Annotated in this window: 35 protein-coding genes (2 of these 35 only partly in view); 20 read left to right on the forward strand and 15 right to left on the reverse strand. The window is 35.8% G+C overall.

The window, feature by feature from the left end; translation table 11 throughout:
* The 4 genes from HQN62_RS06635 to HQN62_RS06650 all read left to right on the forward strand — a co-directional run.
* A protein-coding gene (locus HQN62_RS06635; RefSeq protein ID WP_173503768.1) for an ORF6N domain-containing protein crosses the window boundary here: on the forward strand, positions 1–63 show its end. It extends 462 nt beyond the left edge of the window; only the last 63 of its 525 coding nucleotides appear in the window; its start codon lies beyond the left edge, outside the window; its stop codon occupies positions 61–63.
* A 6-nt stretch (positions 64–69) separates the two neighbouring features.
* The gene (locus HQN62_RS06640) at positions 70–624 is read left to right on the forward strand and encodes a GNAT family N-acetyltransferase (RefSeq protein ID WP_173503769.1); all 555 of its coding nucleotides are present in this window, start codon (positions 70–72) and stop codon (positions 622–624) included.
* A 16-nt stretch (positions 625–640) separates the two neighbouring features.
* Positions 641–1681: an endolytic transglycosylase MltG gene (gene mltG / locus HQN62_RS06645; protein ID WP_173503770.1), complete on the forward strand. Its 1041-nt coding sequence runs from the start codon at positions 641–643 to the stop codon at positions 1679–1681.
* 416 nt (positions 1682–2097) lie between these two features.
* Positions 2098–2733 (forward strand): peptidoglycan-binding protein LysM, encoded by a 636-nt coding sequence (locus HQN62_RS06650; RefSeq protein WP_116795899.1) that lies wholly within the window; start codon positions 2098–2100, stop codon positions 2731–2733.
* A gap of 77 nt (positions 2734–2810) precedes the next feature.
* Here HQN62_RS06650 and HQN62_RS06655 read toward each other — a convergent pair whose 3' ends face one another.
* The 5 genes from HQN62_RS06655 to udk all read right to left on the reverse strand — a co-directional run bounded on the left by HQN62_RS06655 (position 2811) and on the right by udk (position 8560).
* Complete coding sequence (locus tag HQN62_RS06655; RefSeq protein ID WP_116795898.1) at positions 2811–3347, reverse strand: hypothetical protein; 537 nt, start codon at positions 3345–3347, stop codon at positions 2811–2813.
* Between the two features lie 551 nt (positions 3348–3898).
* The gene (gene scpA, locus HQN62_RS06660; protein ID WP_173503771.1) at positions 3899–6025 is read right to left on the reverse strand and encodes a methylmalonyl-CoA mutase; all 2127 of its coding nucleotides are present in this window, start codon (positions 6023–6025) and stop codon (positions 3899–3901) included.
* A gap of 79 nt (positions 6026–6104) precedes the next feature.
* Complete coding sequence (locus HQN62_RS06665; protein ID WP_173503772.1) at positions 6105–7469, reverse strand: methylmalonyl-CoA mutase subunit beta; 1365 nt, start codon at positions 7467–7469, stop codon at positions 6105–6107.
* 34 nt (positions 7470–7503) lie between these two features.
* Positions 7504–7827 carry an FtsB family cell division protein gene (locus tag HQN62_RS06670; RefSeq protein ID WP_116795895.1) on the reverse strand — a complete coding sequence of 108 codons (324 nt, stop codon included), beginning with the start codon at positions 7825–7827 and terminating at the stop codon, positions 7504–7506.
* A gap of 124 nt (positions 7828–7951) precedes the next feature.
* Positions 7952–8560 (reverse strand): uridine kinase, encoded by a 609-nt coding sequence (gene udk, locus HQN62_RS06675; RefSeq protein ID WP_116795894.1) that lies wholly within the window; start codon positions 8558–8560, stop codon positions 7952–7954.
* A 344-nt stretch (positions 8561–8904) separates the two neighbouring features.
* On the opposite strand from udk, the gene HQN62_RS06680 reads away from it, so the two are divergent.
* Together HQN62_RS06680 and HQN62_RS06685 are read left to right on the forward strand one after the other, a co-directional pair.
* A complete protein-coding gene (locus tag HQN62_RS06680; RefSeq protein WP_116795893.1) occupies positions 8905–9267 on the forward strand; it encodes a BlaI/MecI/CopY family transcriptional regulator in 363 nt (120 codons plus the stop codon).
* Complete coding sequence (locus HQN62_RS06685; RefSeq protein ID WP_173503773.1) at positions 9264–11357, forward strand: M56 family metallopeptidase; 2094 nt, start codon at positions 9264–9266, stop codon at positions 11355–11357. The genes HQN62_RS06680 and HQN62_RS06685 overlap by 4 nt, the downstream gene beginning before the upstream one ends.
* A 157-nt stretch (positions 11358–11514) precedes the next feature.
* On the opposite strand, the gene HQN62_RS06690 is transcribed toward HQN62_RS06685, so the two are convergent.
* A complete protein-coding gene (locus tag HQN62_RS06690) occupies positions 11515–20112 on the reverse strand; it encodes an Ig-like domain-containing protein (RefSeq protein ID WP_173503774.1) in 8598 nt (2865 codons plus the stop codon).
* A 1162-nt stretch (positions 20113–21274) separates the two neighbouring features.
* Here HQN62_RS06690 and HQN62_RS06695 point away from each other — a divergent pair.
* From HQN62_RS06695 to HQN62_RS06710, 4 genes are all read left to right on the forward strand, one after another.
* The gene (locus HQN62_RS06695; protein WP_173503775.1) at positions 21275–31969 is read left to right on the forward strand and encodes an HYR domain-containing protein; all 10695 of its coding nucleotides are present in this window, start codon (positions 21275–21277) and stop codon (positions 31967–31969) included.
* Positions 31970–32517: 548 nt separating this feature from the next.
* Positions 32518–33090 carry a hypothetical protein gene (locus tag HQN62_RS06700; RefSeq protein WP_173503776.1) on the forward strand — a complete coding sequence of 191 codons (573 nt, stop codon included), beginning with the start codon at positions 32518–32520 and terminating at the stop codon, positions 33088–33090.
* Positions 33091–33239: 149 nt separating this feature from the next.
* On the forward strand, positions 33240–34154 hold the full coding sequence (locus HQN62_RS06705) for a hypothetical protein (protein ID WP_173503777.1): 915 nt from the start codon (positions 33240–33242) through the stop codon (positions 34152–34154).
* A 172-nt stretch (positions 34155–34326) separates the two neighbouring features.
* Positions 34327–35292: a hypothetical protein gene (locus tag HQN62_RS06710; RefSeq protein WP_173503778.1), complete on the forward strand. Its 966-nt coding sequence runs from the start codon at positions 34327–34329 to the stop codon at positions 35290–35292.
* 146 nt (positions 35293–35438) lie between these two features.
* Here the strand turns inward: HQN62_RS06710 and HQN62_RS06715 are convergent, their stop codons facing one another.
* Complete coding sequence (locus HQN62_RS06715; RefSeq protein WP_173503779.1) at positions 35439–35903, reverse strand: JAB domain-containing protein; 465 nt, start codon at positions 35901–35903, stop codon at positions 35439–35441.
* Between the two features lie 611 nt (positions 35904–36514).
* Between HQN62_RS06715 and HQN62_RS06720 the strand changes: the two genes are divergently transcribed.
* The 4 genes from HQN62_RS06720 to HQN62_RS06735 all read left to right on the forward strand — a co-directional run bounded on the left by HQN62_RS06720 (position 36515) and on the right by HQN62_RS06735 (position 40229).
* Positions 36515–37849, forward strand: coding sequence for a Shedu immune nuclease family protein (locus tag HQN62_RS06720; RefSeq protein WP_173503780.1), 1335 nt, complete (start codon positions 36515–36517; stop codon positions 37847–37849).
* Positions 37850–38009: 160 nt separating this feature from the next.
* Positions 38010–38813: an HNH endonuclease gene (locus HQN62_RS06725; RefSeq protein WP_173503781.1), complete on the forward strand. Its 804-nt coding sequence runs from the start codon at positions 38010–38012 to the stop codon at positions 38811–38813.
* Between the two features lie 165 nt (positions 38814–38978).
* On the forward strand, positions 38979–39536 hold the full coding sequence (locus HQN62_RS06730) for a hypothetical protein (RefSeq protein ID WP_173503782.1): 558 nt from the start codon (positions 38979–38981) through the stop codon (positions 39534–39536).
* 6 nt (positions 39537–39542) lie between these two features.
* Entirely contained in the window at positions 39543–40229 is a 687-nt protein-coding gene (locus tag HQN62_RS06735; protein WP_173503783.1) for a nuclease-related domain-containing protein, read from the forward strand.
* Between the two features lie 184 nt (positions 40230–40413).
* On the opposite strand, the gene HQN62_RS06740 is transcribed toward HQN62_RS06735, so the two are convergent.
* The 5 genes from HQN62_RS06740 to HQN62_RS06765 form a co-directional block, all read right to left on the reverse strand.
* On the reverse strand, positions 40414–41298 hold the full coding sequence (locus tag HQN62_RS06740; RefSeq protein ID WP_173503784.1) for a hypothetical protein: 885 nt from the start codon (positions 41296–41298) through the stop codon (positions 40414–40416).
* The gene (locus tag HQN62_RS06745; RefSeq protein WP_173503785.1) at positions 41291–44089 is read right to left on the reverse strand and encodes an N-6 DNA methylase; all 2799 of its coding nucleotides are present in this window, start codon (positions 44087–44089) and stop codon (positions 41291–41293) included. Before HQN62_RS06745 ends, HQN62_RS06740 begins: the two co-directional genes overlap by 8 nt.
* A 12-nt stretch (positions 44090–44101) precedes the next feature.
* The gene (locus HQN62_RS06755) at positions 44102–47203 is read right to left on the reverse strand and encodes an N-6 DNA methylase (RefSeq protein ID WP_217362507.1); all 3102 of its coding nucleotides are present in this window, start codon (positions 47201–47203) and stop codon (positions 44102–44104) included.
* Between the two features lie 32 nt (positions 47204–47235).
* Positions 47236–49758 carry a DEAD/DEAH box helicase family protein gene (locus HQN62_RS06760; protein ID WP_173503786.1) on the reverse strand — a complete coding sequence of 841 codons (2523 nt, stop codon included), beginning with the start codon at positions 49756–49758 and terminating at the stop codon, positions 47236–47238.
* A 639-nt stretch (positions 49759–50397) separates the two neighbouring features.
* Complete coding sequence (locus HQN62_RS06765; protein WP_173503787.1) at positions 50398–50805, reverse strand: helix-turn-helix transcriptional regulator; 408 nt, start codon at positions 50803–50805, stop codon at positions 50398–50400.
* Between the two features lie 173 nt (positions 50806–50978).
* On the opposite strand from HQN62_RS06765, the gene HQN62_RS06770 reads away from it, so the two are divergent.
* The 4 genes from HQN62_RS06770 to HQN62_RS06785 all read left to right on the forward strand — a co-directional run bounded on the left by HQN62_RS06770 (position 50979) and on the right by HQN62_RS06785 (position 54092).
* Positions 50979–52613 (forward strand): hypothetical protein, encoded by a 1635-nt coding sequence (locus HQN62_RS06770; protein WP_173503788.1) that lies wholly within the window; start codon positions 50979–50981, stop codon positions 52611–52613.
* A 144-nt stretch (positions 52614–52757) separates the two neighbouring features.
* Positions 52758–53120, forward strand: a complete 363-nt coding sequence (locus tag HQN62_RS06775) for a hypothetical protein (protein ID WP_173503789.1) — start codon at positions 52758–52760, stop codon at positions 53118–53120.
* Positions 53121–53131: 11 nt separating this feature from the next.
* Positions 53132–53695, forward strand: coding sequence for a hypothetical protein (locus HQN62_RS06780; protein ID WP_173503790.1), 564 nt, complete (start codon positions 53132–53134; stop codon positions 53693–53695).
* A 52-nt stretch (positions 53696–53747) separates the two neighbouring features.
* Positions 53748–54092 (forward strand): hypothetical protein, encoded by a 345-nt coding sequence (locus HQN62_RS06785; RefSeq protein WP_089481706.1) that lies wholly within the window; start codon positions 53748–53750, stop codon positions 54090–54092.
* A 989-nt stretch (positions 54093–55081) separates the two neighbouring features.
* Here the strand turns inward: HQN62_RS06785 and HQN62_RS06790 are convergent.
* A complete protein-coding gene (locus HQN62_RS06790) occupies positions 55082–55420 on the reverse strand; it encodes a DUF6922 domain-containing protein (protein WP_254454491.1) in 339 nt (112 codons plus the stop codon).
* Positions 55421–55441: 21 nt separating this feature from the next.
* On the reverse strand, positions 55442–56131 hold the full coding sequence (locus HQN62_RS06795; protein ID WP_173503791.1) for a nucleotidyl transferase AbiEii/AbiGii toxin family protein: 690 nt from the start codon (positions 56129–56131) through the stop codon (positions 55442–55444).
* Positions 56132–56351: 220 nt separating this feature from the next.
* Between HQN62_RS06795 and mobA the strand changes: the two genes are divergently transcribed.
* Positions 56352–56789, forward strand: coding sequence for a conjugal transfer protein MobA (gene mobA / locus HQN62_RS06800; protein ID WP_173503792.1), 438 nt, complete (start codon positions 56352–56354; stop codon positions 56787–56789).
* Between the two features lie 397 nt (positions 56790–57186).
* Complete coding sequence (locus HQN62_RS06805) at positions 57187–57414, forward strand: hypothetical protein (protein WP_173503793.1); 228 nt, start codon at positions 57187–57189, stop codon at positions 57412–57414.
* 86 nt (positions 57415–57500) lie between these two features.
* Here the strand turns inward: HQN62_RS06805 and HQN62_RS06810 are convergent, their stop codons facing one another.
* Positions 57501–57671 carry the 3' portion of a helix-turn-helix domain-containing protein gene (locus HQN62_RS06810; protein ID WP_173503794.1) on the reverse strand. The gene runs 108 nt beyond the window's last position, so the window shows 171 of its 279 coding nt (coding positions 109–279); its start codon lies off the right edge, out of view; the stop codon is at positions 57501–57503.

The following is a 57671-nucleotide window of genomic DNA, read 5'->3' on the forward strand; positions in this document are numbered from 1 at the left end:
GAGCTTATTGATAAAAAGGAAAATAATGAGCCAAGAAAAAAAATTGGATATAAAAACGATTAATTCTAAATGAAAACATTAAAAGGAGATAATATTTATATCCGAGCACTTGAACCCAATGATTTGGAGTTTATTTATTGTATAGAAAATGATCAAAGCATTTGGGAAGTGAGCAACACGCATACGCCTTACAGTCGGTTTTTGGTGAAGCAGTATTTGGAAAATGCGCATCAGGATATTTATGAAGCGAAGCAATTGCGATTGGCAATTTGTCAAGATGAAGATTTTCCGGCTTTGGGACTGATTGATTTGTTTGATTTTGATCCTAAGAACAATAGGGCAGGTGTTGGGATTGTGATTCAGGAATCAGCCAATAGGAATAAGAATATTGGCTCGGAAGCATTGGACTTATTGATTCAGTATGCTTTTTATAATCTTAACTTACATCAATTATATGCAAATATTGGATGTGAAAATAAAGCTAGTATTGCTCTTTTTACTAAATTTGGTTTCCAAAAAATAGGCGTAAAGAAAGATTGGACTTTGGTAAATGGAGTTTACAAAGACGAAGCAATTTTTCAGTTAATTAATAATCACACGAGCGACAGCGAACTGGCGCAGTAATTTAAATTTTTTTATTTTGAATCTAAAAAAAATAGTATCATTAGTATCTGTTGCATTAATATCAATATTAATCGTTTATGGTTTTGTTTTAATGTATCAAATTTTTAGTGGTAACACAAAATTTGCAGATAAAGAGTTGTATGTATACGTACCAACAGGATCCGATTATGAGCATGTAAAACATATTTTGGAGCCTTATGTCAAAGATATAAGCCGTTTTGAAATGGTAGCTGGAAAAACGAGCTATCCAGAAAATGTAAAGGCAGGTCGTTTTTTGCTAAAGAATGGTATGAATAGCTACGAGTTGGTCAAAGCGATGAAATTTAATGATCCCGTAAGTTTGGCTTTTAATAATCAAGAGCGTCTTGAAAATTTTGCGGGTAGAGTTGGTTCCCAAATCGAGCCGGATAGTCTTGAGTTATTGAATACGTTTAGAGATTCAATTTTTTTGAAAGAAAACGGATTTACGGAAGAGAATGTTCTAGTAATGTTTATTCCAAATACCTATGATATTTACTGGAATACTTCGGCAGAGAAGTTTCGTGACAAAATGATTAAGGAATACAATAAATTTTGGAACAAAGAACGTACTGCAAAAGCTGCTGCACAAGGTTTGACTCCAATTCAAGCAACTATCCTAGCTTCGATAGTACATAAAGAATCAGTTAAGAAAGATGAAAGACCAAGAATTGCGGGTGTTTATTTGAATAGATTAAGGCTAGAAATGCCATTGCAGGCCGATCCGACTGTAATTTTTGCAATGAAAAAGAAATCAAACGATTTTAATCAAGTAATCAAAAGAGTGTTCTACAATGATTTGATTATGAAATCACCTTATAATACATACGTGAATATCGGACTTCCTCCTGGACCAATCGCAATGCCCGACATTACGGCTCTTGAAGCGGTTTTAAACCCTGAAAAGAATAATTATATCTATTTCTGTGCGAGTGTAGATCGTTTTGGATACCATGAATTTGCAGCTACTTTGGCTGAACATAATGTTAATGCCAAAAAATATTCAGATTGGATTAATAGCCAAGGAGTGCAGCGTTAGATAGATATTCGTATTATAAAAAAAGCTTCAAAATTGTTAGAACAGTTTTGAAGCTTTTTTTATCTATTGAATTTGCTCAGAACTGAATTTATTAATTAACAATTCTTATATTTTTATTTCAAACGTTATCGTAAAATAAAGATTTTGTAATCATTTCAGTGTTATTTTGCTTTTCCTAGACGTTTTTTCTTTTTTTAAACAAGAATAAGCTTATGTTTTAATACTGAATAAGTTATGTTTTTTCAATTATTTCAATTTATTTTCAAAACTCGAACGCCCGCACAATTAGTAACTTAAGGAGTGAAAAATTAAAAAGTTGATAAGTTTAAAGCCTTGATTTTCAGCTTTATTTTTAAAGTCGTATCTTTGAGCATAGAAATTTCATAACGGGACAGCGTTTTGAAGAAAACCCAAATATGATAAAAAAATGGTATTTTTACACAAGTTTGATTGTTGTAGTAGCTTTTTTAAGCTTAGGTTTTAAACCCTCCAAATTAGAATCTACCCCATGGTTTCTAATTAACGAAACAGATGATACATCCTACTTACTACCATCATTAAATGTGAGCGATTATACCAATTCTGAGATTCCCTATACTGGAACCTTTTTTATTGGATATAAAGAAGCAATCGGCTTCAAAGAATCACAAGGAAAATACAGAAAAATTAATTCTCTCGGCTATTTAGGAAAATACCAATTTGGTATTGAAACTTTAAAAACTATTGGGGTTCACAATTGCGACGCATTCTTGAACAGCCCCAGAATGCAAGAAAAAGCTTTTATTGCCCTTTTGTCAAAAAACAAATGGGAACTAAGAAGAGTCATTGAAAGGTATGATGGAACTGTTTTGAATGGAATCCGAATTACTGAATCAGGAATTTTGGCAGCGGCACATCTTGCTGGTGTGGGATCTGTTAAAAAATATTTCAGATATAAAGGGAAGCGTTTTATTAAAGACGTTTATGGAACTTCATTAAGAAGCTATCTGAGAAAATTTGGAGGTTACGATACTTCCTTTATTGTTGCTGACAGTACTGCAAGAGTGATTTAAATTGTATTGAACCTTGAATTTTATTTATTAAGAGGCGGTTTGGAAATGATTTTCCAAACCGCCTCTTAATTTTTTTGTTAGCTTTTATCGATAATTTCACCTTTCGGATTTACTTTTAATTTAATTACTTCGTTGTCTTTTTTGAGTTTTAAATTATATTCTTTTTTTGTAACATCTCCATTTTCTTGTGTATAGAGATATTTGTCATTTACAATTTGCCAACCCGGATATGCTTTGTAAATTGAATAAATGACAGGGGTAGGTAGTTGTGTATCGGTGTATTTTTCGACAACACTGGTAAGTTTTCCGTTGGAATCATAAGTGGCGGTCAAGATTCCATTTTGTCCTTCAAGAATAACAAGAAAATTATCAAAGCCTTCGTAGTCTTTTCCTAAATTATAGGCAATGAACTCTTTTTGAAGTTGTTTGACACCTGGATCTGGATTTTTGTCTGGTAAATAATAGGAGAAATCTTTACCAGCATTTTTAATAACAATCTCTGGTAGATCTACTGTGCTCATATTTCCTTCGTCATTACCTTCTCCTATCTTATTTTGAGAGTATGAGGTAATATGCATTCCTAAAACTAATGCAATAATTAAAACTGCTTTCATAATATTCTATTTTAAATTAATATTATATTTTGAAATTTTATTTTTAAAATAAATGGTAAGGCTTATTCATTTTCTTCCCCTTTTTGTTATATTATTTATTCTAAAAACTATTATAAAATTAGGTTAATTTTAATGCACGTATTGTTAACGCCTTGCTTAAAGGATGTTAATTTAAAAAGCCTTTTTTATTAAGATTGAGAGTCCTAAAATTTTAATTATTAAGCAAGTACCTCCCAATTTTAAATTTTAAGATGAATTAAGGTATTATAAATTAAAAAATAAATAATTCTTTGGTGAATAATCTATTTCTGGAGATTGGATTTTTGCTTGTAAAAAAGAAAAATATCTAACGAAAAAAGAAGAAGACAACTTTTTTGGGTAAAACTAAAGAGGCTGAATGCATGTGCCTATTTTGCTTTGCAAAGAATAAACAGAGGTTTTTAAATGTAGTTATTCAGCACTTTAACTATTGGTTAAAGTACTGAATAACTATAAAAGAAAAGAAGTATAAATTTAATGATGACAATAAATTCTTTAAACGAAAGTATTTATTAATCAATTAAAATTTCTAAAATTTGGATGGCTGCATCGCTTATTTTTGTTCCAGGTCCAAAAACGGCCACAGCTCCGGCATCAAATAAAAATTGGTAATCCTGTGTTGGGATAACACCTCCTACAACCACCATAATGTCTTCTCTACCGTATTTTTTAAGTTCTTCAATTACTTGGGGAACCAATGTTTTATGACCAGCCGCGAGTGAGGACACACCTAGGATATGCACATCGTTTTCTACAGCTTGTTTGGCTGCTTCGGCTGGGGTTTGAAATAGTGGGCCTATATCCACGTCAAAACCCACATCAGCATAACCAGTGGCAACTACTTTAGCACCACGGTCGTGACCATCCTGTCCCATTTTGGCAATCATAATTCTTGGTCGACGTCCTTCCTGTTTGGCAAAAAGATCTGCCAGTTGTTTTGCTTTTTCAAAGCTTTTGTCGTCTTTCATTTCTTTGCTATACACTCCGCTAAAAGATTTAATTTGTGCTTTATATCTTCCGAAAACAGTTTCCAATGCATCGCTAATTTCGCCCAATGTACAACGATTTCTTGCTGCTTCAACTGCAAATTCAAGTAAGTTTCCTTCTCCAGTTTCGGCACAAAGCTTCAATTTTTGAAGAGATGCCTGTACTTTATCAGCATCTCTGGTTGCTTTAATTCTGTCTAATTGTTCGAGTTGTTGTTGTCTAACCATTTGATTGTCGACATCCAAAATCTGTAATGGATCTTCTTTTTCCAAACGGTATTTGTTGACCCCAACAATGATGTCTTGACTACTGTCGATACGGGCTTGCTTACGGGCAGCGGCTTCCTCAATTCGAATCTTAGGGATTCCGGTTTCAATAGCTTTGGTCATTCCTCCCAATTCTTCCACTTCTTCGATGAGTTTCCAAGCTTTCTCTGCAATTTCTTTGGTCAGGCTTTCTACATAATAGCTACCAGCCCATGGATCTACAGTTTTGGTTATTTTGGTTTCTTCCTGTAAATAGATTTGGGTATTCCGTGCAATTCGAGCTGAAAAATCAGTTGGCAAAGCAATCGCTTCGTCCAGTGCATTAGTGTGTAAAGACTGTGTTCCTCCAAAAGCTGCCGCGGTTGCTTCGATACAAGTGCGCGCCACATTATTAAAAGGATCTTGTTCCGTTAAACTCCAACCTGATGTTTGGCAGTGAGTTCTCAGTGCCAATGATTTATCGTCAGTTGGGTTGAATTGTTTAATCAATTTGGCCCAAATCATTCTTCCTGCTCTCATTTTGGCAATTTCCATAAAATGGTTCATCCCGATTGCCCAGAAAAAAGAGAGGCGAGGAGCAAAATCATCAATTTTCATTCCCGTAGCCAATCCTGTTCTGATATATTCCAATCCATCGGCCAATGTGTAAGCTAATTCGATATCAGCCGTTGCTCCAGCTTCTTGCATATGGTATCCCGAGATGGAAATAGAATTGAATTTTGGCATTTTGTTGCTGGTGAATTCAAATATGTCGGCTATGATTTTCATTGATGGAGTAGGCGGGTAGATATAGGTATTACGCACCATAAATTCTTTCAGGATGTCATTTTGAATAGTTCCCGAAAGTTGTTCCGGTTTTACACCTTGTTCTTCGGCCGCAACAATATAAAAAGCCATAATTGGTAAAACGGCACCGTTCATGGTCATTGAAACTGACATTTCGTCAAGAGGAATTTGATCGAATAATACTTTCATATCTTCAACAGAATCTATAGCAACTCCCGCTTTTCCGACATCGCCTACAACTCGTTCGTGATCCGAATCGTAGCCTCTGTGAGTGGGTAAATCAAAAGCGATTGAAAGTCCTTTTTGACCTGCAGCCAGATTTCGTCTGTAAAAAGCATTACTTTCTTCAGCTGTTGAAAATCCAGCATATTGACGTATCGTCCAAGGCCTGCGTACGTACATGGTGGCATAAGGACCACGCAAGTTGGGTGCAAAGCCTGCTCCAAAATCAAGATGCTCAATAGATTCTATATCTTTTTCAGCATACGTTTTGTGAAGTTCAATTCCTTCTGCAGTTAGGAAGTTCTCAGACTGTGGACTGCGGTCTGCAGACTGGAAATCTTCTTTAAGCTTTATATGTTGTAAATCTTTTCTTTTCATTTTTTTAGCCTTTAATCACTTTAGTTACTTGACCAAATTGATTTTTAGTTTCTATTGAAGACTGAATATTGTAACTTGATTACTCTTCTAAAAGTCGTTCCTGCTCTAATTTTTCCGCCAATCTTTTTTCTATTATTGGAGTAATCAAAGTTTTTCTGGGTTTGATTTTTACAAAAGGAAACAATTCTAAATCATGTTTCATTTTGTCATTCTTGTTGGGATATTTATTGGTTCCCAAAAGTGTTTCTTTTCCGGAATCAAACAAGCTTTGTTCGGCATCTGCACTTTCCTGTATTTTTCTTTTGATAACACCTTCATTCAGTTGTTTTAGAAAACCTCCATTGGCTTCAATATCTTTGAATAATGCTAATGCTTTTTCTGCCAATTGATTGGTTAGGCTTTCAATATAATAACTTCCATCTGCAGGATTGTCCACTTTGTCAAAATAACTTTCCTCTTTTAGAATCAATAATTGGTTTCTGGCAATTCTATCTCCAAATTCATTGTCTTTATGATATAAAGCATCATACGGCAAATTAGCGATTGCATTTGCTCCACCAAGAATAGCACTCATACATTCAGTTGTGGTACGAAGCATATTTACATTGTAATCGTAGATAGTTTTGTTGCGCTTTGTTGGGGTAACCAGTACATGACAATCCAGGTTGTGATTGTATTCTTTGGCTATGGTTTTGAAAAGGATTCTAAAAGCACGAAGTTTTGCGATTTCGAAAAAATAATTAGATCCAACTGAAATCTGAAAAACAATAGGTTGATTTATGTCTTGAATTCGGTTAAAATACTCATTGGCTTGAGCCAAGCTGTAAGCGATTTGCTGTACCATAGTGGCGCCAGCATTTTGATATAATCCTCCGTTGATACTTATGATCGAAAGCGATGCCGTTTCATTGGCAAGTATATTTAAAGTGTCAAAATTGTTTTTTTCTGGGGTATTGTACCAATTCCCGTCTTTGGCTAATTGTCCGATTGGATCTAAGAGGCAATAGACTGTTGCTTTTTTTTCTTTTGCAATAGCGTTAATCTTTTTAACGAAATCGATTGAAATAAAATTGAAATGAAAGTACAAGACAATTTTTTCTAAAGGAAGTTTTTCCAATAGTTTTGCAATATTTACGGTTTCTTCCGGAATGGTAAAACGCAGACTTTCGGCACCACGATTGATGGAGTCCAACGCTTTTTCGATTGATTTTTCTAAATCAAAGACATAGTTATTTTGGCAAATTCTAAATTGCGAAGCTTTTGTGGAAACAGTATACTTTTTGGCAATATCTTCTTTATCGTAAAATGGTTTTACTTTGATATCCTCGGGAGAATTCCAGATTACGGTTTCGTTATAATCGGCTCCTTTGAGTTCAAATTGAATTTTTTGTTTCCAAAGTTTTGCAGAAACAGGGCTGAAATCGTCGAATAAATTCTTGGCCATTTTTAATTGTAGTTAGATTTGAAATACGATAGGATTATTTTTTTTTGACAGTATCACCATCAAACTCGATGATATAAATATCTTCACTATCTTTTTTCATATAGTATTTTTCCCGAGCATATTTTTCAATTTGCAACGGATTTTTTAGCTGTTTGATGTTTTCTTCATCCTTTTTTATTTCACCCTGATAATAAGTAGCATTGTCTTCTAACTCATTAATTTGTTTGTCCAGAAAGCGATGTTCAAAATAGGAGTAATTATCCAAAAAAACCATCCATGTTAAAAATGATAACGAGACCCAAACGTACTTGTTACTTAGGAATTTAAACCAAGATTTGTCTTTAAATGGGTTTTTCATTGGGAATATTTTTTAATCCAAATTTAATAGGAAACGACTATTTGTTTTATAACTCTTTAATTTACAATATACAAAATGCAACAAAGAATAGTTGTGAATTAAACACGATAAAATTACAACAAAATTATAAAATACGTTGATTAATTACGGCGCGAACTACATCGATGGCCACAGTATTGAATTTGTCGTTGGGAATTATAATGTCGGCATAGGCTTTTGAAGGTTCAATAAATTGCTCATGCATTGGTTTTAGGGTACTTTGATAGCGGTTCAGAACTTCATGCATGTCTCTTCCACGTTCGGCAATATCTCTTTTCATACGACGAATTAAGCGTTCATCTGAATCGGCATGAACAAATATTTTGATGTCAAAAAGATTTCTTAATTCGGGATTTGTCAGGATTAAGATGCCTTCCACAATCATTACTTTTCTTGGATGCGTAACAACGATGTCGTCGGTTCTATTGTGTTGCACAAAAGAATAGACAGGTTGATTAATGGTATTTCCAGCTTTTAATTCTTTGAGGTGCGCTACCAACAATTCGAAATCAATAGCTCTTGGATGATCAAAATTGATATGGGAACGGTCTTCGTAACTCAGGTCGTGCGTTTGTTTGTAGTACGAGTCTTGAGCAATAATCCCAACTTCAGCTTCGGGTAATTCATTCATGATTTGATGTACCACGGTTGTTTTTCCTGATCCTGTTCCCCCTGCGATTCCTATTATGAGCATAAAATAGATTTATTGTGTTTTAAGGTGCAAAAATAGGATTTATATTTTTATAAATAGAATCGATTTGTTCTAGAATGTATTAGTATAAAGAGAAAAAAAGATGTTAATCTATATGTTTATGCTATTGGGGTTTGTAGTGTTTCTCAAATTAGTATTGTTATGTTATAGAACCTAAATAGTTATTTAAAGTGTTGTTAATCAATTGGTTTTAAAGGATGTATTGAAGTTATTTTTAATCTTTAATCGTGCGAATTTTATATTATTACTAATTGATTAGTTAAAATACTAACAAATTAGTTTGTCTACTAATTAATTAGTAGTATCTTGCGCTAAAATATTTAACTATGATAAAATTAGCTAAGCGAGAAGAACAGATAATGCAAGTATTTTGGGATTTAAACAAAGCCTTTATTAGGGACATAATTCCATTGCTGCCAGATCCAAAACCGCATTATAACAGTGTGGCAACAATAGTGAAGATACTGGAGGAGAAAGGGTTTCTAAATCATGAAACAGCCGGAAATATGCATAGTTTTTTTCCAGTTATCAGCAGAGAAGAATACCAACAATTTGCGCTGAAGGATATTGTTAGTCAGTACTTTGATAACTCTTATCCTCGAATGCTTGCTTTTTTTGCCAAAGAGCAAAAGCTTACTGAAAATGAATTGGATGAAATAGTGAACATCATTAAAAAAGATAAAATATGATACCTTATATTTTGTATACAGCCCTTATTCTTTCTGCCTGTCTTATGTTTTATAAGCTGCTTCTGCAAAAAGAAACTTTCTTTCAATTGAACAGGCTTGTGTTGCTAAGCTGTATGATTTTGGCTTTTATTTTGCCATTGCTTCCGGTTCCTCAGCAACTGTCGTTAAGGAAAGATGTTATTGTAAAACATATTCCTTTGGCAGAAACGGCTGTTATCAAAAATCAGGCTGTCCAGCTAAAAGCAGTTCCAGTACAGGAAGTGTATGTTGAACAAGCTAAACAGACATTTGATGTTGACTTGTTGTTCCATTGGCTAGTTTATTTGTATTGGTTTGGCGTATTAATCTTTGCGCTTAACTTTTTGATGCAGGCTTGCGTGCTGTTGTATAGAGCGTATTCCTTATCGGCAATTCAGGATGGAAAATTCCGAATTGTGGAAATTACTGGCGACAAAGCTCCTTGTTCATTTGCTAACAATATTTTCATCAACCCAGAGAAATACGAGTGGGAAACGTATACTCAGATTTTACAGCATGAAAAAATTCATATTGAGCAAAAACATACTGTTGACCTTTTACTTGCAGAAGTAGTTCTTATTTTTCAATGGTTCAATCCTTTTGCATGGCAATGGCGAAAAGCATTGGAAAGCAATCTTGAATTTTTGACTGATGATAAAATGCTGCAACAGGACACTGTTGAAAAAGAGAGTTATCAGTTTAGCCTGCTTAAGGTAGCGGCACCCCATTTTCCATTGAGTCTTACAACTAATTATAATCAATCATTAATCAAAAAACGAATCATTATGATGAATTCAAAAAAATCAAGCGTTCACACAACATGGAAATATTTTTTCCTGTTACCTTTATTAGTCTTGTTTGTCTGCCTTTTTAATCAACCGGTAGCGCAAGGCCAAACTTTAAATTTGAATGAAGAATCCAAAGAACCAAATGAGCATTCAAACATTCAAAATGGAATGGATACAGAGGGAAGCTGGTTTGCAGTTATCAAAGGCAATACAGTAAGTATTCAGTTTAAAAACGATGAGAGCAATAATTCATCAACTACTTTTCAGTTGAGTGAATTGAAAGGGCTGACAAAGGACATGAAAGGCGAGTTCACAATAACGCGCGAAGCGGGAATCATGAATTTTGAAGGAAAATTTGAAGGAAACAATGGAATGGGAACGTATAAATTTGTTGCCAGCAAAAATTTTAGCAAAGAAATGGCTGAAGAAGGAGTTACAATTACGGATGAAAGCGACCTTATGGTTTTCTTTATGGTAAATGTGAAAACTTCGTATGTAAAAATGCTGAAGAAAAACGGATACAAGGATATTGATAAAGATCAATTGATTCCTTTGGTAGCTTTAGATGTAAATGAGGAGTATGTTACTTCTATTAAGCAGGCTGGTATTCCTGATTTTGATTTGGATGATTTAATTCCTTTTAAATCAATGGGGATAGACAAAGCTTATATCGATGAGATACGCCAAGCTGGTTATAAAAATATTACTGCGGATAATATTATTGCATTAAAATCTCAAGGCGTTAATGGCAAATTTATTGCGGATTTTCATAACTCGACTAGCAGTAAAGACGATGATGAATCTGGGGACAATATTATTGCTTTTAAGTCTTTAAATATCGATAAGAAATTTATTGATTCTTTTAAAGAATTGGGATATAACGATCTTTCTAACGATGATCTTATGGCTTTAAAATCCTTAAATATTACTCCAGCATATATCAATGAGTTTGAAAAGATAGGCTATAAAAATCTGAAACCGGATGATTTGTTTGCTTTGAAATCTTTAAATATTACTCCAAAGTATATAAGTGAATTTGAAAAGATAGGTTATAAAAATCTGAAACCGGATGACTTGTTTGCTTTAAAATCACAGAACATAACTCCAGATTTGATAAATGAATACAAAAATCTAGGATTTAGTGATTTAGATGTTGATAATGTTATTGCAGCAAAATCGATGGGAGTTTCTCCTGCCTTTATTAAAACCATGAAAGAAAAGGGACATAATTTTAAAACCCTTGAAAAATATATTGAATTGAAAGCGGTTGTTGGTGTCAATTAAAAGGGCAAACAACTAATTCAGTACAAAAAAAATAATCTAGCTGTAAGACTGAAAAGCCCAAACCGAAAGGAATGGGCTTTTCGTTTTATTGTCATGTCCTACAATAGTTGTCCTAAAGTGATAACTTAAATATAAGCAACTTTATTCTAACCACTATTTAATAAATAATTTTGTCGGTAACAATTTTACCATTTTTCAAACGGATTTGCACCATTAAAAATTGATTGGTAGAACTAAAGTCAGGAACATTAAATTCATTACTATTAATGTTATCCTTTTCATAAAGTTTTCTTCTGCTCAAATCATAAATGGTAACATTTTCAATAGTTTGGTCAAAAGAATTGATTTTTATATGATGGTTTTTAACAGAGACAAGTACTTTTTTATTTATTTCATCCAAAATATTTGCATAATCACTTATTTTAATTGAACTATCTATATATCTCAATACAAAACGATCATCAAATGTTCCTATAGCTGTAGAAAAACTATAATCTCCATTTTTAAGATTAACAATAGTACCAGTCAATTTGTCCTCTAAAAATATTGGCAGACTTGCTAAAACGCCATCTGTTTGCTCAATATTTATCGAAAAAGTTCCTTCTATTGTCGTTTTAAAACCTAAAGGCACTTGATCCATTACATCAAAAGGCAATGCACGTCCTTGAATTGAAAGTTTCTTGCTTTCGTTAATACTATAAAAATCAACATATTTATTAGCGTTCAAAGTCTGACCATCAAAAAGTCTATCTAGTCCATTGGTAGCATTAGTAACATAGCCCAGCAACAATTGCTTGAAGGCACCATCTGTATTTGATAGATTGAGCCAAACTCTATGTTTTTTCAATGCGCTACTTGTTTTTGGTTTTGGTCCTTTAAAAAATTGGGAATTATTTAGTATTGTGCCTCCAGGGCCTACTCGCATCGTATTTTCAAAAGTAACCGTACCTGCAGCGTTTGACGTGGCGAAAAATGCTTGTCCAGCTGCAATTTTCCCTGTTGGGATAGAATTGTTGACACCTGTATTTGCAGCTGCCGTTCCAGTACCACCCACCGCATTATAAGAAGCATAATCATTACCATTGTATTTTAAATTGGTAACAGGTGTATTATGTGTCCAAAAACGGATAGTTCCATCTAATGCTGGATTTGCTCCTAAAAATTCATCAGCATCTAAGGCAGAGGGGTATGGGTTTCCTAAAAGATAGCTCAATCCAGAACCAGCTATAGAGACAGAGATAGTACCATTGTTTGGCACGCCAATAAAGCTTGCGGTATGAACGGCTGGAGTCGCATTTGCCTGTGGACCACGAATAATGTAACCAGTCCCTTTTTCCATTACTGTTCCAGTAGCTTCTACTTTCCATTTTCCCCCAACAGCATCCCAAGAAAGATATTTATCGAATAATGTGGTAGGCGAAACATTCAATAATGTTTGAGGATAGACAGGAGACGACCAATAGGTGTAGTCAAATTTACCAACCGGAGTAGTATTTCTTTTATAAGTTATATTTCCTGTATTGACGACATTATTGGTTTGTATTAAGCTTGAATTGTTTTCAAATATTAGTGATCCACTTCCTAAAACATCTATTCCATTTTCGAGTACTAAAGAAAATCCGGGATTAACAGTTACCGTTACTCCAGTATCCACTTCACAGGAGCAGGCTTGTATGTCTCCTGAAAATGTATAATTGCTTGCGAAAATTGCTTTTTTGAGTACATCAGGAACTCCATTAGACCACGATCCGGAATAAGTAGTTACAGCCGCTGCATTTAAAACAACTGTTGTTGCTAAAGTTTCGCAACCATTAGTGTTTTTTACTCTTACGTTATAAGTTCCAGCAGCCAGTAAATCTTTTACGTTCGAAGATTGATAAGTGGCACCGTCATCAAAACTATACTGGTCTGATGGGTCGACAACTGATTCATTAATGGTTATTTGTCCAGTTGCTGTTACACAATTTGGTTGCACTAGAGCAGTAGTGAAAGCAGTAGGACTTGCTCCGGTTGTTATTGTAAGAGTAGTAGAATTAGCGCTAGTTCCGCAACTGTTTTCTGCTCGAACCCTTATATAGAAAGTTAATCCTGAAGCCAATCCTGTTACGTTTTCTGTTACCACACCACTACCAAGCAATAAATTATTATAGGCAGGAATAATGTCTGTAAAGATATTATCTCTAGCTACGTCTATACGATAACCTGTTACATTAGGTATTGTTGTCCAATTTGCCGTAACATCATTACAGTTAACTGTTCCGGCTGTAAGTGTCGGAACGGCAGGTGTGGGCAATTGTGCCGCATTGCTGAACGAAGCCGAAGCGACAGAGGTACAGCCTCCGCTGCTGGCCGTAACGGTATAGGAAGTTCCCAAGGTCATTCCGCTGATTGCTCCTCCTGCTCCTGCGCTCGGACCTGCCGGTGTGAAGGTATAAGTATTACCCGCATTGTAATTGCTGATAGTGCTGGTTCCGTCTGCAGAACAGCTTGCCGCCGTGGTGCTTAATGTCGGAACTGCAGGTGTCGGCAACTGTGCCGCATTGCTGAACGAAGCCGAAGCGACAGAGGTACAGCCTCCGTTGCTGGCTGTAACGGTATAGGAAGTGCCAAGTGTCATACCGCTGATTGCTCCTCCTGCTCCTGCGCTCGGACCTGCTGGGGTGAAAGTATAGGTGTTACCCGCGTTGTAGTTACTTATGGTGCTGGTTCCGTCTGCAGAACAGCTTGCCGCCGTGTTGCTTAATGTCGGAACGGCAGGTGTCGGCAACTGTGCCACATTGCTGAACGAAGACGAAGCGGCAGAGGTACAGCCTCCGCTGCTGGCCGTAACGGTATAGGAAGTTCCAAGTGTCATTCCACTGATTGCTCCACCTGCTCCTGCACTCGGACCTGCCGGTGTGAACGTATAGGTGTTACCTGCGTTGTAATTGCTGATGGTGCTGGTTCCGTCTGCAGAACAGCTTGCCACTGTGCTGCTGAGTGTCGGAACTGCAGGGGTTGGCAATTGAGCCGCATTGCTGAACGAAGCCGAAGCGACAGAGGTACAGCCTCCGCTGCTGGCCGTAACGGTATAGGAAGTTCCAAGTGTCATACTGCTGATAGCACCTCCGGCTCCTGCGCTCGGACCTGCCGGTGTGAAAGTATAGGTGTTACCCGCGTTGTAATTGCTGATGGTGCTGGTTCCGTCTGCAGAACAGCTAGCCGCTGTGCTGGTCAAGGTCGGAACTGCAGGTGTGGGCAATTGAGCCGCATTGCTGAACGAAGCCGAAGCGGCAGAGGTACAGCCTCCGCTACTGGCCGTAACGGTATAGGAAGTTCCAAGTGTCATACCGCTGATTGCTCCACCTGCTCCTGCGCTCGGACCTGCCGGGGTGAACGCATAAGTATTACCCGCATTGTAGTTGCTTATGGTGCTGGTTCCGTCTGCAGAACAGCTTGTCGCCGTGCTGCTGAGTGTCGGAACTGCAGGTGTTGGCAATTGAGCCGCATTGCTGAACGATGCCGATGCTGCTGAAGTACATCCACCGCTGCTGGCCGTAACGGTATAGGAAGTTCCAAGTGTCATTCCGCTGATTGCTCCTCCTGCTCCTGCGCTCGGACCTGCCGGTGTGAACGTATAGGTGTTACCTGCGTTGTAATTGCTGATGGTGCTGGTTCCGTCTGCAGAACAGCTTGCCACTGTGCTGCTGAGTGTCGGAACTGCAGGTGTTGGCAATTGAGCCGCATTGCTGAACGAAGCCGAAGCGACAGAGGTACAGCCTCCGCTGCTGGCCGTAACGGTATAGGAAGTTCCAAGTGTCATACTGCTGATTGCTCCACCTGCTCCTGCGCTCGGACCTGCCGGGGTGAAGGTATAGGTGTTGCCCGCATTGTAATTGCTGATGGTGCTGGTTCCATTCGCTGAACAGCTTGCTGCTGTGCTACTGAGTGTCGGAACTGCAGGTGTTGGCAGCTGTGCCGCATTACTGAATGAAGCCGAAGCTGCAGAGGTACAACCTCCACTAGTGGCTGTAACGGTATAGGAAGTGCCAAATGTCATTCCGCTTATTGCTCCACCTGCTCCTGCGCTCGGACCTGCCGGTGTGAAGGTATAGGTGTTGCCCGCGCTGTAGTTGCTGATGGTGCTGGTTCCGTCTGCAGAACAGCTAGTTGCCGTACTGCTCAATGTAGGAATAGCAGGAGGTATCGGTTGTGCATTAATAACTACATTGGCGGATGTTGGAGAAATACATCCTGCGGCATTGGTTACAGTAAAATTATAGGTTGTTCCTGCTGTCAATCCTGATAGGGTTGTCGTTGTTCCTGTGCCAGTTGTTCCTCCAGGGTTTATTGTCCAAGTACCCGATGCCGGTAGTCCACTTAATGCTACGCTACCAGTGGCTAAAGCACAGGTGGGTTGCGTAATGGTTCCTACAATTGGAGCTGTAGGTATTGCTGGTTGTGCATTTACCGTTAAGCTTACTGCATTTGAAGTACATACCGTAACAGTATTGTTAATGGTTACCGAATAAGTTCCGGGACTCAAGTTTGCGAATGTAGCTGTCCCTTGTGTTACAGCTGCCACTACTGGAGACGTTCCTGTTACTGTATAAGTAAGATTAGGATTAGGCGCAGGCGCACTTACGACTATAGTTCCTGTTGCTAGGCTACAACTAGGTTGTACTGTCACACTGGCCGTAGGTGTTGGCGGAATTGCTGGTACGGCGTTTATGGTTAGGCTTATTGCAGTTGAAGTACATCCTGAGGTAGTATTGGTAGTTGTTAACGAATATATTCCCGGACTCAAGTTTGCGAATGTTGCCCCCGCTTGCGTAACTGCTGCCACTGCTGGAGATGTTCCTGTTAAGGTATAAGTTACATTTGCTGCAGGTGCTGGGACAGTTACCACTATTGTTCCTTTTGGAGTGGGACAGGTAGGCTGTGCCGTTACACTGGCGGTAGGTGCTGCAGGTGTTACTGGTTGTGCATTAATAACGACATTGGCAGATGCTGCCGAAGGCGAAGCACATCCTGCCTGTGTTACTGTAAAATTATATGTGCCAGCAGCTAGTCCAGTGATTGTAGTGGTTGCTCCGCTTAAAGATGGGTAAGTTGCACCAGAAGTACCAGTTCTTGTAATAGTATAGGTGCCAGGTGTAGGTAAACCACTTAGCACCACACTACCCGTGGCTACTCCACAAGTGGGTTGTGTGATGGTTCCAACTGTTGGAGCAGGGAGAGATCCAACTAAGACCGTAATGGTATTGCTGACCGCACTACAACCACCTCCTGCAGATCCATAAATAGCATAGCGGCGGAAGTATGTTGTTACATTAATATTTGGTGAGTCATAAGTAGCTGCAGTTGCACCAGCAATATTAGTGAATGTGACATTGTCTGTTGAAGATTGCCATATATAAGAAAAGTTGTACCCACTTATTGGGGTTGCAACCGTTGGAGCAGCTGTCTGGGTAAATGCAGCAGGATTAAAGGGAGCTGTACAGGAACTTTGGTCTGTGGCAATTGAACCTGGAGTTAGAGTAGGGTTTCCATTTACGGTTAATGTAATGACATCACTGGTGCCAGGGCATCCATTAACGGTGAGTATTAATCGGAAATAATAAGTACCCGGCGTGCTCTCAAAAATGGTGTAAGCAGGGTCAAAGAGATATTGTGGTGTAGTACTTGTAGGGCCAGGGGCATTTACCCACGTTGCTTGATTATCGTAGCTTACCTGCCATTGTCCAGTTGCTGTAGGCCCAAATGTAGTAGCATTTACTCCAGCGGGATTCCCCGAATGGACATCAATATCATTTTCGGCTGCAGCTATATGTCCACAAGCAGCTATGCTATACGTTTTGTCATTCACCTGTTCAGTAAACTCAACAGTAACAACAGGTGTTGGGGTTACTGTTATTGCTGCCGTTGCTGTGCGAGTAAGACTGCTACAGCCTGCGGGGGTACGAGCTTCCGCATAATAAGTGGTTGTGCCTCCAGGGGGCGTAATAGATAAATTAACCCCACTATTACTGTTTCCAATAGTGGAGCCTAGTGTAGCTACCGTGTACCAATATATAGTATTACCAGCAGAAGTGGCATTCAAATTAATATTTCCAGAACCGCATATTGTAACTGTAGCGTTAGGAGTAACTGCAGTGGGAGCAGTGGGAGTGGTATTTACCGTTAAAGTAACGGCATTAGAAGTAACTGGGCAGGTAGCGCTATTAAGCACCACATCAAAAGTGGCACCATTATCACCTATAGGTGGATTGGTAATCGTTAACGTTGCCGTAGTAACCCCACTATAAGGAGCTACATTAGACAAAGGAGTGCCATTTTTTCTCCATTGATAAGTGGTCACCCCTGTTGCGCCTATAGTAATAGTTACTGTTCCTGTTCCGGCACAAGCAGCAGCAGGAGTTGCAGGTTGTGTAGTAATAGCAGGAAGAACATTTGATGTTACCGACGCAGTGGCAGTTCGGGTGGGACTGACACAACCATTACTGTTGTGGGCTTCTGCATAATAAACCGTGGCTGTTGGCGCGGATACCAGAAAATTTGCGCCACTTGTAGAGGATCCAAGAGAAGAACCACCGGAAGCAACAGTATACCAATCAATCGTATTACCAGCTGAAACGGTAGCAGTTAAGGGGGTTTTTCCGTCCGAAGTACAAACTACCACTGGACTATTTGGTGTAACTCCTGTAGGTGGTGAAGGAGAGGCGTTTACTGTTAAGGTTGCATTGTTCGAGACAAGTCCGCATGTTGAACCATTTAGCATAACAGTATAAGTTCCGCCGTCTGTTATAGCAGGGTTGGTTATGGTTAAAGTTGCAGTATTAACTCCGCTAAAGGTCGCATTATTAGTTAAGTCCACACCATTTAGTCTCCATTGCCAGCTAGTGGCTGTAGAGGTTATGCTGATGGATCTTGTTCCGGTTCCAGCACAAATAGCGGCAGGGGAAGCAGGCTGAACACTAATAGTAGGAGGTGCACTTGCTGTTACTGTACCTGTTGCTGTTCGGGCAGTGCTAAAACATCCAGCTGCTGTACGTGCATCAGCATAATAGGTTGTAGTGGCACTGCTTGGTGGTGCTATAAGAAAATTTACGGCGCTTGCGGAAGATCCAACATTACCTCCACCAGTGGGTACAGTGAACCAATAAATTGTATTCCCAGTAGATGTGGCGTTTAAATTGATGCTTGTACCGTTGCAAATATTTGTAGGAGTATTAGGAGTAACTAGGGTAGCAGCAGTTGCGGACGGATTTACAGTCAAAACTACTGCATTAGAGGTTATCGTACATCCTTGTGCATTTGTTATAACCACATCAAAAGAGGCACCGTTTTCAGAGAAAGCTGGATTGGTTATTGTCATGGTTGCTGTGGTAACATTTGTATATGGAGCTCCATTTGTCAAATTTGTTCCGTTTTTTCTCCATTGATAAGATGTGGCTCCAGTAGCAGTAACACTGATGTTTTTTGTTCCGGTTCCGGCACATGTAGCAGTAGGTGTAGCAGGTTGTGTAGTAATTGCTGGTAACGCATTTACCGTTAAAGCAACTGCATTAGAAGTAACAAAGCAACCTTGAGCATCTGTTATAACGACATCAAAAGAGGCACCGTTTTCAGATATAGCCGGATTGGTTATGGACATGGACGCTGTGGTTACATTTGAATATGGCGCTGTATTAGTCAAATTAGTTCCATTTTTTCTCCATTGATAGGTTAAGGATGTTCCAGTTGCGGTAACACCGATAGTTCTTGTTCCGCTTCCGGTACAAACAGCTGCTGGTGCAACGGGTTGAGCAGTAATAACCGGAAGAGCAGTTACTGTAATCAAACCAGTCGCTGTTCTTGTAGTGCTGACACATCCCGGAGATGATTCCGCTTCAGCGTAATAAGTAGTATCTCCCGCAGGTGATACTGGAAAATTAATGCCACTTGCAGACGATCCGATTGAAGTGCCTCCTGTAGGTACTGTATACCAATTGATAGTGTTTCCTGAAGAAGTTGCATTCAAATTAGTGCTTTTTCCAAAACAGATAGATATGCCACTTGATGGAGTGACAGGAGAGGGCGCAGTCAGTGCAGCAGGTGTGTTGTATGTTATTGTAATCTGACCTGAACCTCCATTTCCTCCGTTAGAAGGACCTGCTCCAGCCAGTAACAATCCACCACCACCACCACCGCCTGGTGCTGTTCCGTTATCTCCGTTTGATTCTATAGTTACAGCGAGTCCTCCATTTCCTCCATTGGCGCTATTCCCTCCAGCTTCACCAGCTGTCGCTGATCCTATAGTTCCATTACCACCAGAAGTATTTGTAGTTCCCCCAGAAGCAGTTCCCCCAAGTCCAGCTGTACCATTGTCTTGAAATCCTCCTATACCACCGTTAGCGGTTAAAGCAAGAATAGTGGTCGAACTTCCGTCCCCACCATTTCCTGAACCTCCTACTCCTCCTTGACCAACAGTGTAATTTATAATTTGACCAGGAGTTACCGCTACGATATAAGTACTATATCCGCCGCCACCACCGCCAGAACCGCCACTGGGGATTATTGTAGCCGCACCACCAGCGCCTCCACCTCCCCAAGCCTCCACGGTAAGGGAAGTAACGCCACAGGGGACTGTCCAAGTAGCTGAACCAGGAGTCGTAAGATTTACAGTAGTTTGAGCAAAAACGGAATTCCCAAACGTAAAAAGAATTAAAACAGGCCAAAATAAAATGACTGTTTTCGATACATATTGTTCCAAGTTTAGATAGAATTTTTTCATGCTACACCTTTTTATGATTGTTTGGTTAAATTAAAAAACAGGAGTTGAGCACCTTTTTTTAATTGAAGGTTGTAGGTCTGAAAAGAAGATTTTGGGTAAGGGTCAATTATACAAAAATCAATATTTTTTAGTAGTTAAAATACTGTTTTTTACTGTATTAAAATAACATATAAATATACAAAGACAATAATCAAAAAATAAATTAAGTCGTTGAAATTCAGTTTTATCCGTTGTTGTGATACTTTTTTTTAACTTCTTTTTTTTGATAGATGTTTTTTTGGGTTAAATCTTTGTTATTATTTTTGAACCCTATTTTTTATTAAAATAACAGCTTATATTTTTTTAATGATCATGTGGGGTAATATTATTTGGTTGTAATTAGAGTACTAACTATAGTGGTTGATTTTATAGCAAAAATGACTATAAAATAATCTAGTCCTATTTTGTCTTCTCGATTGCAGTCGAGAAGTGCTACCATTTCTTCACATTCAAAATTGTGATGCGGTCATAGACGTTTTTGCCATTCTAAAAACCCGCTGACTTTTCATGCTCACGAAGGTGGCACCCCTGCATTCCGTATTGCATAGGATTCGGTTTGTTGAGTTACTTGCGGAGATTGTTTTGTTTGTTCGATTTTGCTCGTGTGTCGTAAGCTTTAATTTTTTTAAGGAGTTATAAAGTGCAGATCAGATTTCTTTGAATCTCTTGTGTTAAATATAATTTTGCGAATTTAGGACTATACTTTAATTTTTAAGTGCTTTAAAATCAATAGTGTAGGAAAATTTTGAATCAAGAAAAATTAAAAAAACAGTTTTTATCTCATTTAAATTTTAACAAAGTGTAGTTTGTGGTTTTTTTTAACACTTATGTCGAAAATACGATTAAAACGGCTTTTATATTTTAAGAATAATATAACTTAGTACTATAATTTTATAATTGAATTAACATTTGTTTAGGTTAAAAAAAGGCTTACTTTTTTCTTAAAAAATGATTTCCATTATATAAAAAAAATAGAAACCCCAACTCTATATTTTTTCATTAAGATAGATTCCCCAAATTCTATCGCTTTATTTTATTACATACAGATACCCCATTCTGCCAGTTTTAGTCTATATCGTTAAGCATATCGTATTCGTTATTAATAATTTTAATTTCATAAAATATGAAAGCATTTCTACCTAAAACCGGAATTTTTACTGTTGTTTTTTTAATTGCAAATTTGTTTTTTATTAGCAGTTCGTTTGGACAAAACACAGGACTTTTAGCTCCAACAACCAGCTTGAGCGTTAGTAGTGTTACAAATGTTGGTAATGGTTTGGCATCGGATAATGCTTATGCTGTTTTCGACGCAAATGGTGATACTGGAGATTATGGAGGGTTTAATATTAGCATACCTGCAGGGTCCACTATTTTAGGAATAGAGGTACAATTAGAAGGTAATCGTCCTACTGGTGGTGGAAGAGATGTAACGGTTCAACTTACTTGGAATAATAAAACAAATTTTACTGCTACTAAAACAATAACAGCATTTGGCACGGCCGATGCTCTCCGTACTGTTGGTTCTCCAACAGACACATGGGGGCATAGTCCTTGGGCACTTAGCGAATTTGGTAATGGTATTTTTTTCGCAAGAGTTGCTTCAACAGGTGGTGGTGGAACCATAAACTTGGATCAAGTTTTAGTAAGGGTTTATTATTGTACACAACCAACTATTACAACTACAGGAACAGCTGCCGCCGTTTGTTTTAGTGCTAGTTCACAAACAACTACTTTGGCATATAGCGCTACTACAAATAGTCCAACTTCTTATAGCATCGCTTGGACAGGTATGGCAAATCAAAGTTCGACAGCATTTGCTTTTAGCGCTGGTGGTGGGACAATAACTGGTATTACAATACCGGCATCGACTGCAGCAGGTACTTATAATGGAACCATGACTATTACCAATGCGGGGGGGTGTACTTCTACCACTCCAATAAGTGTTACTGTAAATGCATTACCTACTGCTAATGCCGGCTCTTCTCTAAGTCCCATATGTCAAGGAGGAACCTCAGCTGCATTAGGAGGTTCCGTAGGAGGTACCGCCACTGGTGGAACATGGTCAGATGGTGGAATTGGAGGAACATTTAGCCCAGGAGATACTGATTTGAATGCTACATGGACACCACCTCCCGGATATAGTGGTACCGCAACATTGACTCTGACATCAAGTGGAGGGTTATGTGATACTAAAACAGCTACAAAAACTCAAGTAGTAAATATCCAACCCACAGCATTAGCTGGAGAAACTCAAACGATATGCTCAAATAAAACTGCTATTATAAACGGAACAGCAACAAATGGGACTATAGTCTGGACAGTAGATGGAGGAGCAACTGTAGGTACACTTGATAATCCAAATATACAATCACCTGTATTTACACCAGATCAATACTTTGAAGGGACAGCTACTTTAACCATGACCGTTACCAATGCGGGTTGTACAGCAGTTTCCGTAACGTCTGTTGTAATTGTAAATGGCGGTGCTGCTACCGTAGATCCGGGGTCCGATGTTACGGTTTGTATGTCAACTCCGGGACAAGTGCCATTGTCAGGTATAATTGGAGGTGGCGCATCTTCAGGAACATGGTCAGGTGGTAACGGAGAATTTCTGCCAAATAATACAGATTTGGCAACAAGTTATACACCAACCCAAGCTGAAATAGATTTAGGTTCAGTAACCTTGACCTTAACCTCTGAAGACCCGGGAGGATTATGTCCTGGCACGGTATCTAGGTCTAAAACCATTACTTTTAAGAAAGCGCCAACAGCAACAGCTGGGGGTAGTACAAGTATATGTCCAGGGGGTAGTGCAATAGTAAGCGGAGCCACATCTAGTAATGGAACTATATTATGGACTCACAACGGGAGTGGTTCATTAAGTAATGCAAATACATTGACACCAACATATACATCAGTAATAGGTGAGGCAGGCAGCACAGTTACTTTAACATTGAATGTTTCTAACAGCCCCTGTCCAAATGCTACAGCAACATATACTATAGTGGTTAATCCATTACCGGTTAGTAAGAGTCTACTGGGCACCGCTACTATTTGTTCTGGACTCAGTACAGATGTACAAGTTGTTGATTCTGAATATGATTTTACTCTAGGGATACAGTACCAATTGCGAAATAATGCAAATAATGCAGCTGTTGGAATTCCGGTCTCAGGTACAGGAGCAACAATTAATTTGCCTACAGGAATCTTAACTAATAGTACAGCTAGTCCAATTACATTTACATTTAATGTGTTGGCTACTAATTTGAATACAAATTGTTCTGTACAAATGGCTAATCTTGTAACAATTACCGTGAATCCAGCACCACTGAATAGAGCCATATCGGGTCCTGGAGCTGCGATATGTACAGGGTCCTCTGCAAATATTACTGTGGGGGCAGCATCTGCAAGTGTTAATGGTACAACTTATCAGTTGAGAAATAATGCTGATAATAGCAATATAGTAGGTAGTACAACTACGATTTCTAATACAAGTACTACGGCATTCACTTTATCGACATTGGCTTTGACTACAACCACTACCTTTAATGTGTTGGCTACCATTAATGCAACAGGTTGTTCTGCGCAAATGACTGGAACACCAACGGTAACGGTAAATTCTTTAATTTCAAACAATACAATCAGTGCAGATCAATCTATTTGTACCGGAACTGCACCTGTAGCTTTGGTTGGAAGCACGCCTTCTGGAGGTAATGGAACTTATACTTATTTATGGGAACAAAGTACCAATAATGATACTGGTACTGGTACTTGGGCTCAAGCTAGCATTACTAATGGGGCAAGCTCAAGAACCCTTCAAAATTATACACCGCCACAATCACCTCCATCAACAGTAACAACATGGTATAGAAGAACAGTTACCTCAGCCCCATGTGCTGCTACTGTTTCACCTGCTGTCAAAATAACAGTCAATCCATTGCCAACCATTTATGCAGTAACAGGTGGAGGTGCATATTGTGATGGCGGAGCAGGTATGCCAATTGGTTTAAGCAATTCACAAACAGGAGTAAATTACCAATTGTATTTGGGAGCTTCTCCCGATGGAGCTCCTGTAGCAGGAACAACGGGATCTCCAATCACTTTTGGAAACAAAACTGTAGCAGGTACTTATACTGTGGTTGCAACTGCAACATATAATATTACTACAAATTGTTCTTCGAATATGACTGGATCTGCAACTATTACTGTCAATCCAGTTCCTGTCACTGTTGGAGCTTCGGTTTGTTTAGGGGGAAGTGGGGGAGTGTTGACTTCTTCTTGTCCTAATCCAACTGTAAGCGTGGGACCAAAAGATCCAGGAACAGGTGCTAGTGCAGCTGGAGCGGGAACGGCTTGGACAAATCCGGGTAATATTGTTTCAGATAATAGTAGTTATGCTACGGCAGCTGCTACAGCTTTCGGGGGTAGTGTAACATCAAATAGCCTTCAAGCAACAAATTTTGATTTCTCGGCAATTCCAAATAGCGCTACTATTCTGGGGATTCAGGCTTCCATTAAGCGATTTTCTAGTTTAGAAACTTTTAGCGATAATGTAAAGGACAATACGGTTAGTTTGATGAAAGCAGGAGTTGTAACAGGTAGTAATTATGCAGCTACCACAACTAATTGGTCATCAGTGAATACGACTGTTGTTTCTTATGGTGGAGCTTCCGATTTATGGGGAACAACTTGGTCTGCAGCCGAGATTAAAGCAACAAATTTTGGAGTCGCTTTAGTTACAAATATCAGTAAATCTGGTTTTAATACCACTACAGCTTCTGTAGATAATATTAGAATTACGGTTTACTACCTTGCAAATGGTGTTCTCAATTGGTATACTGCCTCTTCAGGTGGGTCATCAATCGGGACAGGTTCACCTTTTAATCCAGTTGGGGTTTTAAATTCAGGCTTGCCTGATACAAACACTGCCGGCACCACTTCTTTCTATGCAGAATGTACTTCGGTTCCGGGTTGTCGCACTAAGACTGATTTTGTTGTAAAACCTTTGCCAACTATGACCTGTCCACCCGATTCATCAGTATGTGTTGATGCAGCGGCTTACTTATTAACAGGAGCTTCTCCAGCAGGAGGAACCTATAGCGGAACAGGCGTAAGTGCGAACAATTTCAATCCTGCAGCAGCGGGAGTTGGTCCGCATACAATCACATACTCCTATACGGATACAGCTGGTAATGGCTGCAGTAATTCTTGCTCATTTACTATTACAGTGAATCCATTACCTACTCTGACCTGTCCATCCAATTCATCAGTATGTGTTGATGTAGCATCTTACGCATTAACAGGAGCTTCGCCATCAGGAGGAACCTATAGCGGAACAGGCGTAAGTGCGAATAATTTTAATCCTGCCACAGCGGGAGTTGGTCCACATACGATAACATACACATTTACTGATGGCAATGGCTGCAGCAATTCATGCACATTTACAATTACGGTGAATCCATTACCTACTCTGACCTGCCCATCAAATTCATCGGTTTGTATTGATGCAGTAGCTTACGAATTAACAGGGGCTTCTCCATCAGGAGGAACCTATAGCGGAACAGGCGTAAGTGCGAACAATTTCGATCCTGCCGCAGCGGGAGTTGGTCCGCATACGATAACATACACCTATACGGATGGCAATGGCTGCAGCAATTCATGCACATTTACTATTACAGTGAATCCATTACCAATTGTAAGCTGTCCATCCGATTCATCAGTATGTCTCAATACTGCATCTTACGCATTAACAGGAGCTTCTCCAGTAGGAGGAACCTATAGCGGAACAGGCGTAAGTGCGAACAATTTCGATCCTGCCGCAGCGGGAGTTGGTCCGCATATGATAACATACTCCTATACAGATGGCAATGGCTGCAGTAATTCATGCACATTTACTATTACGGTGAATACTTTACCAACTGTAAGCTGTCCTTCTGATTCATCAGTTTGTGTTGATGCAGCGGTTTATGCATTAACAGGAGCTTCTCCAGCAGGAGGAACTTATAGCGGAACAGGCGTAAGTGCGAACAATTTCAATCCTGCAACAGCGGGAGTTGGCTCGCACACCATAACGTACACCTATATGGAAGAGGTTGGCTGTAGCAATTCATGCACATTTACTGTTATTGTGAATCCATTACCTACTCTGACCTGTCCATCCAATTCATCAGTTTGTGTTGATGCAGCAGCTTACGCATTAACAGGGGCTTCTCCAGCAGGAGGAACCTATAGCGGAACAGGTGTGAGTGCGAATAATTTCGACCCTACAGCAGCTGGAGTTGGTCCGCATATGATAACATACACCTATACGGATGGCAATGGCTGCAGCAATTCATGCACATTTACTATTACGGTGAATGCATTACCAACAGTAACCTGTCCATCCGATTCATCAGTATGTCTCAATACTGCATCTTACGCATTAACAGGAGCTTCTCCAGTAGGAGGAACCTATAGCGGAACAGGCGTAAGTGCGAACAATTTCGATCCTGCCACAGCTGGAGTTGGTCCGCATATGATAACATACACCTATACAGATGGCAATGGCTGCAGTAATTCATGCACATTTACCATTACGGTGAAAACATTACCTACAGTAAGCTGCCCTTCCGATTCATCAGTATGTGTTGATGCAGCGGCTTACGCATTAACAGGGGCTTCTCCATCAGGAGGAACCTATAGCGGAACAGGCGTAAGTGCAAACAATTTCTATCCTGCCACAGCTGGAGTTGGTCCGCATACGATAACGTATACCTATACGGATGGGGATAGCTGTAGCAATTCATGCACATTTACTATCACGGTGAATCCATTACCTACTCTGACCTGCCCATCCAATTCATCAGTTTGTGTTGATTCGGCACCTTACGCATTAACAGGAGCTTCTCCATCAGGAGGAACCTATAGCGGAACGGGGGTAAGTGCAAACAATTTCAATCCTGCGACAGCGGGAGTTGGTCCGCATACGATAACGTATTCTTATACAGATGGCAATGGTTGCAGTAATTCATGCACATTTACTATTACGGTGAATGAGACAGTGGTAGCCAACGGAACTAAAGTTGATGTGTTGTGTAAAGATGGAGCAAACGGATCCATTGATTTGAGTGTTACCGGTGGAAGTGGCTCATACATTTATCAATGGAGCAACGGAGAAACCACTCAGGATATTAGTGGATTAGCGGCGGGAACCTATACTGTAACGATTACAGAATCCAACGGCTGTACCATAACTGGTACAACAAGTTTCACTATTGGAGAACCATCGGAAGTATTGGACGCATCGATAACAGCGTCTACCAATGTGGATTGCTTTGGTAACACCAACGGTTCAGCTACAGTAACTGCCACAGGAGGAACCCCTGAATATACTTATTTATGGGATGATGCATTGGCACAGACTACTGCTACCGCAACCAATCTAGCAACAGGGACTTATCATGTAACAGTGACTGATGCCAATGGCTGTACAGATACTGCGACAGCAACAATAATAGTGGATGACAATGAATTGCCTACTGTGATTACAAAAAATATCGAAGTTGCATTGAATCCAACCAGTGTGACAATTGTAGCTTCGGATGTTAATGATGGTTCGCATGATAATTGCGGTATTCAATCAATGAGTGTTTCACCGAATAGTTTTACTTGTCTCAATGTTGGTCCAAACACAGTTACCTTAACTGTAACGGATACCAATGGTAAGGTAAACACTGGAACAGCTATTGTAACAGTAAAAGATACTATTAAACCAGTTATTAGCAATATGCCAGCAAATAAAACGGTTAATCTTTCTGGAGGTAATTGTTCTGCTTTGGTTAAGTGGAATGCTCCATCAGCAGCGGATAACTGCGGAGTAGCTAGCCTGGTGAGCAGTGATGAAACCTTTAATGAAAACGGCTCAACATTATTGGGTTCAGGAACACATACAATCATTTATACGGCTACTGACGTTAATGGTAATACCGAAACAGCAAGTTTTATTATAACAGTGATTGATAATGTAGCACCTACTATAACAAATTGTCCAAGTAATATAACAGTTAATAATGATAACAACATTTGCGGAGCCAGAGTATTCTATATTCAGCCAAATGTAAATGATTGTAACGGTGCAACTTTAAGTATTAACAATAACGGAGTTGACACTAACAGTTATTTATCCGGTAATATTTTCCCAGTGGGAACTACAACGGTAATTTGGACAGCGACTGATGGATCAGCAAACCACAACCAAAGTTCTTGTAGCTTTACAGTAACGGTAATAGATAATCAAGCTCCGGTTCCAAATGTTGCTTCTTTGCCAACGATAAACGCAGAATGTTCTGTAACAGTGCCAGCACCAACAGCATTGGATAATTGCGATGGAACCGTTACAGGAGTTTCAGATGTCGGTCTAACTTTCAGCACTGCTGGACCGCACACTATTGTGTGGACTTATACAGACAGTCACGGAAAAAGTTCATCTCAAAACCAAACAGTAAACGTTAGTTCCTTATCACCAGTTATCAACACCCAACCGGTTAGTTTGACTAAGTGTGAAGGGCAACCTGCAACATTCAGTGTTAGTGCTACTGCAGCGACAGGGTATCAATGGCAAGTTGACGTTGGCGGCGGATGGGGAAATCTTAGCTCAGAGACTAATAGCAGTTTAAACATTGCTTCAGTTACAAATGAGATGAATGGAATTCATTACAGAGTGATTGTCAAAGGTTCATGTGGCGACATAATATCTGACGAGGTGACATTAACTGTTTATGGTATGATAACCGTAAGCGATCAGCCGAATCAAACCTTGTGTAACACTTCGAGTTTTACAATGACACAAACGCCACCATTGGCTGGTCAACAGGGAAAATGGACCTTAGTAAGCGGAAGTGCAACTATTACAAATGATACATCTCCAACTACATCCATTACAGCTGTGGCAGTAGGGACAAGTGCAAAAGTGAGATGGACAGTAACCAATGGTTACTGCAGTGTTTCTGATGATGTAACGGTAACCAATAGCATATTGCCATCTGTAAGCAATCAACCAGACCAAACCTTATGTAATACTTCAAGTTTTACAATGACGCAAAGCGCGCCATCAGTAGGAACTGGCGTCTGGAGCATTGTAAGCGGAGATGGGGGAGTTACTATCACACCGATAGACTCACCAACAGCAACTGTTAGTGGAGTGGCCGCTGGAGCAAGTGCAAAAGTAAAATGGACAGTAACCAATGTTTCATGCAGCGCTTTTGATGAGGTTACAGTGACAAACGCAATATTACAAGCTGTAAGCGATCAGCCAAACCAAACTTTATGTAACACTTCGAGTTTTACAATGACACAAACTGCACCACCTGTTGGAAACGGACAATGGAGCGTAGTAAGCGGAAATGTGGGTATTCCATCTCCAAACTCTCCGACCGCAACTGTTACGGGATTAGCTTTGGGAACAAGCGCAACTGTTAGATGGACAGTGACTAGTGGTTCTTGTACTTCGTCCGATGATGTTGTACTAACTAATACTGCATTACCAACAGTGAGCAATCAGCCGGATCAAACACAATGTAATACATCGACCTTCACCATGACACAAAGTGGTTCAGGTACATGGTCATTGGTAAGTGGTAGCGCAACCATCACAACAGCAGGATCTCCAACCACAACAATAACAGGAGTGGCAGTGGGAACAAGTGCAACGGTAAGATGGACAGTTGGTAGCGGTTCCTGCACTGCATACGATGACGTGACAGTAACTAACAATACTGCAGCACCAACGGTAAGCAATCAGCCAGACCAAACACAATGTAATAACTCAACCTTTACAATGACACAAAGTGGCTCAGGTACATGGACATTGGTAAGCGGTAGCGCAACCATCACGACAGCAGGATCTCCAACCACAACAATAACAGGAGTGGCTTTGGGAACAAGCGCAACTGTTAGATGGACAGTTGGCAGTGGTTCTTGCACTGCATTCGATGATGTAACAGTTACTAATAATAACGCTGTACCAACCGTAAGCAATCAACCGGACCAAACACAATGTAATACCTCAACCTTCACTATGACACAAAGTGGTTCAGGTATATGGACATTGGTAAGTGGTAGCGCAACCATAACGACAGCAGGATCTCCAACCACAACAATAACAGGAGTGGCAGTGGGTACAAGTGCAACGGTAAGATGGACAGTCGGTAGTGGTTCCTGCACTGCATTCGATGATGTGACAGTTACTAATAATAATGCTGCACCAACCGTAAGCAATCAACCGGACCAAACACAATGTAATTCCTCAACCTTTACAATGACACAAAGTGGTTCAGGTGTATGGTCATTTGTGGGTAGTAGTGGAAGCGCAATTATTACGACACCTAGTTCTCCAACCACAACAATAACAGGAGTGGCAGTGGGAACAAATGTAACGGTAAGATGGACAGTTGGCAGTGGTTCTTGCACTGCGTATGATGAGGTGAAACTAACAAACAATTCTGGTTCTTCATTTACGGCATCGATAACAACTACTAGTCCTGATGCATTCTGTAGTGGTTTGAAACTAACAGCGAATTCGTCAGTAGCTGGAAGTTACACTTACTTATGGAGCCCAGGAGGAGCAACTACACAAAGTATTACATTGAATAATTCATCCAATGCTGGTACATATACAGTAACGGTAACTCAACAAGGAGGCTGTAACGGAACTGCTCAGGCTAGTTATAATTTCCAACCGCAAAATGTTATTAATGATTACACAATTCTTGGTATGAGCAATGTGAGTTTGGGTGACAAAAACTTTGTTCAAACTGGAAGTGTAGGTGTTACAACTACTTTGGGTTATGCAAATATTGGAACAAACAGTACAGTAGCAGGACCAGGAGCATTTGTGAAAGCAAGGTTCATCACGGTTCAGTCTGGATCTAATGTTCCTGCCAGAATCTACAGTCCAGCTGTAGTAGTATTGCCTAATATGCAAGTAAATAGTACTAGTACGACTGGGTTAGCTGATTTGAGTATTCCAAATAATACCACAGTAACTAAAACGGGTAATTACAAAAATGTGACAATCGGAACCAATTGTAATGTGACCTTTACTACAGGAACGATTTTCGGGACAATAAGTATTGGCAAAAGCAGTCAGGTTAAATTTAATGCTAACAGCACAGGTGTTCTGAATGTTAATAGTATAAGTTTGGCAGAAGGAACTGATGCTGCACCTACGAAATTACTCTTCGCTTCCGATATATCTGTAAGAGTAAAAACTACTGTGTCTATTGGTAAATCATCCATGGTAAATCCAACTGGCGGTTATAAAGCAGTTTTCTTTATCGGTGGAAATGAATTCCGAGTGTTGCCTGGAGGTAATGTAACGGTAAATGCCAGCGTGTTTGCTCCGAATGGAACAATTAAGGTGGATGGTGATGCCGCTGCTGTTAAAAACACCAATATGAAAGGATTTTATATAGGCAGTAAAGTTGCTTCAACAAATAAAAATGTTTATTGGAACCAATTCGATTGTTCAAATCCTAGTGCTAAAACTGGTGGTATAGAGAATATTGTAGCCAAAGAAATTGAGCCGACAATTATTGCAGATCCTTTCGATGTGAAAGCATATCCTAACCCAAGTAATTATCAATTTACACTTGAAGTGGAAGGCGGCAGCGTTGAAAAAATTGAAGTTGAGGTATATGATATGGGTGGTAGACATATTAAACATATTGAAAGCGACTTTAACCAATCAATTGTATTTGGAGAGGAATTACCGGCAGGTACTTATCTTACAATAGTAAGTCAAGGATCTAACCGAAAAGCACTCAAACTTATTAAAAAGTAAATTAAATATTTTGATAGTAATTGTTAAAACAAAGCCATCTCATTAAATTGGGATGGCTTTGTTGTTTTAAAATATTTAAGGACTACAATCTCTAAAATTGATTTTATTTTTTTTAAATAAAAAAAGCCGAACATTGCTGTTCGGCTTTTTTGTCGGGGTGGCAGGACGACCTACCTATTCCTTAATTCGTTGATTTTATTGGTGTTCTCAAGTATTCTTCCAAAAAGGGTAGCCGAATAGGTCTCATTTATAATGACTTACCTTGTAGCCCTTTGTTTCCTTGATCAATTTAATAGCAGTGAGTCAATGTACTTTAATATATGTAAAGGTATTAAAAATGTCATTATGATACAACATATAATAATCATCCTCGTGATTTATTAAAGCCTAAAATTAAAAGGTCTTTTAATAATTTGTAGTGAAAATATATATATATTTGAAAGTAAGTATTGTGTAAAATTATTACACATATCTACCCAAATTTGGGTCGCTTTGTGAGGTTTTGTCTTATATGTAATAAGTTAGCAGTAATTTTGAAAAAAACAGAAATGAAAGAAATATTAAACGATTATATTTTACCATCAGGCGTACTTTTGACTTTTATCGCAACGGCGTTTAACATATATTTTACAAGAAAAAATCTAAAAACAACAAAATATATAGATACTATAACTTCTGAAAGAATAAAATGGCTTTCAATTATAAGAGAAGAAATAACGCATTTAGCTTCCAATATTTCGGAAACTTTAATAATTCATAACGAAGTAATCAAAGACATTGAGTCACAAAATCCAAGTCAACAGTATATGGATGATGTAAATTATGAATATCAAAAACATTATTTTGATTCATTAAATAAGAACTCGTTAAAATTTCAAGACAAAACTAATTTTCAAGAAATCATAAAGAAACTATATCTTCTAAAATTGAGATTTAATCCTAAAGAAGATATTGAAATTTTAAATTTGATTCAATATTTTATAGATTTCTATATGTTAAAATATATTTCGTCAAATAAATTGAAAGAAGCAAAAACTAATTTAAATAAACTTACAGAACAAACTCAAATGCTATTGAAAAAGGAATGGGAGAAAGTAAAATTAGAAACAAAGGGAAAATAAAAAACTACGACTAACACACGTTTGTGGCTATTGCGGAATTTAGTGAAATTATCATATTCAAATCATATTTTCGTTTAGCCGAAAATACTCGTCTTCGAAGTCCGCAACATCCACAAGCGCGAGAACGTTATACCTCATTTTAATAAACTATGACACTATGCATTGCATGGAAGCAAAATGCCAAAATATGTTTTGCTTCTGATTCTAGACTAACAATCAGACAGGGTATTGATTATGTAACTACAAGCGATTCGGCTCCTAAGATTTTTAGTATTCCAGTAAGAATTTATGAAGCTGGAACACAACATAATTTACTCTATGACAAAGATTGGGGATTTTGTTTAGCAGGAGGATATGTTAGTGCAAGTGGTTATTCAGATACATTATCAGAACTACTGTCAAATCTTCAAATTGTTCCTTCAATATCAATTATTGATTATGAAAAAATAATAAATATTGCTTACAAAATATATTTGCAAATATCTAATGAGTTGATACAGCAAAGACAATATGGTGCTTTGTGTAAAATTTTAATTACTGGGATTTGTCCTTCTTCTAATAAAACATTTATCTATGAATTTGGATATACCAGTAAAAATTATACCGATGTACAATTTTATATGAAGGAAATAGACATAGATAAAGAATTAATTGTTTATTTAGGTGATAAGGCAGCCATAAATTCTTTCAATCAAAAAATTTGTACATGGCCTCCAAAATTAAATCATTTAAAATGCTTAAAAGATATCTGCAATGATAGTGATATCCCAACTGTTGGTGGTCGTCTTCAATATGGTGTTTTAGATATTTCTCATCCAAAACACTTCTCAATTTTCGGAATATTAGAAAGTGAGTTAGAATTCGATGGAATGTTTTGGTCTATTAAAGATAATTTTTTGTTTCGTAGTATAAATCTACCTCCACAACTTTTTGAAGGAGATATCCATGTGCAAAAGACATACGTTACGCCATTCGACATAGAAAGAAATTTACTTTTTGATGAAGCAGAAATAAAAAATGAAGAAGAGCAAAAATTAAGATTGGAAAAGAAAAACGAGTTATAAAATCTACTACAACGGATTTGGGCAATAGGCTTAATGGAGAGTGGGTTTTGTATTATGGATTATTTTGAAAATTCGCAGAATGGCTTAATTTATCCCCAAACCCGCTTTAGTACCAGAACGTTATTAACCAATAATAACAACGCCAAATTGCAAAACAAAAAACTAAAAAAAGATGACATTAAAAGAAGCCGTATTAAAAAGTTTAGAAGACATTAACGACATAACCAATTATTTAGCGGTTCTCAATCATATCGTTGACAAAAACTATTATGACTTTGGCGTTGCAAAAACACCAGGTTCGACAATTTCGGCAGTTCTTGGCGACTTCATTCGTAATGGTGACACTAGAATAAAACGAATTAAACAAGAAGGCGGAACATATTCATACTACTTGACAAAAAACGAACAAAATATTGGTATTGAAATTTTGAGTGGAGACATCGAAACTGAGATATTAAAACCTGCCAAAATAAATAAGTCAAAGACTTATGATGAAAGAGATTTACATAAACTTTTAAGCAGTTACTTAAAGAATACAGATACTTACTCAAAGACTATTTTTCACGAACAATCAAACGGAAAAGACAACAACCAAATTTGGACACATCCTGATATGGTTGGAATTAAATTCTTGAATTTACAAACAAAAGTCAGTCAAAATTTTTTAAAGTCTATAAACCGTGTTGACACTTTTAAGATAAGCTCTTACGAGTTAAAAAGAGAAATAAACAGTGACAGCGAACTTAAAAAGGCTTTTTTTCAAGCAGTTTCAAATTCAAGTTGGGCAAATTATGGTTATTTAGTTGCATTTGAATTTAGCGACAGTCTAAACGAAGAAATGGCAAGACTAAGTCAATCATTTGGAATTGGAATTATTGAACTTAACGCAAACCCATATCAAAGCAAAGTCCTTTATCCTTCAGTATTTCGTGATTTAGACTTTAAAACAATTGACAAACTTTGCAAAATGAATAAAGAATTTGAAAAGTTCATTGAACAAACAGAAAAATTAATGACAGCAAGCGAAAAATATGTTTCAGGTGCAGAAAAAGAACTTAATGAGTTTTGCGATGGCTACTTTGTTAACGACACAGAAGTAGAAGGATATTGTAAAGAAAAACACATACCAACAATCTAGGAGCAACAAAAAACACTGGCTATAACAGCTACAACGGATTTGGGCAATTGGCTTAATGCAAAAAACAACTTAATATTCTACACTATATAGAGATCTTTTTACTGATTGTCATTTTTTGTATTCAATAGAAACTATTATAAAGGCGCTTATAAAGCGCCTTCATCAGCAAAGGAATAATAGGATTCGGGAGTTATAATTAAAGAATCCAGTAATGTAATATCAAGAAGTCTTCCAGCTTCTTTTACTTTTCTAGTTATCTGTTTATCGGCTTCAGAGGGTGTGAGGTTTCCTGAAGGATGATTGTGAATCATCATAATTGATGTAGCATTTGCCTTAAGAGCTGCTGAGAATATTAATCTAAGATCTACAACAGTACCTGCAATTCCTCCGGAAGAAATTTCATAAATCCCAAGTACCTTATAAGCTTGATTCATAAATAATACTTTGAACTGCTCGAAAAATTCTATTTTATTATAATCCCAAGCTGAAAGAGAAAGTTTGTATGCATCTTTGGAAGATTTGATTTGGGGTCTTTCAGAGTTTTTTACTTTTGTTTTGTAAATCAGTTCAATTTCAGATACAGTTTGCCAGTTTTGATTTAAAGTTTCCATAATTTTTATATTTTAAATTAATTATGGAACATTCATCGGGAATCGCCTAGCAAGCGCAAAAAGCAACGCAATAAAGCAGGATTTTTTTCCTGCATTTATGGGGGAATTTTTTGCAAGCGCCCGCAAGCCATTCCCGAACTTTGTGACTAATTAAATTAAATATTTAGAAGAAATAATGAGTCGCTTAATATGGGATAAAAAAATATAAAATAAAAACTATGTTAATTAATGAGTTTCTAACTAAGATATTATTCATTTTTTTACTTTAATGAATCAAAAAGTAATGACTTAGAAAGACATCGCAAAATATCTCAAAATTTTAAATGACTCTTAGTATGAAGATTCGAAATTCTTATCGAGAAAGAAAATCTATAATAAGAGGGAGGGACTTAGGAACCTGATTAAGATTTATTTTCTACAAAGATGTACACAAAAAAATAATGAAAGGATCATGATTTATTTGTCGAAAAGGTGAATGAATTTTAGTAAAAATATTTATTATATTAGCTTAAAAAAATATCTTCTAACTTAAAATAACCTCAAAAAGTTTTATGATGAAATTTTATGGCTGGAATTATAAGTTGTTAGAAATAAACTAAAACCTCGCTCCATTGAAAAATATTTTTGACACCTTAGATAATAGTGATTTCGAATCCGAAATTCCAAGTGATGGAAATAAAATTACTCTTAAGGAAAATGAAGGTAAAATTGAATGTGTAATAGAAAATGAAAGTAAAGATTTGATTCATTCAATTGTCGAAATTGATTTAAACAATTCAAGAACGACAATAAGGCCAATAAATACTTTAACAGAATCTTTTTATTATTTTAAATCAAAATATGATATTAAAGAAATCGTATTTGAGGGTTTAGAAACATCAATTGAAGAATTAGATTCAGGTGGTTATGGCCTTTATGGATTACCTACTGGATTCACAAGAACTATAATGTTTGGTCTTGGATTAGAAAAAAAGTATAAAATATTAATCAATACGATTCTAAAACATTTTGAGAAATGTGATAAATTAATAATATCTAACGAGCAACAAACATCAATTTTATCTAATGATATAATTATAAGTTATGAAGATTTTGAAAAAATTAGAAGAGGAATCGATCGAAATCACGATTTATTTTATAAAGAGGGACAAATTGCGAAACAATCTTTCATATATGACAATATTTTCTACTACTTAAATCCTACTAAGTTTCCGACTTTAAAAATACCATCGCGTAAGGAAGTCATATACAAAGTTTTGAGAAATACTGATTTTAGTAAAATTTCGAAAAGTGACAAAAGTAGCTTGTCAATCTTAAAAGATACAACTGATTTAAGCTATTTAAGTATATTAATGAATGAATTTGAAGAAAAGATAAATGGTAATCATCTCGAATCCACTTACCAAACTTTTTTTGAAGAGAATCCCTTACTGCTAACTTTTTTTTCAGGTTCACCTTATGTTAAATTTAAAAATCAAGCATATGTTGGTGGTAAATCTTTTGATAATTCTAACGGACAATATCCTGATTTTTTGCAGAAGCATAAATTAACTAATAATACTTTTATTATTGAAATTAAAACTCCACAAACAACATTACTAGATAAAACAGCATATCGTGATACTGGAATATATAATCCTTCGAAGAATTTATCGGGTTCAATAACACAATTATTGACTCAAAAATATCAACTAGAAACAGAGATTTCAACATTAATTAAAAATGCAGATGATAGAAATGTAGAAGCATATAATATTCAAACATTGTTAATTATTGGTAACCTATCTAGTTTAACTTCTAAAGAAATGATAAGATCTTTTGAGTTATTTCGTAACAATCAAAAAAATTTAAGAATAGTAACATATGATGAATGTTTAGAGCAAATAAAAACTTTTATCTCGTTATTAAGCAAAAGCATAGATGAATGTGAAAATGAAATAATTTAATAAAAAATATTATTTATTTCACACAACTGCTACAACGTATTAGAGCACTAATAGAAAAAAAGGTTTTGTATTTGGAATGATTAATAAATCTGGATAATGAGCTTAATTTAGTACCATACCCACTGCAGTAATATAACATTATACGCTATAATACACAACCATGACAGAAAACCCCAATCTTGAGTTTGATTATCAAGTTGCAAAAAAAGTTTACAGCAATTCTATTTCTATTAAAGAAGGAATAATTCTATTGATTGCCAATAGAAATTTTAATCCAAGTTCCGCAAATACAGTAATTCGCACTTTTCATAAATTACTTCTTGGTGAAAAATTTACTAGAACTTTAAGTAATGTGTACTTCGAGTATTTTCTTTTTAGAATTTATAATGATTTTGGAATTGCTAAATTGGATTTGGCTGTAAAAGCGATATCTGAGCATATTGAATATATCAAAGAAAAAGGCGATTCTAAAGTTAAGCTTAAAAAAATTCTTGCAAGATATTCAGATAAAATTCTTTTTAATGAAAAGGCAAAAATAGAAATTGACCAAGCAGACGAAATTGAACAAGACGAAATTGCAGAGAACTTTGCAGAAGACGACAGAAATGAAGTTATTCAACAGCTAAAAAGTATTAATCCCAGTGAGCCACAAATAATTTTTATAAAAGGGAAAGCGTATAAACGAGATAATAAAATCATTGCGCAAATAAAGTTTATTAGAAATTATGAATGTCAAATCTGTTCATCATACATCTTAAAATCTAATGGCAAAAAATATATTGAAGCAGCACATATAATTGCCAAAGCACAAAAAGGACAAGAAGTCCTTAGTAATATTTTATTACTTTGTCCAAATCATCACAAAGAATTTGATTTTGGGCTTCGAGAAATTTTAATACACGATGATAGCAAAATTCAATTTCGCTTAAATGGCATTGAACATAATATAAACTTAAGTTTATAAAGCTTAAGTTTATAAAGGCTTTTATAACGGATTTAGTCAATTGGATTAAATGAAAAAGTTAGTTTATATTTGACATGTTTAGTAAAATCCGATAATGTGCTTAGATTATTCCCGAACTTGCTGTAGTGCCAGAACGGTGTGTGCCAACTTAATAGAAATAACTAAATGAAATTATCTGTAATAGAGTATAATAAAGTTGTAAACGATATAAAGAAAAATAATGCTATATATGCTAAAATTCTGCGTATTGGACAAACTTTTATAGATACGGGCGTTTCATATAATAAAGTAAAGAAAATACTTGAAACCGAAGGCTATGATTTTGAAAATAGTTGCATTGAAATTGCTGTAAAACAATGGTTTTTCGATAGTTTTCATCATAAAGGGGAAGATAGTAAGCAAGTGGAATTTGACGATTTAGATAATCATTTAGATTGTAATTTTATTCTTAAAGGCGATGCAGGATTGAAACTTGCTGATCACGATACATCGAAAATGAATCTTAGTATTGCCAGAAAAGCCATGATAATTTCTATTATTGCACTCTTAGCTAGTATTTTAATTCCATTTTTTAATAAGGAACAACCTGAAAAAGAGCTTCACCCCATAACTAAAGTAATAATTGTTAAAGATACCATATACATTGAAAAATCTTCTGATAAAAACATCAAAGACTCCATCTCAGTTACCAATACGAAATTGAAATTAGGGACTTCAAAATAATATTTTATGATAATCATTGGAGTAATTGTATTAGCGATTTTCGTATTTATCTTTTTCAATATAAGAGATAAAAAATTATTAGAAACTGTTACAAAATTTCATAGAGGTACGAAAACTGAAAGGAAATTAGTTTTAAAACTTTTAAAAGCAGGATTCCCAGCACAAACTATTTTTCATGATTTATATATTAAAAATAAATATGGAAATTATTCTCAAATTGATTTGGTTCTTGCAACAAAAGTTGGAATAATTGTGTTTGAAGTGAAGGAATATAGCGGATGGATTTTTGGAAATGGAAATCAGAATAAGTGGACGCAAGTTTTAGCTTACGGAAAAGAGAAATACTATTTTTATAATCCAATTCTTCAAAATAAAAAACATGTTGAAAATCTTAAAACAAAGTTAACAGAATTTCAAAATATTCCATTTTTTTCGGTCGTAGTATTTTTTGGAGATTGCCAGTTTAGGGATGTCAGTTTTATTCCAATCAATACTTTTTTAACAAAAGCGCCACGAGTAATAGATGTCGTAAAAAAAATTATTACGGAAAATGAACCTGCCAATTACAAAAGTAAGCGCGATGTTGTTAATGTTCTATCTACCGCTGTCGAGAATGGTAGTAGCCAGAAAATTTCCGAAAAACATATTAATAACATACAAGACATGTTAGGTGAAGACCGAATTTTTCACTAATTATAGAAATCTACCACTAACAGCTTGTACCTAAAATTGTGGAGTGTTTAGTTTCTTTCTTAATAAAAAAATCTATCTTAACATTAAGCTTAGTATTATTTGAACATGTGTTGTTGGAGGAGAGATATATAAATATAAAAGTTAGTTGAAGTTTCTATATTGTATCAAAATAGGCTTGAATTGATTAATAAAGTTTTGACCAAATAATAATCTCCATCAGACTATTAATTAAGCTCTTTATAGTATATGTAGAAATGTGGTAATTAGTTCTTGACGAACCGTGTAAATATTCGCTACATGCATTGTGAATGAATTTAGTATGACTAGAAATTGTGGTATCTTGGTATACAGTAGTGGTAGGAATAAAGTTATTTCTGTGATTCGGATTTCCAAGCAAGTACTTATAAAAGTCTCCGGTAAATGAAGGAGTGCCATTGGCATTCATATACGTATCAGGAACTACGTTTTTATTCCGATTATTAAGTGATTTATAAATTTCTTCATGAACTTCTCTAACATCTCCAATAATGCCACGAAAATTAGCCGGAACTTTCTCGTTGTATCGTTTAAAAATATTTATCACTGTAATTTCTTTACCTGCTGAAATTAATCCTTGTTCAAAAGCATCAAATATTTCAACGTTTTCTCTTTTAATTCTTAAAGGTTCTGCATTTTGAACGCAATATAATAATTCATCTAAAAGTTTATTTTGGTCATCTGGCTTTTTTATAAACATTTTTTCATCAGCATGATACTTTTTTAATGAATCAAACTCAGATTCATCTCCAGTTAAAATAAATCTTGGAAATAGGGGAACGGTTGAGTTTAAATATGTTAAGGCGCTACCAATAAATGTTGAATCTTCCTTTGCTTGGTCATCTTGTAGTAAGCACTTTATATCTAATACAACTGCTGCATATTTATGTCCATATGCTGGTAATAATAGCTTTAAACCTGCTAGGCTGTTTTTAGCTGCTACAGTTATTCCTTTCGCATAAGCTTCGTTCGTAAAATCCCTAATAAAATCATTATTATCATCGATCAATATAATACTATTAATACTATTCATATATTTTGCTATTTGATGTAGGTAATTCTATGGTTAAAAAAAATCCTTTTTTAGTATTTTCGTCCACAGTAAGTTTTCCATTTTGAGCCGTTACTATTCGATTAATATAATTCCCTCCAATTCCCGATCCATCGCTTTTGTTTCCTTTTTCAAATGCCGTAATAAAATCTTTTTGAGTTAATTCATAGGGTTTCCCGTTGTTGGAGTACTCAATAGAGACCACCTCTCTTCTTTTATTTATACGAACTGTAAATTGTATTTTATTGATTTTATTTTTATTATCACCAATAAATGCATGTTTTTCAGCATTTATAAGTAATTGATCTAATAATTCTTTGAAAGAAGGCTTATGTAATAAAGCATTTGCTGATTCGCCTTTAATTTCTATGTCATAATTATCGTTTTGATCCACTTCTTTTTGTTCTTTATACTCCTTTAAAAAATCGAGTACATCTACTTCTTGTAAATCTTCCGGCAAAAGGGTAAAATTCATTACTTTGTCTACGTTGGTAAGAATATCACTTAAATGATTGGTTTCCTTTGATAGTTTATCTATCAATTGACTTAAAGTGTAATTATCAGGTAACGATATTTGGTCTTCGATTTCAGGATCGATATTTAATTCAACATTATCGTATTCTTTTAGATCACCTAAATATTCTCTTTTTATAACTCTATCTATTCGCTTTGTTATTCCATTTAATCCTGTGAAGGTGGGTCTTAACTGATGAGTTAATATTTTTATTACATCAGCTTCAGCTTGTTTTGTTTCTTCTTTGTATCCTAAAGATTTTATTCGTTCTTCCACTCTTTTTCGCTCTTCTGCGATTAAGTTAGCTTTTTGAGATTGTACAAATTCGTGCTGCGCCTCAATACTCATGAAAGGAACTACAGTATCTTTAAGTCCTGCTATACTAATATAAGGCATTACAGCTCCTAGCTTACGCTTTTCAATTTGTTCCTGTATAAATGTAGAATGCAATTGGTAATATAAGTATTCAATATTTAAATCAGATCTACTAGGGATAAGAACATATATGTTGTTATGTGGTAATATCCTTGGAAATTCTTCTGAAGGTCTAAAAATAGTTGCTTTTAAACTATCTCCAACTCGCGCTACTAATATACATTCTTCTAAAATAATATTTCTTTCATAACGGGACTCCTCACTAATAGTTTCAATACTATGTAAGTTCAAATTAAGATCAAGGATATCTTTTGATAATTTTTCAACTTTCACTAATGGAATATTCCCAGTATTCTGAATACTTGATCTCGGTGGATTTATTCCAGATTTTATATAAACTAAATCACCTAAAAATTTAGCTATATTATCTTTTAACATATTGTTGGCAAGTTGAAATTCAGCACCGTATGACTCGGCTAATAAATTAACATCTTGTTTTAGATCGTCAATATGAATAATTTGAGTGTCCTTATTAAACGATTCTTTATCAATATAAGATTTTATAATTTCGTCATTATTTAGAATTACAGATTTCGTTGTTGAGTCATTGGCCTTAGCTGTAATGAATTGAATTCTGTTTGTTAAGTAGTCAGATTTATTTTTATTAAGAATTAGAAGTGATGTTTTTGCCTCTGTATACGGTCGAAGTATACCAGATGGAAGGCTAACTATAGTTTCGATAACATCTTTAGCTATAAGCATTTCTCTAATGGACTGTTCTTTGCCCTTTTTCACCAAAAAACCGTCTGATACGGTCAATACGGCCTTTCCGTCATTATTTAGCTTCGATAAAATAAAAAGTACCATCGAACCAAAACTTTTACCAGACTTTGGAGCTGACAGATTATACTGATTGTAAAGCATGAAATATTCTACAGAATTTGTGATACCATTTGCTGGCAAATCAGCTATAATATAATCATATTGTTTGCTCAAATTTATCTGTTCAAAACAGTCTTCTGCTAGTATTTCAATGTCTTTAATACCGTACATAAGTGAATTCATATTTCCCAACTGGGCAATACGTTTATTGATTTCAGAACCATAAGAGTTAATTTTTCCTTCAGCTATTAATGATGTTTCAATGAGTAATCCACCAATACCGGCTACTGGATCATATACTGAAGCTCCATTATGAGGTTTAAGAATTTCAGCCATTAGCTGTCGTAGACTGTATGGTGTATGAGGGGCTTTGTTGTTATCTAAAGATATAAAAGTAGTGAAGTATTCATATAAATTCCCGAACTTTTGGTCATTTAAATGAACTGTTTCAATTTGTTTGATTACTGACCATATTTCTTGAATCTTATAATTATCGAGTTTTGCAAGTAATCGAGCACATTCGTCAAAAACACCCTCTGGAGCAAAGTGAAAATCTTCCAACGATTTAAGCCCATTAATTAAAGAACGACCTCCATCTAGAAGTTCATCCAATGAAGTTCTCAATTTTTCGTCAAATGCTAATGGATAGCTATGACCAGAACGATGATTAATGTCGACAAATCTTTTGTAGAAAAATAGAACAGCTATTATAAATTGTATATCTTCCTGATTGAATATTCCTTTAAGAGAATGAGTTAAATATTCATAGCTTGTAAATATATTTTTCCATGTATGGTCTTTAACCAAGACAATGTTTCCATTAATATTTTGAAAAAGTGATGGGTAGTTTTTAACCCGGGCATAAATTTGTGTTGCTTGTAAAGGTTCTCTATCATTACGTGTATAAGAACCATTCATATTGATGGACGAAGCAATTTCCTTTGCCTTCATGGGAAGTCTCTCTTTCTTTAGAACTTCTTCTATTGCTTCGTGTAATGTCATATTATAAATATATTATTTTAATAGTTTATCTATCAATTTCAAACCAACAATTATATCGATCATTTTATTAGTGTCAAATTTATTAAACTTGTCTGCTTTAGTTTTATAACCATTTTGATTAATCTCCCAATTTTGCATTGATTTGTAAATGCTTTCGAGATCTATAGTCTGCAAGTCTAATACCATTTTTGAAACTGTATTTAGTAATTCTATTTTTTCGGTTTCTTTATTAATAAATGGATGATTGTATATCTTTAGTACTTGATTTATTGCCTTAACAAAATCTTTATTTTCAGGATTACTTAATGCTTCTAATACTTCCTTCTCTTTTTCAGGTCGAATTGTAAAGACTTCACCATTACCTTTAGATATTTTAGATAAATACGGATTAGAGGCTAAATCTTCCTTTAATTGAGATGAATACGTGCCATAATTATAGTTTTTGAAAGGATATCCAAACTTAAAATCTGTAAATGTAGTAATGTGGAAAACGGTTTTTTGTGCAGCTACTTCACCATAGTTTAGATTTAGTTTTTTTTCAATTTGTTTTTGCATCATTGCTAAATACAAATCATAATTAGTGACCTCAAACAAAGTATCAAATGTTTTAACTTCTTTTTTATCTCCCCAAACGGTACTAATTTTATCTTTTATTTTTTTTTCAAATAAAGAAATCAACTTTTTGTTTGCATTAATTAATATTTGTTCTTCTTGAATGTTTTTAACTATTAAGTTTTGTTCTTCAAGTGATGGTAAAGGGATCTTTAACGTTTTTAAATTATCTTGAGATATATTAGTGATGCTCGATTTGTTTGAAAGTGCAATAGTATCTTTTCTGAATTTTTCTGTTCTTAAAAGAAATAAAAGATATTCCGGGTTAACTATTGTTTTATTAGGTTTACATTTAATTATAAAACCACAAAAGACAATATCCTCATTTTCTGTTTTAACTAATGAAGGGAAACCTACACCTTCATACTTTACAGATGAACGGACAAACAGTAAATCACCATCTGTTACTTTCTTGCTTATTATTTCTTTATTTGATATTTCTACTTTATCAAGTTTTTCTATATTGACATATATATCAGAAAAAAGATCTTTAATGTTAATGAATTTTGTTCCTTTTCCAACCTGATCTGTACTAAAGTTTAAACCATTTTTAAAATCTTCGCAAATATTTCCAAGTTCAACTATTTTCCACTCATCTTTGATGAAAATTGTTGGAGTATAATTATCTAGAACCAATTTAGCACCATCAATAATTTTTTGATAACCATCAATTTCATCAACAATTTCCTTTTGTATGTCCAGTGGAGGAAGTGGTATTTCGAAATCTTTAATAATTTGTTGTGAAATATTAGGTTGCCCACCACCACCAGATAACGCAACAAAGTTTGCAGTTTCCTGTTTTAGTACGTGATACAAATACTCTGGTATAACCGTTTCGTTTGGATATATTGCACACACAGCTTGATTTGTACTTGCTTCATATTTTAAAATACCAACTTTTCCGGCTGTTGCGCCATACATTGCGACTAAGACTGAATTTACTGGAAATAATTTTGCTGAAGAATTTTTTAATCCTTGTTCTGTAATTAACTCTTCTGATTTGTAAATATAACCTTGAGCTACTTCACCACTTTTTAACCAAGGAATTGTACCATTGTTATAAAAATCTAAATTACTTCTTAAAGGAGTTCCCCCCGAAGATGTTTTAAAGATATCGCCAATTTTAACTATTTCAAATTTAGTTTGAGTTACTTTATTTGCTAAATATCTATCAGCACTTAAAACTATATCTTTGTTTTCTAAAATAATTTCTTTCCCAACTAAAGTTATATTCTTATAACTTTCGATCTTGAAGTCTTCCCCTAATATAATTGAGTTTTTATAATCCGAGAAAACTTTTAAGGCGTCCGGCAAATCATTTTTATCATGTTCTCTTCTTTGTGCTCCTAATTCAAAACCGTCATTTATGATTTTAAGAAATAATATATTATTTGTTTTTTTAGCTATTTGTTTGTCTAAGATTAATATTGAGGTTTTAACCCCACTATACGGTTGAAAAACTCCAGCGGGCAAGCTAATTACTCCGATCAAACTATTTTCTACTAGCAATTTACGAAGTTGTTTGTAAGCAGTTTGGGTTGTTGCTACAATTCCATTAGGTACAATTATACCTGCTCGTCCTGCTGTCGTTAGGTGTTCAGCCATATAGTCAGTAAATAATACTTCTGCTTTTTTTGCATCAATGCTGAATTTTTTACTTGGACGGATACCACCTTTCGGTGTCATGAATGGTGGATTAGCAAGAAATACATCATAGTATTCATTCCAACGAGTTTCATCTGTCAGACTGTCGTATTCATAAATTTGGGGAGTTGTAAAACCATGTAAGTACATGTTTACTAAACTTAAACGAACCATATCTGGAGAAATATCATATCCTGCAAAGTTTTCCATCATTCGTTTGCGGTCGTCAGGTGTTAATAAGTCACCAGAGGTTTTTTGGGAGTTCTGTTCAACGATATGTTTATACGATGAAATCAAGAATCCAGCTGTACCACAAGCTGGATCGCAAATGCTTTCATTTTTTTTTGGATCTATTAGTTTTACAATAAAATCTATAATGTGTCTTGGAGTTCTAAACTGCCCCGCATCGCCTTGGCTACCTAAAACTGATAATAAATATTCAAATGCATCACCAAGCATTTCGCTATGGTCATAGTTGAACTCGTTGATAGTTTTGAGGAATAATTTTAAAGTTTCCGGATCACGATAAGGCAAATATGCATTTTTAAAAATATCACGGAATAGTTGTGGTAAGTTTGGATTGAGAGCCATTTTGGCTATTGCATCGCCGTACAAGCCTAACATTTCGTGCCCGCCTAATGCTGGATTAAAGATTTTTCTCCAGCCGTATTTTTCATATTCACCAACAAAAAACGAAGCATTCCCACCTAACTCTTCTGCCTCTAAATCCATGTCGTCCATGAACTTATAAATTAATGCAATAGTTATTTGCTCTACTTGACTTTTAGGGTCTGGAACTTTACCTACTAAAATGTCTCGGGCTGTGTTTATTCTATTTTTTGTGATATTATCGAGCATTGTATTTTTTGCTATTTATTATTTAATTTGAATTACATAAAACGATTAATGGAAACGTAATCTTTTATATAATTAGGAATGATATCTCGCCACTCTTTCTTTACTGCTTTGTAATCATTTATATTGAATGTTGGGTTTACATTCAATTCTGTGTATTTTTTTTTCTCAATAATATCTCGAACTTTATTATCGACGACATAAGCTTTAAAGAAATATTTTAAAGCAATGACATCATCTTTCTCTTCTGGTTTAAGATCTGAAATAAATTTTTCAAATTCTTCTTCCAATAATTCGTCCTTAGATTTGAAATACGGGATTATGCCGTAAATCTTTTCGATGATTTCCCTTAAACTCAACCTTCTGTCAACATTAGCTGCTTTGCGTAATTTTTCAATCGTGTAAAATTCCGATGGTTTGTTTAGAATTTCATTATTAATGTAGTTCAATACTAAATCCCAATTACCGGCACGAATATTTTCTTGCACTACTGGATTATCTTTTATTTCATCTTCAAATTTTTGGAAAAACATACGATCAATCCGCATTCCTTGTAATCCAATAATTTGTTCGCTGAATGTTAGGATTTTATCAGGATCTTGTGTTTCATATGCACTACTTTCAACTGTTCCTCCGCCTTCTTCTGTTTGTGATCCTTTTACAGGCAATTTTAGCACTTCATCATAATTGAATTTTTCCTCAAAATATTCGCAATTAGCAAAGAAGTCAAATAACTTGTATTCCTTCTTTTGACATTCTTTGAAATCTTCTTTTAGCTCTTTGTGAATAATTTCACGAGAAAAGTTATGTTTCCGTGTTCCTCTTCCTTTGATCTGAACAAAATCAGTTGGAGAGAAGATAGGACGCATCATACACAGATTTAGAATATCAGGACAATCATATCCCGTTGTCATCATTCCAACCGTTACGCAAACTCTTGTTTTGGATGTTTTATATTCGTGATTAAAATTACCCAAACCGCCTAGTTTATTATAAGTAAAATTACTGGTCATCTGTTGTGCATCTTGAATTAAAGATGTGACTTGTACTGCAAAGTCAGAGTTATATTTGCCAGGATAAAGCTTGTTAGCCATCTCGTTTAATAATTGTGTAATCTTGGCAGCATGATTTTGACTCACAGTAAATACGATAGTTTTTCCTATTTCTCCTGTAATAGGGTCTCGCATTGCATTTTCTAAAAATGAATTACAAAAAACAGCATTAGTTCTTTCCGAAAAGAATTTTTTTTCGAAATCTTTTTGATAAAAGGAAGTTTCATCTTCATTACCTTCTTCATCAGGAATCAATACTGCATATCCTTCATCCGAAAGCAATTTTGTTGTAATTTCGGTTCTTGCATCAATTACTTTAGGATTTATTAGGAAGCCTTCTTTGACGCCATCTAATAAAGTATATCTAAAAGTTGGTTGACCATCTTCACAACCAAAAGTTCGATACGTATCTAGTAATAATCTTCTTTCAAATTCGCGAGGGTCTTTCGTTTTCTTTGTTTCATCAAATTTTTTGAGATAATCTCTCGGGGTAGCTGTTAATCCTAATTTATAGCCAATAAAATACTCGAAAACTGCTCTAGCATTTCCGCCAATTGAACGGTGGGCTTCATCAGATATTACTAAATCAAAATCTGTCGGAGAAAATAGACGTTTATATTTATTATTGAATAGGAGAGATTGGATTGTCGTTACAACAATTTCTGCCTTCCGCCAGTCATCTCTATTTTGCTTATATATTACTGATTTATAATCGGGTCTTAAATAATCTTCAAATGCTTTTTGTGCTTGGTGTTCTAATTCAATTCGATCTACCAAAAATAATACACGACTTGCATTCCTTGTTTTAAGAAATAGTTTAATAACTGCGGCGGAAGTTAATGTTTTACCTGTTCCTGTTGCCATTTCAAAAAGAAAACGGTCTTTGTTTTCTAATACTGCTTTTTGTATTGATTGTAATGCTTTGAGTTGGTAATCTCGCATTAACCTTACTTTAGTTCGTTCAAAATATAAATCTCGTGTTTCTGAATTTTGAAACTCAGGATCTTGTGCATAGAATGGCTGTTGCGTTAAAGCAATATAGTCCTTCTCAATGTTTTCACTAACTAATTTTTCTTTATTAGGAGTAAAGTTTTTATATCCTTCAACTGAACTTGGCGTAGGGAATTTTGTAATTATATTTGGGTTTCCTCTTTCTAAATCCCAAAAGTAATGTAGGTTTCCATTTGATAAAATTACAAAACGACAATTTTGCGATTTGGCATATTTTCGAGCTTGTTCTTTACCAATTAGTGGGTTTTTATCTTCCGCTTTAGCTTCTAGAACAATTAATGGAAAGCTGTTTTCATTCAATAATAAAAAGTCAATAAATCCATTTTTGGTTTTATCAAAATCCTCTCCCAAATCGTTAATGAAACTTTGAGTAATTTTAATATTGTTCTCTAATACCACATTTGCGGGACCCTGTTCATTGTCAAGTAATCTCCAGCCAGCTTCTTCGAGAAGTTTATTAATTTTAATTCTTGCTTTAGCTTCTTTTAGAGCCATATCTTATCTGTATGTAATAACTTATTATTTGAAATGAATTTTTCTTTTTATTCTTGTGCTTCTGTTATAGTAAATGTGTTTTTTAAATTACTTTTCTTGTCAGTAATTCTATGCAATGGGTTGTAATTATTAAAATCAATTTGCCCAAAAATCAAAACTAAAATGCTATTATTTATCGAGCCAATTTGTTGTTGGTGCCGTTCCACGAGTTGCAATAGCTCCTTAAGTAAATTTCTTAAATATAATTTTATGCTAATTATATCATATTCTTATTTTCGTTTCTTAAACTAAAAACAAAAACAACATTTATCTTTACTGATTTAGTTTTAATATCTTATAATGAATTGTCAAGTTTTTAATGGAATTGTCGTTATTCATGCAAATTATTCTAGCGCTATCAATCTACAAACATAGTAAAAAGCAATGGGATCTAAAAGGTTGGGAATGGATTTAAATAGAGAATGTTAGGTTGCATTTATTATTAGAAGTGTTCTAGTAGCCTCTTCTATTTTTATTATTTTTCTAACTTTCAATTACTCTCGTACTATAAAAAGTGTAACATTCAAAGGTTTAAATATTTGAAAATAAAAAAGAGACTCGAAAGTCTCTTTTTGGAATTAATATATCTTTTATAAATGCCTATTTTGCGTTAAGTAATTTTTCCAAATATTCAACTTTATCTTTTTCTGCCTGAACCAAACGTTCGTAAAGTTTAATCTGATGTTCGTGGGATTCGATTAATTTATCTAATGGATTAAAATGGCATACATTATTTGCAAAAGTATTATTACCTGAATCGTTAAAAGTATTAAAATAATTAAACACACCCTCTTCTGAAAAATTCTTGATTGCTTCCACAGTTACACCTAAAGCTTTTGCTACTTCAAGTAGTTTTTCTTCTTCAATCGTTTCACTGTTTTCCATAATAGAAATCGCCTGCTGGTTTGTTCCCATAGCCTGCGCCAGTGCCTCCTGTTTCATGTCTTTCAGTTCACGGATACGGCTGATTTTACGCCCCATGTGACTTGGTTTTGTTGATGTACTCATAGCTCAAAGATAATAATTAAGAATAAAAAAGTAAGTCCTATGTACAATATAGAAATTTTACTGTACGGTATGATACAAATTGATACGGTACAGTACGACTAATCACTTACTTGCCTGTGTGTTAAACAAAAATACAATTTTTCACACAAGTATTAATTAAAAAAAGAAAAATTATGAGTGAAATTCAATTTCAAAAGCAGAAAGAATTGGAGAATGCCGTGAGAGAGCTTCAATCATTTATGGACATTACAGCGGTCACTCTGCATGAGGCAGAGACAGCAGGTAAAAGAGGTTATATACTTACTATAATCTTAAGGGAAGATTCACAGCAGATTGCATCGGAAATGTATGACTGGGCAGATAAGGTTTTAAAAAAATATCCGTCTGTTCCTTATGTAATTATAAATCTATGGGATGTACTGCATCGCTTAAAGCATGGGAGCTTGTATTATTTAAAATGGTATTTATCAAACATAAGTCTGTTTAAAAACGAGGAGTTTGATTTTAAGATTACAAAAGATATTCCGACTGTATCTGTTCTGCTTAAAAAAGCAGTAAAGAAAAACAGCGGGCTTTTAGCCAAAGCAGAATCATTAAGAAGAGGTTCCCAGCATTATGAAGGAACAAATAACCATTATATGGCACTCTATACAATCCATCAGTCGGTAAACCTTCTTTTTGGTATAATCGGAGAACTGGTCATGGGAAAATCTCATTCGAATCATTATACACTAGAGCACTTAAATACGATAAAGGATTATGCACCTATTTTGAAACAGGTGTTTAATACTGATCATGATAAGGATAGAGAAATTGCCGATTTACTTGATAGAGCAAGGATTGAATTCCCTTACGGAGGCAAAACAAAGATTAAGAAAGACAGGGTTAAAGAAGCACAAAAGAAACTTTACCGCATCTTAAAAGAAACTAAAAAAATCTTCCAAGACCAGCTTTCTTACTGCGAGGAAAAATCCGTTTTTTTTATTGAACCAAAACAGAATCCAGAAATTTTAAACGATGATGTCATCGACTATGAGAAAATTGTCAGTGATACCGTTACTTCTTATCTTAAGACTGAGGCAGTTTATTGTTTTGGGAAAGCGGAAAAAAGGGTTAAACACTTTTATCTATTAGTACTTGTCAAAGAAAGTAAAGTAAATGCAGTGCATGATCTGGCTGATATTATTAAAAGCAGAACCAAAGAGCAGTGCACCGCAACACTTTTGATTCATCATATTTCAGAGCTTAAGACTGCAACAGGCGATCAGAAGTATTTCTTTTTGAATGTTGTAAAAAATGGAAAGGCTTTGTTTAAAAAAGAATCTGCTGCTCTGGAATTTGGAGATCTTCCAGTCCGCAGTATAATATCAGCAAAAGAATACCTGTGCTACAGAAATATTGTGGTAAACAATATGGAAAAATGGCAGGAAGATTATGAATGGGCGTGTTATGCTCCCCTTAAAGGTTTGATGCTCCATACTATGACAGAACAGATCTGTCTTGGAATGATTCGCTTGTTTATGGGGTATTCTCCAAATCATTTTTCCCTTTCCTGTCTATTAGAAATCTGCGATCATTTTAACCCTGAAATAAGCACTTACTTCCCGAGGGTTACAGAGCAGGACAGAAACCTGTTTACGATATTAAGCAGATCGTATGCTTCATTAAGATACAGCGGTGCAGATACTTTTTCTGAAGTGGATATGAATCTTTTGCAGGATCGATACAATGATTTTGCGGGTTTCTGCACAGGTGTTGTAAAAGATGAATTAAGACGTACTGAAAACCTGATTTCGGATAAACTTTAAACAGAGAGATCATTTACAATAATATTTTAACACAGAAAGACCATTCCAAATATCGAGCATATGAAAAAATGCAGTGGTTGATGAGTAAAGTAAAAACAATGTATCAGCAGTATGCTGAGTAAACCAAACAAATTTTTAAAGAATATGGAAACCAATGAAGATAAAAAGGCGGATGATTTTATCAAAGAACTGAAAAGCAGTTTTTATTTTAGAACATTGACCCAGCAGAGAGAAAAACAAGGGATTTATCATGCAGATATAAAATTTACGAGCTACATAAAGCTGATTTTTACAGTACAGGATCTGCTCAAAATAGCACTTCACACATTGGAGAATTCAGATCTTGAGAATTCCAGCCAGATCGAAGATCCCGCTTTCCATCTTACGAGTATTTTGGAAATTGCTATACAGCTCCTGCCGTGCAGTGAAGCGGAAGGGCTTGATAAACTGTATAAGCTTTATTTAGAAATTAATAGCGAAAATAAAAATGAACAAATGGATAACTAATTTTTTAAATCATGAAAAAGAAGAAAAAAAACTTTGAAACCAAATTCTGGGCTGGATTTGAGGCAAGAAATCCATTTGAAGCATCTGATGCACTTTTTGATTTTGCGCATCTTGACTACTATAAGCGAAATTTAACGCAGGCAGTACTGTACAGCTTTAAAGAAGAAATCTGCAGTAATGATAAATCAAGCGGGATTTTTATATTCTATAAAGCAATATGCTCATTTTTGAAAACATACTACTGCCTGCATAAAAAAAGCAGTAAATGGAGAGTAAAAGAGTCAGTGCGCTCCGAAGATGTATTTCATCTCACTTCACTGACAAAGCAGGAATATGACAATCCTTTCACAGTATTTCGAAAGGCATTTGCAGAGAAAAGCCTTAAGGAGTTTGAATTTTTCCTTTCTGAAATAGTGAGTCTTTCATTGTCTCCATACAAAGAAGAGGGGGATATTGATCTTACGACTCCGTACATCCATTTAATAAAAATGCTTGATGCGGGAGAGCTTATGCGCGAAAGAGGGCTTGAAAAAATAAAAAAAGTTAATGAATCGAAAGAGAATTCCGAATGCTGAAATTACTGCATAAATGCAGACATGCTCGATTTAACTAATAAAATATATAGATATGAAAAAAAATAAAATCAAATTAAATGATCTGGTTGAAAATCCGGAGCATTACTTTATAATGCTTAAACCTGCATCAAAAATGCGAAACGATATACACAATCTAGAGATAAATGTTCAGGGATATTCCGATCTGTTTTGTATGATTATGGATTTACTTAAGGCAGGAATGCTTGCATTAGACGGAATGGAAGTCAGTACCAATAATAGTCCGAGGCATGTTGAAAGATACGTTTACAGTCTGCTGAGGATAATAGAAATGCTGATCCCATTGGAAGAGGCAGATTTACTGGACATGCTTTACAGAAAATATTTAAAAGAGAATAAAAAGAGCACTACGAACTAATCTATGTCCATTCATAATTTTAATAAAACGCCGACTTCGGAGGCGTTTTCCGGCCCCGCAGGGCAAGTTGTTTTGAGATGCTGAATTCATTTCAAGCATCTCAAAACACAACTTGCCATGTTCTGGTGAACACATTATTAGAATATGTTTTAATTGAAAGGGCTTGATGCCCTTTTTTTTATGCTACTGGCAATTAAGTAATTATTTAAGGATGCAATGAATTCTGACTATACAGTACGACCTGTACACAACGAAGGTTTTAAAATAATGCTGAATATATGTTGAAAATTATCTTATGTATTATTATTTATGTATGCAGGCAGACATGTCTTCAAGCATTCAAGTATTCCGGCATTCAAGTAGGCATGTTTTCACATAACTATGTAGGCATGTGTGCATTCCTGCCTGCAAGCCGGCAGGCAGTCACACAGTCAAGCCTGCAGGAATACGCGCAGGTCATAAGGAGCTCCAGCAGTCCAGCATTACCAAGAAGAAACAAAAATATTTTTCGAAAAGAAAACAGAAAAAGGAAAAAAAGAAAAAGAAAGCAATCTAAAAGGACGGGATGCAGTCAGGCCAAAAGGAATCGGAATAAGTCCCGAAGGGTGTCTTGTGAGGAACGAGCAAGGCATTATGCCGAAGTCTTTTTGCCAGACTGGAACAGCCCGTCATACCTTCGGTTTCTTTTTATTATTTCTTTTGATAAAAATATAAATACAATCGGTAGATAAATGATCGTTTATAAGGGTAGAAGACTTTTCGTAAATTTTGTAATTGCAACCTTAGCAGATATTCGGATATTGCAGACAGCTTTCTAAAACAAATGTTTTAAGCTTGTACTATATTATTTAGATAATCGTTTAAAAGCAAACGCCATAGTGCGTTTAGTAAACATAAAATTGGAAGATTATGTTTATGGACATGCCCTCCACACTGTAATGAAGTGATTAGCATTATGTGTCGGAGGGCTTAATTTATTAAATGCAGGATTAAATCCAGTGATAGGGTTTATCCTTGCGGTTGAGGTAGCAGTGCATCTCTTCCTTTTTGAGTTCGGGAAAGAATTTAATGGCATCTTCAATGGCGTAGTTGGGAAGAAAGGAAATCTCTTCACGGACTGCCTTAATTACTTTTTCACGACCATAAAAACGCACGATTTCGTCAATTTGATGCTGACCTCCACGTTCAACAATACGGGCAATAACCATTTTATATCCTCCATCCCAATCAATGCTGTCGAATCTAAAATCCCAGAAGAATTTAGGGTGAAGATTGGGTATTTTTCTAGTTAATTTCTCCATTGTTTTTTGAATAATGGTTAGTATCAAATATAAGCAATTTCTGCTGAATTACCTGCGAAAACCTCTCTTTTTATTGGGGTTAATTGGTAAATCCTGGCTTTCAGATTTAAATTTATATAAAGGATTTTTTACTGCCAGTTCCAGACGTTTTTGGATATTTTTCCAGTTCTGCTCTTTTTCTTTTAGCATATCTACACCGTCAAATGTGGTAATCTTGTCATAAGTATTCAGGCCTCTGCAAGCCCAGTATGTATCTTTGTCATATTTTCTCTGATAGGCTTGCAGATAAAACTTTAGAGGTTCTTGCTCAAGCATAAAGTACATGTCGACAAAATCCTTGTATCTGGTACCGCTCTGATGGATTGCATGGAGTTTCATTGCCCCAATATCTTCATTGGAAATCATGCGGACTCCTTCTGTTGTTTCCACAGAATTCAGAATAGGGTAATTGTGTGTAACAATATCGACTTTTATATTATCGATGAAGGTAAGAACCGTGTTATTGTAGAGTCTGCTTATCTCTTTATTTGCGTTGTAAGTGGCATGTAAATATTTGAGCATCGCCTGCGGATCAAAATCTTTTGTTGTAAAAAGATCTATGTCTACCGATAATCGGTGTCCTAATCGTAAGGCCAGCGCCGTACCACCAACTAATATGTGGTCTTTCAAATTTTCATCTTTCATAAGCCTTTGGAGAAGTTCCCACATCTCCGAAGTAACAGTTTCTTTGCAGAGCATAATTTTATATTTTCAGAAAATTAATTCTGAAAAAGCCCTGCTCTTTTGAAGTGTCCTCTGATGGCTTTATTTGACAGAGGATGTCCAATCCTAAAGATATAAGACTGTATTTGGAACAGGTAAGCCAAATACTTCCAAATACTCCCAAGTACTTCCACAGTAGGTCACCAATACTGATTATAAAATATATTGGTTTTAAGTAACACCATTAATTAAAGTCATGAAAAATGAAGAAAAAAAGAACCCGCATAAAGGAGGCAGACCTTCCAAAATAGATCCCGCAGTCCACCGCTATTCCATCAGTCTCACTGCAGAAGAAAATGCACGTTTCCTGACTCTGTTTGAAACCTCAGGAATGCATGTAATGGCACACTTTATTACAGCGTGTGTTTTTCAAAAAGGGATCAAAACAGTTAAAATGGATAAAGCGACAATGGATTATTATATGCGCCTGACCTCCTTTTACAGCCAGTTTAGGGCTGTCGGGGTAAATTATAATCAGGTTGTCAAGATTTTATATCAAAAATTTTCCGAAAAGAAAGCTTCGGCATATCTGTACAAACTCGAAAAGCAGACAATAGAATTAGCTGTTTTATCTAAAAAGATAATACAGCTCACAGAGGAATTTGAAGAAAAGCATATGAAAAAAGAGTCTTGATATGACAGCGAAATTTTAAGAATAGTAAATTTATACTAATGTCGATTCATGTACAATGTATGAAACATGATTTTTTAGTGTACCCTATATAAAGAATTGATAAGATACATCCGTAATATTTTATTAATTGCTGTTTATCAAACGAATGGCTATAACTGCCACAGCTTTAATTTATACCATCATAAAGTGTCAGTCTGCATTTTTTGTTTTGAAGATTGCGATGCTAAAAGATAAAGAGTACAAGCGAAACTACTATTGAAGTGACTTTAAGCATGCATCTTTATATTCATTAAAATAAGTAATGATGTGTAAGTAGTAAAGATCGTGAAAATGGTCTTTTGCCTTTTATGGCAGGAGGTGAAAGATAGCAAATAAAAAAATTATTAAAAGAAGAATCATGGCAGGTAGAAATTTGGTAAAGCCACAGGCTGAAAGTCGGGATATAAGACTCGAACAAAAAGAAAGCAATTTTTGCGATCAGAAACAAAAAGCTGAAAAATTAACTATTGAAGAATTAAGAAGCTGTAAAGGTTTTGAAACAGTATCAGAATCGGAGGGACAGGAGATAATTGAAAGCCTGTTTCGGTTAGCAGTAATAGTTTGTAATTTTAAACTAAAATTATGAGTTGAATGCAGTTATTAAGTGGCTCGAAAGATTCACAAGAAGAGATTTTGTAAAATTATTGGAAGAATGTAAATCAGAATCTCAATTTACTTAGTATTGCTTACACCGTCCATCAGTTTTTGGATATCGTCATAGCGGTAATACATAAGCCCGCCAATTTTATTGTAGGGAATAGTGCCGTTTACTCTAAGATTCTGAAGCGTTCCAGCCGAAATATTTAGAAGTTTACGCACCTCATAACTTTTAAGCCATACGCG

This window comes from Flavobacterium sp. M31R6 (assembly GCF_013284035.1).
Classification (GTDB): domain Bacteria; phylum Bacteroidota; class Bacteroidia; order Flavobacteriales; family Flavobacteriaceae; genus Flavobacterium.

Bases quoted from the DNA above. Each gene is read 5' to 3' on its own strand.
- HQN62_RS06770 (WP_173503788.1), top strand. From the start codon at position 50,979: ATGAGTGAAATTCAATTTCAAAAGCAGAAAGAATTGGAGAATGCCGTG.
- HQN62_RS06705 (WP_173503777.1), top strand. From the start codon at position 33,240: ATGACACTATGCATTGCATGGAAGCAAAATGCCAAAATATGTTTTGCT.
- HQN62_RS06640 (WP_173503769.1), top strand. From the start codon at position 70: ATGAAAACATTAAAAGGAGATAATATTTATATCCGAGCACTTGAACCC.
- HQN62_RS06795 (WP_173503791.1), bottom strand. From the start codon at position 56,131: ATGCTCTGCAAAGAAACTGTTACTTCGGAGATGTGGGAACTTCTCCAA.
- HQN62_RS06760 (WP_173503786.1), bottom strand. From the start codon at position 49,758: ATGGCTCTAAAAGAAGCTAAAGCAAGAATTAAAATTAATAAACTTCTC.
- HQN62_RS06685 (WP_173503773.1), top strand. From the start codon at position 9,264: ATGATACCTTATATTTTGTATACAGCCCTTATTCTTTCTGCCTGTCTT.
- scpA (WP_173503771.1), bottom strand. From the start codon at position 6,025: ATGAAAAGAAAAGATTTACAACATATAAAGCTTAAAGAAGATTTCCAG.
- HQN62_RS06775 (WP_173503789.1), top strand. From the start codon at position 52,758: ATGGAAACCAATGAAGATAAAAAGGCGGATGATTTTATCAAAGAACTG.
- HQN62_RS06700 (WP_173503776.1), top strand. From the start codon at position 32,518: ATGAAAGAAATATTAAACGATTATATTTTACCATCAGGCGTACTTTTG.
- HQN62_RS06655 (WP_116795898.1), bottom strand. From the start codon at position 3,347: ATGAAAGCAGTTTTAATTATTGCATTAGTTTTAGGAATGCATATTACC.
- HQN62_RS06805 (WP_173503793.1), top strand. From the start codon at position 57,187: ATGGCAGGTAGAAATTTGGTAAAGCCACAGGCTGAAAGTCGGGATATA.
- HQN62_RS06740 (WP_173503784.1), bottom strand. From the start codon at position 41,298: ATGAATAGTATTAATAGTATTATATTGATCGATGATAATAATGATTTT.
- HQN62_RS06725 (WP_173503781.1), top strand. From the start codon at position 38,010: ATGACAGAAAACCCCAATCTTGAGTTTGATTATCAAGTTGCAAAAAAA.
- HQN62_RS06680 (WP_116795893.1), top strand. From the start codon at position 8,905: ATGATAAAATTAGCTAAGCGAGAAGAACAGATAATGCAAGTATTTTGG.
- HQN62_RS06670 (WP_116795895.1), bottom strand. From the start codon at position 7,827: ATGAAAAACCCATTTAAAGACAAATCTTGGTTTAAATTCCTAAGTAAC.
- udk (WP_116795894.1), bottom strand. From the start codon at position 8,560: ATGCTCATAATAGGAATCGCAGGGGGAACAGGATCAGGAAAAACAACC.
- HQN62_RS06735 (WP_173503783.1), top strand. From the start codon at position 39,543: ATGATAATCATTGGAGTAATTGTATTAGCGATTTTCGTATTTATCTTT.
- HQN62_RS06730 (WP_173503782.1), top strand. From the start codon at position 38,979: ATGAAATTATCTGTAATAGAGTATAATAAAGTTGTAAACGATATAAAG.
- HQN62_RS06765 (WP_173503787.1), bottom strand. From the start codon at position 50,805: ATGAGTACATCAACAAAACCAAGTCACATGGGGCGTAAAATCAGCCGT.
- HQN62_RS06755 (WP_217362507.1), bottom strand. From the start codon at position 47,203: ATGCTCGATAATATCACAAAAAATAGAATAAACACAGCCCGAGACATT.
- HQN62_RS06710 (WP_173503778.1), top strand. From the start codon at position 34,327: ATGACATTAAAAGAAGCCGTATTAAAAAGTTTAGAAGACATTAACGAC.
- HQN62_RS06695 (WP_173503775.1), top strand. From the start codon at position 21,275: ATGAAAGCATTTCTACCTAAAACCGGAATTTTTACTGTTGTTTTTTTA.
- mobA (WP_173503792.1), top strand. From the start codon at position 56,352: ATGAAAAATGAAGAAAAAAAGAACCCGCATAAAGGAGGCAGACCTTCC.
- HQN62_RS06780 (WP_173503790.1), top strand. From the start codon at position 53,132: ATGAAAAAGAAGAAAAAAAACTTTGAAACCAAATTCTGGGCTGGATTT.
- HQN62_RS06650 (WP_116795899.1), top strand. From the start codon at position 2,098: ATGATAAAAAAATGGTATTTTTACACAAGTTTGATTGTTGTAGTAGCT.
- HQN62_RS06690 (WP_173503774.1), bottom strand. From the start codon at position 20,112: ATGAAAAAATTCTATCTAAACTTGGAACAATATGTATCGAAAACAGTC.
- HQN62_RS06715 (WP_173503779.1), bottom strand. From the start codon at position 35,903: ATGGAAACTTTAAATCAAAACTGGCAAACTGTATCTGAAATTGAACTG.
- HQN62_RS06665 (WP_173503772.1), bottom strand. From the start codon at position 7,469: ATGGCCAAGAATTTATTCGACGATTTCAGCCCTGTTTCTGCAAAACTT.
- HQN62_RS06745 (WP_173503785.1), bottom strand. From the start codon at position 44,089: ATGACATTACACGAAGCAATAGAAGAAGTTCTAAAGAAAGAGAGACTT.
- HQN62_RS06785 (WP_089481706.1), top strand. From the start codon at position 53,748: ATGAAAAAAAATAAAATCAAATTAAATGATCTGGTTGAAAATCCGGAG.